Origin of the sequence: Ornithinibacillus sp. 4-3 (assembly GCF_040958695.1) — a bacterium.
Lineage (GTDB): Bacteria > Bacillota > Bacilli > Bacillales > Amphibacillaceae > CALAMD01.
In genome coordinates, this window is the sequence record NZ_CP162599.1 from 1,903,155 (window position 1) to 1,960,825 (window position 57,671).

The window sequence follows — 57,671 nt, forward strand, 5'->3', positions numbered from 1 at the left end:
TTAAACGAGATAATGGAATTCAATAAATCATAGCGATCTGAGATTTTTTCAAACACATGATGTACACGTTCTTCTTTTGTTTGTTCTTGCATTACATTAACCTTCTTCCACATGTGCTACTAATGGATTTAGTATGCTTTGTATATTTTCGTGTAGTGCCGAAAGCTGAAAAGAAGATGGAAAAACAAAGGAATCTATTTTTGTAGTGTTCTTTAGAACGAAATGATCAATATCATCTAAAATTGTCTGCTCCATATTAAGATTTAAAACTTGTAAATAGTCCGTTAAAATTTTGGAGTTTCCATGCATATGATATTCTTGTTTTTCCTGTAATAATTTACTTGTAAATAGTAATTCTCCAGTAATACTAGCCATCAAAGTATGATCTACATATTTCGCAACACGGATCAGAAGTAAAGAATTAATTTGTTGAACTGTAGATAAATACTCTTCCATCGACTTGATTTCTTTTAAATGTATTTTCATTTTTAATTCATTAATATCACGGATAGCAGTTGCTAGGGTATGAATAAAATCCAATTCCTCTATTTCAGATAATAATAAATAATAAAGTCCACTATAATAATCGCCTGCTAAAACCGTTAATTGTTTTGTTGTGTTATTCGTTTGCTCTTCAACAATATCATGTGTATCTAGTGCCAACTGTACGAGCATTGTAGCCACAATATACTGCTGTTGTTTTTCTAACGAAAGAGGTGTATTCGATAAAATCATCGATAATAAGCTCAGTTTTTCCTCATCAATGACAGGATGATCGATAAATTGGTCGATGAAGTGATGTTTTATTTTTTTTTCGATACAACCTTTTAATTGTTTATTTGTAAGTGGAGATGTATTCAAATTAATCACCTAAAGCCTTTCGTTATTCTCGGACACATTAGTCAAGATACAACACATTTACATGTAATCTAGCTGAACTATAACTGCGGGGTAATAATGATATGTATATAGAATTGATGAGCGATATGCTTCATTCATGAGGCTGAAACAGATATTCTGTAAAAGGAAAATCTGAACGAATCAAAATGATTTGATCTATTGTAGTAGAGGTAATTCTCGAAATATGCTACTTAAACGAGCAGAAGATTCTCCTCCAGCAAGAATGTTTAAAACATGTCCAAACCTCGTCCAGCGTCTTTTCAGCATGCTAATTAATCATCCAATAAACGATTTCATCTACCTGTTACATGGAATCGGATAAGAGGATTTGATAAATACTCCCACAGCATGATTTTTTTACTTTAAGCTAATTCAGTATATCATTGTTATTATAACACACTTGGCTGTTGCATTGACATGGAATTTTCATACATACCATGCTAAATCATCTAGCCATTCGTAATTTCTCCATGACTTGTTTGGATAAGTGCTTTTCCTCGAACCTTTATTGCAGAAGTATGCTCTGTGAATTGAGCAATCATAATCTCATCTGCGTCTAGTTTTTCAGCATGATGAAAACGCGTGTCAGTTCCTCGTGTTAATCCAATTACATTTACACCGTCTTCCATTGCTTTAATAACAAAAAAATCTGATTTCGAATAATTATTTTCCATATATTTAAATACTCCTACTTAAATGCGAATGGATTGATTTAGAAGAGCGTAATACCAAGATTATTTTTACAAACGATACTAAATCTAATCCTACATCCAACCTTAATCTATTATCAACCATTACGCTTTAGTGTAATTATGTTGCGGTAAAAATTTATAACATCAACTAAAGAGCTTTATATAAAACTTGCTTCTTTCTAAAAGAAAAATTTCTGCCAGATAAAGGCAGAATTATAAGCAAGAAAAAAGGGTACGTATACACGCACCCTTTTATCGCCCTATGTAATTATTTTACGGCATCTTTTAGGGCTTTCCCAGCTCTAAATGCAGGAACTTTACTTGCAGGAATTTCGATTTCTTCTCCTGTTTGTGGATTACGTCCTTTACGAGCTGCACGATCACGTACTTCAAAGTTTCCAAAACCAATGATTTGTACTTTTTCTCCAGAAGCTAGAGAATCAGTGATAGCTTGGAAAACTGCGTCAACTGCTTTACCAGCATCTTTTTTAGAAAGTTCGCTTGCTTCCGCAACGGCATTAACTAAATCTGTTTTATTCAAAACAGTCACCTCCTTAGCATGATGAAATCAATTTAGAACAAATGAATAATCATAATATACATTTGTTCACCAAATTTCTTGATTTTATACTTCAGTGTCCACTAATTCAATGTGTGACAATGCTTATATTAACTGACAATCGCATAAAATTCAACAATATTCTGCGGTTTTTTTGCATTGAAATACAAATTTAATGTTTTTTACCTTGATAAAACTAAAATACATACTGTAATTTCATACTATTTTACTACAAAAATAAGAGATGGTACAAACATTAGTACCATCTCTCATTTATTATAAATATATATTCGTTTTATAAAATAATCGCAATCAAACCGCCTGATCCTTCATTTATGATTCTTTCCAACGTATCTTTTAGCTTGTATCGAGCTGATTCTGGCATTTGTGATATTTTAGCTTGGATACCTTCACGAACAATCGAGCTTAGCGATCTTCCAAATATATCTGAATCCCAAATGGATAGTGGATCTTCTTCAAAGTCTTGCATTAAATAACGAACTAATTCTTCACTTTGCTTTTCTGTACCAATAATCGGTGCAAATTCAGATTCTACATCTACCTTAATCATATGAATGGATGGTGCATCAGCTTTCAATCGAACACCAAATCTTGAGCCATGTTTAATAATCTCAGGTTCATCTAGAATCATATCTTCTACGGATGGAGCGGCAATCCCATATCCTGTCTGTTTCACCATTTGTAATGCACTTGCAACTTGATCATATTCCCTTTTCGCATAAGCATAGCTCTGCATCAATTCAAGTAAATGATCCTTCCCTCTAATCTCTTCACCCACTATTTCTTTTAAAATTTGCTCATATAAAGAGTTCGGGGATTGTAGATCTATTTCAGCTATTCCTTCTCCTAATTCCATACTAGCAAGTGCAGCATGTTCAATATATTCGAATTCTGAAAACTGCTGAACAATCTCATCTACATCGCGCAAGCGTTTAATGTTTTTAATGTTCGTATGAATAGCTTCTTGGTAATTCTTTCTCAACCAATGCTCTTCATTAAGTACCATCACCCAATTAGGTAAATTCACATTCACTTCTAATACTGGGAACTCGTATAAAGCCTCTTTTAGGACACTGAATACCTCTCGTTCACTCATTGATTCCACACTCATTGCCAGGACGGGGATATCATATTCCTTAATCAGCTGGTCTCGAAGTAAAATTGTTTCTTCAGCAGACGGACGTAGGGAATTAACTACCATAATAAAGGGTTTTCCAACTTCTTTTAATTCCTCAACAATTTTTTGTTCTGCTTCGATGTAATTTTCCCGGGGAATATCTCCAATAGTACCGTCTGTAGTAATAATAACACCAATTGTTGAATGTTCTTGAATTACCTTACGCGTACCAATCTCTGCAGCATCATGAAAAGGTATAGCTTCTTCATACCATGGTGTATGAATCATTCGTGGACCATCTTCATCTTCAAATCCTTTTGCCCCTTCAACTGCATATCCTACACAGTCTACTAAACGAATATTTACATCTAGACCTTCTTCTACATGCACAGAAACTGCTTGATTTGGCACAAATTTAGGTTCTGTTGTCATGACTGTTCTTCCAGATGCACTTTGTGGTATTTCATCAAGTGTTCGCACTCTTTCACTTTCATCTTGAATATTTGGAATAACGGCTAATTCTAAAAACTTCTTAATAAATGTGGACTTCCCTGTTCGAACAGCACCGACAACTCCTAAATAAATATCTCCGTTTGTTCGTTTAGAAATATCTTTAAATATATCTACCTTTTTCAAGTTCTCTCCTCCTACCTTCTAAACCCTTCTTTCTTACATTCTATGAATTTGTCCAAACAAAATATGCATCAATTAGCACCTCAAAATGATTGTTTTTATTTTTTTTCAGGTTTATCACGAAATAATTGTGATATCTAGAAGAGGCGAAATGATTCTGCTAAATGAAGAAAAAAGATCTACTACAAGCAATATATGCTGTAGTAGATCTTTTCATTCCTATTACTCTTTTAAAAAAATAACATCACCATTTTCATCGATTGTATAAGGTAAAGAGTACGCTGGAACAAATGGTGTATTTTCTGCAATAATCATACGAATATCGTCCCCTGGTTGGAAGGAATGATCAAATTCATTTATTGCTTTCTGTAAATCAATACTATAATCAATATACAAATCACCATTCGTATCCATAATGATTGGCAAATTTTCTTGTGAATAAGGACTTGTCACATAAGGATAACTATCCAGCTTTAAAAGCTCCTCATTTACACGATGCACACCAGAGATTAATTCCTGACCAAATGGCGGATAAGTATTTTGAGAACGATAAATATCTAATTTCACAACAATTTGTCGAAGTGCTTCTGTTGCCCTTAAATCAATGACACGAACTCGTGGATCTTCCTCAGGCGTAATAATCACATATTGGTAATATCCACCATTTTCAAAAGCACTCCCTGGAATTTCTGTTAAAATCCCACGTTCTCTTAACAAACTAAAATCAATCAAGTATTTTTCAAAAATTGGAGTTTCAGCTGGCTTTGTTTTAATGGGAAGTAGTCCATTTGTCTGCTCCTGATACTGCAAGACTGCACTTTGAACCATTTCCATTTGCGCTTCATTTGGCACTTGATTTTGAGCTAATTCACTCTTTGGATACATACAGCCACTAAGCAAAAGTATGATCAGAATTAGGAAAAATACCTTCTTTGTATATGTAAACACGATTCATTTCCTCCATTTTGGTTAATACTTATTTATCCAGTTGGGCCACTAAACACGATATAAAAGATAATAAGTGCAGCTATAATAAATGATAAATAAGCAATAATAGCAAAGATTACTGATAAAATTCCTTTAAGCTTGTACCTACTTAAATAAATAAAGCCTACTGCTACAAATAATAAGATGATTCCAGCAAAGGAAACCCACATTTTAAGCATAGAAAGACTCATTTTATTCACCTCGTTTTATAACATGAAGTTATTTTTATATATGATAGAAAAAAATAAAATTAGAGAAACTTGTCCTCCTCTAAAATATAGGAACGGGTTATTTTACCAAATAAAGATAAAAAAACTGGAATGAAGGGGGCAAGCTTCATCCCAGCATGACTAAATAACACCTATAGCAACTCTATCCATGAATACTTGTGCAATGTATTTTATGCATATGGATTAATTACGGTATACTCAAAACGCCTACTACTAGCTACTGTTTGAATAGACGATTCAATCCTTGTACATCATCTGGGATTTTATTATTGGTAATAGATTCAACAATTTTCTTCTCTTTTTCTGAAGAAATTCTTTTCCCTGCCATACTTGAAATTTGTTGAACTAAATTTCTAACCGTTTGTTCATTCGAAAAATCTGCATTTTTCACAGATGCAGCTATTCGATATATTTCCTCAGGTCGAATATTTGTTTCTTTTTGAATACGGTCAAATATTCCTTTTTTTTCTTGGCTCACAAGCTCTCCTCCCTACATGTTTACTCAAACGTAGTATATGCAGAGAAAAGAGGAGCTGTGTTAGTCGTTTATATGATTTTCCATCAAAGATTAAATATCCTTCATTTCTGCTTTTTTATCACGATTCATTAAATGCTCAACAACCGTCTTTGGATCTTTATCATTAAATAATACATCATAAAGCCCTGATGTTATCGGCATTTCAATTCCTTGCTTTTCTGCAAGCTGATAGGCAGCTTTCGTTGTACTTACACCTTCTACAACCATGCCCATTTGTTGAAGTATCTCATCCAAACTTTTCCCAGATCCTAACAAGTTTCCTGCTCTCCAGTTTCGGCTATGTACACTTGTACAAGTTACAACTAGATCTCCTACACCAGAGAGCCCCAAAAATGTCAAAGGATTGGCACCTAACGATGTTCCTAAGCGAGATATTTCAGCAAGACCTCTAGTAATTAAAGCAGCCTTTGCATTATCCCCATAACCAAGACCATTAGAAATCCCTGCACCTAAACCAATAACATTTTTAAGTGAACCACCTAATTCTATACCAATAATATCTGAACTTGTATAGACACGGAAAGCTTCATTGATAAATAAATCCTGTGCAAATTTAGAAATTTCTTTATTAATGGCTGATACTGTAACAGTTGTCGGCTGTCTTAGTGCCACTTCTTCAGCATGACTAGGTCCAGAAAGGACAACTATATCCGCGTACGGATAACTAGGTAATTCCTCATGAATCATTTCGGAAACCCGAAGTAAGGTTCCTGGTTCAATCCCTTTAGTGGCATGGATAATAATTCCCTTACCATCCCAAACTTCCTTCAATTGCTGACACACTTGACGAATGGCTTTTGATGGAATAACTAAAAGAATTACTTCCACATCTTTTACAGCTGCAGCCAGGTCTCCATAAGCAATAATATTTTCTGGCAAAGTAACATTATCTAAATATTTTTCATTTTTTCTTGTAGAATTAATTTCCTCGGCTTGTTCCTTACGATGTGTCCATAGACGGACATCATGTCCATTATCAGCTAAGACAATACTAAGTGCTGTTCCCCAGCTACCAGCACCTAAAACCGCAATTTTTTTCATCGATTATCTTCCCCTTAATCTCGTTTACGTGCAAATATTTTAATTGGTGTACCTGTAAAATCAAATGCTTCACGTATACGATTTTCTAAAAATCTTTTGTATGAAAAATGCATTAATTCAGGATCATTTACAAATACAGCAAAGCTAGGTGGCTGTACAGACACCTGTGTGACATATAATATTTTCAAACGATTCCCTTTCACTGTTGGAGCTGGATAAACTGCTATGGCATCCATAATCACATCGTTTAACATGCTTGTTGGAATTCGTTTCACATGATTCTCACTAGCTAATCGAATGATAGGAATTAACGTATGCAAACGTTTTTTCGTTTTAGCAGATAGATAAACAATTGGCGCATAATCCAAAAATTGAAATTCATCACGAACTTCTGCTTCAAATTCCTTCATAGCAGTATCACTTGATTTAACAGTATCCCACTTATTAACAACAATAACAATAGCTCTTCCTGCCTCATGCGCATATCCCGCAATTCGCTTATCCTGTTCTAATATGCCTGTTTCAGCATCAATTAGTACTAAAACAACATCAGAACGTTCAATAGCCTTTAATGCACGTAGCACACTGTATTTTTCTGTAGATTCATATACTTTTCCACGCTTGCGCATACCAGCAGTATCTGTAATGACATAATCTTGGCCATCTTTATGTAAATGTGTATCGATAGCATCTCGTGTTGTTCCACTAATACTACTTACAATAACACGTTCCTCATTTAAAATAGCGTTAACTAATGACGATTTCCCGACATTTGGTCGACCAATTAAGCTAAAATAGATTACCTCTTTATTTACTGGCTCAGCATCAAGTGTTGGAAAATGTGCAATCACAGCATCTAACATATCTCCTAGCCCAATCCCATGTGAACCTGAAATAGGAAATGGTTCCCCAAAGCCTAAAGAATAATACTCATAAATCTCTTCTCTCATTTCTGGATTATCCATTTTGTTCACACCAAGGACAACGGGTTTATTACTTTTATACAGAATTCTAGCAACCTCTTCATCAGCAGCTGTGATACCCTCTTTAGCATTGACAATAAAGAGAATAACATCTGCCTCTTCTATTGCTATTTCTGCTTGATGACGCATTTGTATTAATAAAGGCTCATCACCTATTTCAATTCCACCTGTGTCAATAATATTAAAAGTAGTCGTTAACCATTCTGCTTCCGCATATATTCTATCCCTAGTAACACCAGGAACATCGTTTACAATGGATATTCTTTCGCCAACAAGACGATTAAAAATAGTTGATTTCCCTACATTTGGTCGTCCAACAATGGCAACAGTTGATTTTCTCATGAAAGGAACATCCTTTCTTCTTCATTATTTTTCATAGCTCCACTAATTTTAGCAAAAGAATATTATTTTAACAATGATTGTTAAGGAAAAGTAGCTAGTACAGAACTCTACTATGCAAATCTTATAAAACGCTTTACATGATTTTTCTTGATTTAAAAGTGTATATATCCTGTTCCATCTGCTTCCTAGAAAATGCTTTTATATAGCATCGATGTAGTAAATGAATACTTAACAAAATCAATAGACTAAGAAAGAGATTTTGTAAAAAATAAAGGCTACCAATCTGCTTTTGCAAATGATAAGTATGAAGCACTAATCCATCTATTATTTCTCCAATTGTCATTCCAATTGTCAAAGCTATAATCCTCTCATAAACAGGCTTAACTAAAATAATAATAATACAAGAAATGAAAAGAGAGATTAAAAATGGATAGGCTAAAATAAACCAAATCGGACTAATTCGCTCCCATAATAAAATAGCTGCATAACTTATAGAAATGATAAAAGAAGAAATCATCATATAATAAGGACGATGAATAAATAAAATAAATGGCAATGCTGTTAGAAGGATTAAAAATGCAAGTGATACTTGCTGAAAAGCGTTATGAAGCACAATATGTGAAGAAATCATCGTTAAAAATAAATAAATGAAAAGAATCAATTTAGCTCGACTAGTTTTCATAAAAAAGAATATCAGGATGCTATTAATTGCCCATAATGAATATAATAACTCTATTGAAGACATTGTTTACTCTTCCTTCCCTTTGTATTTCTATTTTTCATTATGGGATAAGAGTAGACAAAATATTCAATTGGAAATATAAAAAAAGCCCTACCAGTTTAGTTTGATAGAGCTTCTTTTTTCAATTGCTTACTTATATTTATTTAGCTTATCGCCAATTAGATCACCAATTTGGAAGCTGGACTGATCTTCTGTTTTCTCATACTCACTAAAATCTTCTTGCTCTTTATCCTCTTCTAATTCTTTCATACTTAAAGAAATACGTTGATTTTCTTCATCAACATGAAGTACTTTCACATCAACCTCTTGAGCAACAGAAAGCACTTCTGATGGATTACCAATATGACGGTTTGCAATTTGTGAAATATGAACTAAACCTTCTACTCCTGGTAAAATTTCAACAAAAGCACCGAAGTTTGCAAGTCTTTTCACTGTTCCAGTTAATACATCACCGTTTTTAACCTTATCAGAAATATTCACCCAAGGTCCAGGTAATGTGTTCTTATGAGAAAGTGAAATTCTTTCATGTTCACGATCAACAGAAATAACCTCTACTTTTATTGTATCGCCTTCTGATACCACATCAGATGGTTTATCTACGTGCTCATGTGAAAGTTGTGAAATATGAACTAATCCATCAACTCCGCCAATATCAACGAATACACCAAAGTCAGTTAGTCGTTGAACAACACCATCTAAAACTTGCCCTTCTTCTAGTGTTTCTAATAACTGCCCTTTTTTCTCATTCGCCTCTTCTTCAACAACTGCACGATGAGAAAGAATAATGCGATTTTGTTCGCGATCTAGATCAACAATTTTCACAGATAATGTTTTCCCAACATAGTCAGAAAAATCATCAACAAAATAAGTTTCTACTAAAGAAGCAGGTATGAATCCACGTAAACCAATATTTACAACAAGACCACCTTTAACTACTTCTTTTACAGTTGTATCAAACACTGTACCATCTTCAAATTTCTGAGTTAACTCTTCCCATGCTTTTTCAGCATCTACTGCTTTTTTAGAAAGAACAATCTCATCATCATCAACTTTCTTAACAATCAATTCAATTTCATCTCCAACACTCACTACTTCATCTGGAGATTCTACATGTACATTTGATAGTTCGCCAATTGGTAAGATACCTTCACTTTTGAAGCCGATATCAACAAGAACTTGTTTATCTTCTAATTTCACTACAGTTCCTGTAACTGTATCACCAACATTAAAATTCACTAAATCATTTCCTAATTCTTCATGCATAATTAGCCCTCCTAAATCAATTAAAAACTTCTATCTTATGTAATTAAAATAGCAGTATACCAAGGATTATCTTTAGATATCGTTTAAAAATTGATTCTAATAATAACTTCTAATAAGATTCATTATTTGACAAGCTTAGTAAATAACTATAACCCAGTTTTTATATAGGTATTAAATATAGTATGTATCTCTATGAATAGTTATTAACTTTATCCAGAATAAAACTAGCTACATCATCAATGGACATGGAAGTCGTATCAACTTCTATAGCATCTTCTGCTTTGATTAGTGGCGCAACTTTACGTTTTGTATCTTGTAAATCTCGCTCAATAATCTCATTTTTAATATTTTCTAAATCAGAAGTAAAGCCTCTTTCTATATTTTCCTGATGACGTCTTTTAGCTCTTTCTTCAGCGGAAGCAATTAAAAAGAATTTCAATTCGGCATTTGGTAGGACGTGTGTTCCAATATCTCTTCCATCCATCACTACGCCACCTTGTTTAGCAAATGCCTTCTGTTTTTCTACCATAATCTCTCGAATTTTCGAATGCTTTGCAATTTGCGATACAGCATGGGTTACTTTTTCAGAACGAATTTCAAGAGAAACATCTTTCCCATCAAGAAATACCTTTTGTCCTGTGTTAGATTGTTTTAATTCAATGGAAGTTTCTAACAGGACAGCTGTTAGTTTATCTTCATTATCATAATGAATATTTTCATTTATTGCTTTTAATGTTATTGCTCGATACATTGCTCCAGTATCAATATAGATATATCCAAGTTTTGTCGCAACAATTTTTGATACGGTACTCTTCCCCGCTGCTGCTGGACCATCAATGGCAATTGTTAATTTACTATTCAATCCTACATTCATTCCTCTCGCTGTCTAACATCTATCTTAAAGACTTTGCAAATATGCTTATATAAATAATACCACAAAAATTTATAAAATTACCATTTAAGTGAATTAGTAACTTATTCATCCAGAACGAAAAACACAGGCTATACTCTTAGCTCGTAAGGATATGAGGATATGCTAAAGCATAAAAAACAAGCAAGTAATCTATCCGTTTTTTAATCAAGCGCTCAATAAAAATTTACCTTTACCCATATAACTAAACGAAAAATCAATATAATCTGAAATCTATAGAATCACAAACTTCTGAATAGTACTTTTAGACTAAAAACATTGATTTTTCTCTTTAATATAAACTTTCAATTCTAAGATGCAATTCCTAATACCCATTATTACAAAAAATTAGCAAAAGAGAAAGAAAAAATTCTCTTTTACTAATTTTTTTGATCTGGAATGAAATTATTTAGATAAAATACTGTTTACTCCGTAAAAACAGCTTCTGGACCAGATATTTTTTCTACTTCTTCTTCCTTCCCATTATCTGCATTGATAAAAATGCGATAAATATCATTATCAAGTGTTCCAATAAACTCATATGTTAATATTTCTTCTTTTTGTGTATTTTCCATTATTACTAATTTCTGTTCCATGATTTCGACATTCGGATTCACATGTGTTTTTGCTTCGTCTAATGTTAACTCAGGTTCGTTAATTTCGCGTTCATGATGATTAATTAAAAAATTCTTTCCAGAAAATCCGATCACTTCTCCGCTATCTAAAGCCACTTTAACTTCTACCGAATCTGGATAGATTTGAACACCATCCTGTTCATATACAAAGGTGTACACACCAATTTGATCATATTCACTACTATTAGAAAGCTTCATATTTTGAAATTGTTGATTTTCTACAAATTTTTCGGCTTCAAGATACCCATCATGTAAACTAATACTTTTTTCTGAGAATGGTCGATGAATGAGTAAGGACAGGATATGTCCGCCATCCTCAATCAAATCAGCATATGCACTTTTTTCTTCATCCTTGTATGTTACTGTATACATCGGAACATCTGCACCATCACTGCTTTTTGATACGGTTAACTCTGTTTCATCATTAACACTAAACACGTTCTTACTCTTTTCTAAAATCTCCTGTTCACTAAGCACTTTTCCATCTAATGATTGATATATCTTTTTCTCAGATTGACTTGGACTGAGTGAAGAAAATGAATTATCACTGGTAAAACCAGAAACATGTTTATCTACAGTTTCAAAGCCATCAATAATCGTGCTATCCATTGGTTCTTCTTCATTGGCTAATGCAAGCTGTACATCCATCCATCGTAAATTATTTTTTAATGTTAAGTGTTGAACTTCTCGTAATTCATCTTTCATTGTTGTCGCTTGTTTATATAATTGATGAAGCGTTGTCACTTCATCATCTGTTAATGGCTCTTCCTCTAAATCTCTTGTTGCAGTACGATAAGTAAAATCACCAATTGATGTAAGAAATTCTACTGTTTGGTGAAAAGGTAATAAAGAGAGTGGTAATTGCCCAACATCTGTATGAGCCTGGGCAGTCAATTGCCATATTTCAATAAGCTGATTAGATAATTGATCTTCACTGCTCATAGCTAAAGTAGAGCCAAGTTTATCTTGGAGTAAATCCATTCGATAGGAAAGATCATGAAAAGCACGTTGATACGTATTTTCTGCTTGAATTAATATGGCATTTTTTTCTTGGTGCTCTAGATAGCCCCAATAGCCTGTACCAATACCAATGACTGCTAACAATGCGATTAATATCCACCGAATCATTATATGTTTCCCTCCTTATTTACAAAAGATATGTTTTCCAATTTGTTTAATTTGTGGTCTAGTCCAAATCCACGCAGATGTTGCTGTGTCTGGGTTAAAATAATAGGTTGCATTTCCTGAAGGATCCCAACCATTGATTGCATCTAATACCGCTTGTCTAGCTGTTTCGTTTGGTGTGAGCCATATTTGCCCATCTGCAACAGCCGTGAAGGCGCGTGGTTCAAAAATCACTCCTGCTACTGAATCTGGAAACGAAGGCCCATTTACACGATTTAAAATTACTGCAGCAACTGCTACTTGCCCTTCGTATGGTTCACCACGGGCTTCACCGTATACAGCATTTGCCATCAATTGAATATCATTTTGTGAAAATCCTTGAGGAACATTCACAGAATGTGTGGGTTGACTATTTCCTCCTTGCGATCCACCTGATCCTTGCTGCGTGGTATTGCCATTGTACTCAGTTACATTGGTTAATTTATTTTTTGTACTTGCTCCAGCCATGCCATCGATTGGTAAACCAAATTCATATTGAAAATTACGTAATGCCCAATAAGTTCTCCAACCAAACACACCATCAATTTCTCCTGTATAGAAACCAATATGCTTCAATCTTGACTGTAGCTCAATAACATCTTCTCCAATTGCTCCATGTTGCAATACTTGTTCGCTAAACGCATCACCAGTATTATCATAAGGTGTTACTAACACAAACATAAATATCAAAAGTATCCATAACCATGTATTTCTATTTTTTTTCTGCATATCATCTTCCTCCTGAATTAACAATCAAATCTATTGCTATTTTTTTACTAAGAAGATTATTTATGCATGTTTTATTAATATCTCTCTTTATACAAAAAAAGCATGAGATTGACAAAAGTCAAATTCATGCTTTTTAATGCGTGATTAAAGGGAGGATGAAAAGGATCACATCAAAATTTAGTTGAAGTTTTTTCTGGTCGATGAGTCATTTTAACCGAATTTTTTAAACATCCTCTTTTAAATAATTATTGTCTTTTTATTTTCCAATAATGGATTCAGCAATCTTTTCACCATGAAAACGCCCATTTTCAATAAAGATTGCATTATTATTAAATCCGGCAGCCACTACTCCTGCAATATAAATCCCTGGAATATTGGTTTCATAAGTTTCTTCATTGTATACTGGAACTCCACTGACAAAATCAACATCTACGCCTACTTGTGTTAAAAATTTGATATTAGGCTGATAACCAGTCATGGCGAAAACAAAATCATTTTCAATTTCCTTCTCTTGACCATTCACTTGATAATGCAAAGTTGTCGGAGTAATCTTACTTACTTTTGCATTAAATTCTAGTTGAATTTCTTCATTGCGCACCAATGAATCAAAAAACGGAAGAATCCAAGGCTTAATACTACTTGAATATACATCTCCTCGATATAATACAGTTATTTCTGCTCCTGCTTTATGCAATTCTAGTGCAGCATCAACTGCTGAATTCTTTCCACCCACAATAACAACTTTCTTCTTATAAAAAGGATGTGCTTCTTTAAAATAATGGGAAACTTTAGGAAGGTCCTCTCCTTCTACATCCATTAAATTGAATTGATTATAATAGCCTGTTGCGATAATTACATGCTTCGCTGTATAACTCTTCTCATTTCCGTATTGATCTTCTACGATAATTTGAAAATGTTCATCTATTTTATGAATAGTCTTTGCTTCTTCATAGGAATGGATACGTAAATCATTGCGCATTGCAACCATTCGGTAATATGCTAAAGCCTGAGATCGTACAGGCTTCTGTCTTTCTGTAATAAAAGGAATATTTCCAATTTCTAATTTCTCACTCGTACTAAAAAACTCTTGATGTGTTGGGAAATTATAAATGGTATGTACAATATTTCCTTTTTCAATAATAAGTGGATTAATACCTCTAGCCTGTAATTCTAAAGCACAGGACATTCCACATGGCCCCGCACCTATAATAATTGTATTTTCAATACTCATTTTATATCTGCACTTCCTTTAGAAAAATTCAAAAAAATATTCTATTATTCTTTCTATCTTGATATATGATTAAAATTTGTCTCCATGATTTAGTATACACTGTGATTATTATGAATCAATCAATATTACTTAGTGTAACCACATGACACTCTGCATTTGTTTGTAGGCGAAAGGGTAATGCGGTATAGCCGTAGCCTTCACTTACAAATACATTTGTATGATTATAATATTTTAATCCCCCACGAGAATACAATCCTTTATTAAATAAGCGAATTTGCCCCCCATGTGTATGGCCTGCTAAAACCGTTTGAATCTTATATTGGATATAAGGTGTCTGAAAGTAAAAAGAACGTGGTGTATGTGTAAGTAGTAATGAATATCCATCTATATCTTCCCAAGGTATTTGGTATCGATATTGTGGTTCTTCATAGAAATTAAAACCAATAAGCTGCATGCTACTGCCATTACGAGTGATTTTTCTAAAATCATCAGCAAGTATAATTACATCAAACGCTGCAAATAAATCCATTAATTGCTGCTGGTTAACTTCTAAATCATTATTTCCCCATACAAAATAAATCGGCACATTAAAACGTTTTAATAGCTGCAGGTTTTGTTTAGTTCTATCTAATGGAACACCATGTTCTGTCATATCTCCTCCGATAAGGACAAGTTCTATGGAGTCCGTAATAGCATCTAATGTTTTTGCCTTAATCTTTCGTCGATGAATATCTGTAATGAAAAAAATTTTAAATCCCTCAAACCCGGCAGGTAATCTTTTATCTTTGATCATAACAAAATCAAGTACATCATGATGAGCTTTAAAAATCATCCATAAAATAAATATCATCGGCAAGCAACAGATGATCATAATTGCAATTAGATACAAAAGCTTTCTTTCCTCTCCTTGATCTGTCCAGTAGCAGTGAATACATTTTATATTATATCGTAAATGTAATACATTTGTGTGTGAAAAAACAGCCAAAAAAACCCGTTAAGTAGCTATGAACCTAACGGGTAATCTGAGCCTATTTTATAACATGTCTTTACGATACAAGTTGATTAGATCTTTTAAAGCAGCAGCTGCTGCACCGCGTGGATGTGATGCTCCACCAGTTGTACAAATCGTACCCATTTCAATTGTTTCAAAAACAATGCCTTTATTCGTTCCATGTATATGTGCGAGTGGATGGGTTAGTTCTATTGCACATGGTTTTACTTCCATGCGAACTTCATCTTTTTCCACCACTGCTTGAGCTAATAATTTAATGGTTTTACCTGCCTGTTTAGCAAGCTCAATATCTGTTTTTGATATATTCTCAATACCAGTTATTTCTACATCTTGTATGGAAAAATCTTTTTCCAATAAGCCATTAGTCAATAAAAGTATCTTTGCAGCACTATCAAAACCTGCTACATCCAATTTTGGATTAGATTCAGCAATCCCATTTTCCTGAGCAATTTTCAATGCCTCAGTAAAGCTCAACTGACTTTCATCCATCGCACTTAAAATATAGTTAGAAGTACCATTAAGCACTCCTTCTATTTTAGTAATTGTTGTTCCAGCTAAGCTAAATTCACCAATATCTAATGTTGGTAAAGCTGCTGCTGTTGCACCACTATATTTAATACGAACTTTGTTATCTTTGGCTTTCTGCTGAATTTCTTTAAAGGAATGAACTAAAGCGCCCTTCGCTACGGAAACAATATCCATCTGTGCATCCATTGCCTCGTTAAAATAAACTAAACCAGCACCACCCGTTTCCGTATTCGTTGGTGAACACTCTACTAAGACATCGCCAATCATACGAGTAGGAAGTAATGATTGTTGTGTTGCTTTAGCATATTGTTTTAGCGCACTTGAGCCTGTACCAAATTTTAATAGCATAGCTAAATCAATACCCTCTGTTGCTGTGATCATGCCTTGACTACTTCCGATCGCACTCACCTTAAATTCAACACCATACTTTTTTAGAAGGTTATCCTTTGACTGATCTATTAACTGAATAAGTTCTCTTGCTACTACACCATAACCTGTAATTGTAATATTTTTTGTCATTTTTTTCTCCGTTAACATGTTTTCTTATATTGATTTTACAGAACCACCATCAACAATAATAGAGCTTCCAGTTACATAGCTACTAGCTTCAGACGCCATAAATGTAACCACATTAGCAAATTCCTCTGGTGTTCCGAATCTTGCAAGAGGAATTGATTTCAAAGCTTGTTCCTGAACTTCATCTACAGTTATCTGCAGTCTTTCTGCCTTCAACTGGTCCAAATATTCAATCCGATCTGTATAAATTCTACCTGGCGCTACAGTATTCACTAAAATATTATAAGGAGCTAATTCTTCGGCTAATGATTTAGCCAAGCCTACAATCCCTGTACGGAAAGTATTCGAAAGAATCAAACCAGAAATCGGCTGTTTAATAGAGGAAGATGCAATATTAATAATCTTTCCTCCCTCTTGCTTTAAATCAGGTAAAACTTCGCGAATCATACGAATATAGCTAAATAGATTCAATTCAAAAGCTTTTTGCCAATCTTCATCAGAAAATTGATCGAAGGTACCTCCAGGGGGGCCACCAGCATTGTTCACTAGGATATCTATTTTGCCAAATACTTCGCGTGTTTTAGCTACTAATGCTTTAATATCCTCTACCTTTGTAATATCAGCAGGATAATATTCAACGCTTCCTGCTTGAAGAGCTGTCAATTCTTCTTTAACAGCTTGGAGCTTTTCAGCATTACGACTCGTAATCATAACATTTGTGCCTTCTTTTACAAGCTGTGTGGCAACTGCTTTTCCTAATCCTTGACTTGAAGCTACAACCAAAGCAACTTTATTTGCTAATTTTAAATCCATTTATTCGCTCCCCTTATTTCATAACTTTTTTAAAGCGTAAAGAGATTCATTAATTCATCATTCCAAAAGTAATAAGCTACGCCTAAAATTAGAACTAAAATAACACAAACAAAGATAAACCGACTTAATGGACGACCCATCATCTTTAAACGAGCACGTTTTGTATTTTCTTGATGCACTTCTTTACGAGGCGGTAAATTTAAAATATCTATGATTGGATCTTCATTTGTTTCTCGAAAAAGTGCATTACTATCTATTTGAATCTGCTGATTATCGGTAGGTACATCATTATTTAATTCATTTACTAATTTTTTTAATTGTGTTGCTTGGTCTTCACTTTTATTCTTGTCTGTATCCAATGCATACACCTCATTTCTGAAACCTAATAAACAAACCGAGTAATAGGTCGATGATAAAATGTGCAGTGATTGTAACAAGCAAATTACCTGTTACCTCATAAGCATATCCTAAATAAAAACTTAGGATCAAAACTGAAATTAATAAAATGGGCTTCTTTAAATAACGAATATGTACAAGGGTAAATACTACACTTGCAATTATAAAACCAAAAGTGGTTTGAATCACACCGCGAAATAATAATTCTTCTGCTATCGCAACAACTGCTGCAATAAAGATAATTTCTGTTACCGTTCTTGTTTTAAATAATTTTTCATTTATACCTCCATCATCCAGAAGATGCTTCGGTAAAACAAGACTTAAAATAATATCAATAGAGACAACAATCAATGCTGGAATAACTCCATAATAGATGATCGCTTTGTCATTAAAGCTGAAATAATCAAGCCAATCTGTAAAATGTTCGAAAAGAAGAAAGCTTGAGATAATACTGATTGTAATAAAAACAAGCTGTGAAAAAATCACTTGAATCATTAATTCTTTATCTGTTAATTGTTTTACAATTTCACTCTGTTTCATCATTTTCTCCGATTAGTAATAATGCTTTTAATTTTCTTTGCCAATCCTGATGAGATGTTCGGATCTCTCTTAATGCTTGAGGGGGTTCCCATTGTTCTAATACGAAATCACAATTACTACAGCAATGCTGCTCTGGTTTATCATATGTATCTTGATAGCCCTTATATAAGCTTTCTCGTAAGCAGTCTGTTTCATGAACCCAATCTAGCATTGCGAAAAGCTGATTTTGTTTTATATTTAATCGATTTATTCTCATATCTACAATGTGCTCAAAAACATTTTGCCAATGTGTTGCTTGATAGATAATCTGATTATTTTTTATTATATCATTTTTTTCTAAATGGTAGTTGATAAATCGCCAATGAATTTCTTCTATGCCAAGCATTTTTTCTATTTCTTTCACCTGTTTTGGCAGTAATTGCTTCTGTAAAGCTAGCTGCTTTAATTGCTGGAAGACTACAGTGATCTGTTCCTTCGTAGGCAATTCATTTGTAATGATTCTTCTAGGTAGTAGCTGGTCATGCTCTGCATAAAGCAATATGCTAAGGCTTGGTTCGCCATCTCTTCCCGCTCTCCCAATTTCTTGGATAAAAGATTCGATTTGAGAAGGTAAATGAAAATGAATAACAGCTCGGATATTTGGCTTATTAATCCCCATCCCAAATGCATTTGTGCAACAAATAATATCTATTTGATCCTCCATGAACTGTTGCTGAATCGTTAAACGATCCATTTGCTCCATTCCACCATGATAGAAGGCAACTTTTCTATTTGTTAGTTGAATGGACAATTGCTCTGCCACTTGTTCACAAACATTTCTACTGGAGAAATAGATTAATGTTGGAACATGATGCTTTTGCAAAAAATCTGTTAGAAAATCTATCTTTTCTAGTTCGTGTGCCACCTGTTGGATAGAAAAACAAATATTTTCTTTATCAATTGGATAAATATGTTTTTTCATATTCGGTCTATTCAATGCTGCTATGATGTCTTTTTGGATATTGCTTGGAGCGGTTGCGCTTAATGCTAGAACGGTAGGATCTCCAAGCTCTTTAATCACATGAGAAAGCTTTAAATAATCTGGTCGAAATTCATGCCCCCACAAAGAAATACAATGTGCTTCATCAATAACAAATAAAGAAATATCTATTTTCTTCAAACGATTTAACACTTGGTCTGCTTGAATAAGCTCAGGAGAAATATAAATGATTTTATATTCCCCTAAATACCGATAAACATCTTGTCGTTCTGCATAATCCATAAAACTATTTAAAGCAACTACCCGCTTCATTCCATTTGCCTTAAGCTGCTTTACTTGATCAATCATAAGTGCAATCAATGGAGAAACAACGATGGTTGTTCCGCTTAATAAACGTGCAGGTAATTCATAGCATAAGGATTTTCCCGAACCAGTAGGAAGAACACCAAGTACATCCTGTCTTTGCAGAATGCTCTCCATAATTTCCTTTTGGCCTGGCCGAAACGAGGTATAACCATAAAATTGCTCTATATATGTATCCAATTTTCGATTGTGCATGATAAAACAACCTATCTCTATTGAACTTTTGAAGCAATGATTAAGCGAATCTGAAAATAACTAATATCGGATGATACTTTGTCTTTAATCGATTTTAATTTCATATCCTTTGTACTAGAAATTACATCTAATATTTGCTGCTGTTTGATATTGTCTACAAATTCATCTATACGAAAGGTAGGATGATATAAAGCAATTTCCACAAAGTGATCCTGAATGGTACTTTCTTTTAAATTTCTAACACCAATAATCTTCTCTATTGAATATCCTTGACTCCATAAACGATAGGTTTCATTAGCGGATTTGGTAATGAAGCCACTGGTTGATAAGTCACTTATTAACTGATAAAAAAATGGATACATGGATGTATTTTCTAATATTAGTTTTAATAGCTGATGAATAATTGCTATAAAGTAGAGAGGGATATCAATTAGCGGAAGCTCATATTTTCTTGCTAGCTGTTGTTCACTTAAGCCGTATGTTTTAAAGCCTGTAAGTCGATCAACAAACATTTCCGCTTCTACTTCTGGCAATTGAGATAAAAGCATATGTAATTCAGCAAATACATTCTCTAATAAAGCAGCTATCGAATCTGTATGGCTAGAGAGAAAATGCTTCATCCAGCGCAAAGTCGTACGATTATCAATAATAGGAATGTATTTAGAATGTCTCTTCTTTTTATTCGTTAACACTTGAATAAGTATTAATATACGTTCATAAAAATGTTGATCAGTTTGAAAATATTTAAGTCCATGAAAATAGTAGAGGGCTACATTCTTTTCTTCTTGACAAAGTAACCTAATTCCTTCTGGTAAAATAGCAATCATATTACTTTCTGTTATTTGGATAGCAGATTTATTTTGCAAAGTATGTACTTTTTCATCAAATGTCTGCCTTCTTAAAGATGGGTAAATTCCATAAAATTTGGTGAGTTGGAATAGGCGTGCATCTTGAAAGGTTTGGGTAGATCGTCTTCCTTTTAATAAATGGAAAATTGCTGAACTCGTCCGTTGTTCATGTAATTTTTCCGTGCATTTTAAAATTAAACTCTCGAATAACAAGCAGCATCTCCTCGTTTTTATAATAGTAGTTTCGAATCATAATGTATTATTATTTAGCATAAGAGAAGAAATTTTAAAAGTCAAAAAAGAGTAGTATACCAATTCATATACTACTCTTTATTCACCAGTTCTATCTAATCAAGTTGATTGCTTCAGGTACCTTGATTGGCTCTGAAACTTGGTATGGCCCTATACTTTCAATTCCTGTATTCTCAAACTGAACTTGTGTAAAGCCATGCTCTTTACTTGTCATAAGCATAGATTCGATCATCAGCATGATGTCTTCATTTTCCATTGTTGTTAGTGGTTCTAGAAATTCCACTCGCAAGAATTCATTTTCTTGACCAATTGTAAATTCCGCTTCTTCTGGAATAGTTGCATAGACATGATAATCCTCAAGACCTTTCTTTAATTCCTCAAAAGATTCTTCTAATGACAAATTTTCTTGTGGAATTGGAACTAGAAATTTCTTGGAATCACTCGATGCTTGATAAACTCTATAATTAGCTACAGGTTCTTTCTCTAAATCCAATTCGTTATCATTGCTTAATGCTCCTAATTCAAAGCTTTCTTCATCTTCTGGATGAAATACAACTTTATCAATCCCATATGGATTGAACATCGCAGATAATATTTTGGAAAATACAGCTGAGTTACTTCCACCTTCTCCAAGCTGGAAATCTTCTGGAAGCTCAATATCAACAGTTTTATTATCTAAGTCTACATCAAATTCTACATCTTCTAATGGAAAAGGAGTCAATCCCCAGGCATTTTCGGATAAAAGATTACTCAAATTATTATAAATAGTATCTAAATCCTCATCTGCAGATACAACAAAACTAAGTGGGATAACATATTGGATCTGATTATCAGCTAATGCAGCATGGACGATTACTTCATTTTCAGCAACTGACGATACCACTAGCGTTTCATCAAAATTTCTATTTTCTAAAGACTCTATACCATCATCATTCTCTATTTCTTCACTATCCTCTGACTCCGAGGATTCTACTTCATCATCCGCTTCTTCTTCCGTTTCGTTATCTTCTTCTATATTTGTATCCCTATCAGGCTCTGATTGCTGCTGAGTGGAAGGTTCTTCTTCTGTTTCACTCTCTTCAGGTGGTGCTTCATCCATTTGCAGCGAATAATTTTCTGCAGAACGTTCAGAATTAGGTAATGTATTTTCTTTCGAATCATTATTTAAAAATGATGGAATTAAAAAAGCAAGTAATATTAACGCAAAAGCAGATCCAAGAATGGGAACATATTTAATTTGACGTTTAGGTTTTTTAACAGGCTTATTTATATTCTGGGAGATACGCTTATAGAGAATTTCTTTATCCGTTTCATCTTTTATTTTCGGTAATTCCCGTAGCTTTTGAACAATTATTTTCTCTTCTTTATCAAAAGACCTCATAAAGCGCTTTCCCCCCTTTCTAAATCATTTAGCCAATATTTTTTTAACGTCTTTAATGCTCGATGCTGTGTTGTTTTTACCTTGCTTTCACTAAATCCTAAGGCTTCAGACGTTTCTTTAATTGAAAAATCATGAATAAATCTTAAAATTAGTACACTTCGTTGATCCACTGTACATTTATCTAAATATGCATATAGCTTCTGTGCATCTTCATTTTTCTCTGCTATCTCTTCAGGTAATGGAGCTAGGGTTGGAATAGAATCACCCTTTTCTCCCCAATCAAAAAACTCTAAAAAACGAGCACTTTTACGCTTTTGTGAACGAAAATAATCAATTGTTACATGACGAGCAATGGAGAAAATCCAAGTTTTTTCACTACTATCTCCTCTAAAGGAATCCCAAGATTTAAGTATTCGTATATAAACCTCTTGAACAAGGTCTTCGGTAGTTTCTTTATCTTTAACCATATAAAAGACAAATCGATATAACTCTTGATGATAATCATCGTATATTCGATCAAAAGTATTTTTCATAAGGTCCTCCATTAATCTCACTATATATGTCGTAATAACCTTATATAATGTTACATTTTTATCTAACTATATCATAAATATTTTCACATCTAAATGGATTACTTAGATTCATATTTTTCTAAATATACGTGTTCAAAAAGGACCGTCATCGGTTAAATTCGCAACGTTCTATTTCAACACCGATACTAGCATGATGTGTCATTTTTATTGGACTTTTTGAACAGCCTCTAAATAAAAAAGTTCAGGCCTCTTATATAACGAGAGACTGAACTTTGATTTATTGATGAAAATAATTGCTTGCATATCTCTTTATTAAATAAGCGATAACTGGATAAAGTAACGCCATGAAAATACCATTACCAATGGCATGATTTGTATCATGCGATAATCCCATTACATAATAAGGCCAAAAATGCCCTGTTACCTGATAGGTCATTAAAGAGATTACAAAACCATAAAAATATCCCGCAATAATGGATAAAATTACTAATATATAAATAGGAATTTTCTTAAAGTATCTTCCAAGTAGACCAGATAATAGACCAATAAGCCCCCAGGAAATAATCTGAGCAATTGCCCACATTCCCATTCCCAAGGTAAGGTTGGATAAAATTGTAATCAATAAGGCTAGAATCACTGCAGCAATACTTCCTAACATTAAACCCGCGATCATAATAATTACTGTCGCAGGCTGAAATCCAGGAATAAATACAAATAAATTTCGACCGACAATAGCAATTGCTGCTAGAAAAGCTAATAATGTAATTTTATAAGTATTCACGGAACATTATTCCCATGATTGTAAATCGAGATTTACTTTATCGCCTGCAGATAATTCAAATTCAGCAGCTCCTACCATAGGCATTTCATCATTCACAAAATACATCCATGCTTTCTTTTCACTTTCATCTGCTTCCAAACCATCAACAGCAGTAATCATTCCGCCAGTTTCTTCAATTTCGAAGTTTTCCTTTAACACGTCCATTAAAATGGCTCCTTCTTCAAAAGATACTTCTTTCTCTGTAAGTACTGTGTCTCCCTCATCTTGAGAAATTGTAATAACCGCTTTCTCTTCAGCAGATTGTTCTGTGTTATTTGAGTTATCATTCGTTTGATTTTGGTTTTCTTCTGTAGAAGAACACCCTACTAATAACATAATTGTAATAAGTAATGACAACATTTGTAGTAAACTTTTTTTCATCTTTTACACTCTCCATCCTATATCTTTAATCTTTTTATGTAAATTCTGGATAAAATCAAAAAACAGCTAACTCGTCTAAGAGCTAGCTGTTTGACAATCTGAATTATTTCATGCACAAAAATATGCAAACCTCGTCTTGCCAATAGCTCTTTCCTCGGAGTTATTGATACAAATAGATTTTGGCAGGTCTTCTGACTTGTAACATCTAACCTACTTTAAGCCCTTCCCATATACATGTATACAGTGGTTTTGCTTATTTCGTAGTTACTTACAGTTGCGAGGACAGTTCTAGATTTTCACTAGATTCCCTTTTACAGGATGTTCAAAAAGTCCAACAAAAAAGACCTTTTCGAACACGTATGTTTATCGTAAATAAACCAAAATCTAATCCATATAAAGTTGTTATTAAAAATATTCTACTTATTCCTTTTGTTCTGGAATACTAAAACTAAAGGTTGTGCCAATATCTACCTTACTTTTTACAGTAATATTTCCATGATGTGCTTCAACAATATTTCTAGCAATTGCTAAGCCTAGGCCTGTTCCTTTTTTCATTCTCGTTCTGGATTTATCCGCTTTATAAAAACGTTCAAAAACAAATGGCAAATCATCTTCTGGGATTCCTTTTCCAGTATCCGCAATATCTACATACATTCCTTCATGGTTATACTTCACAATAATCTCCACGTTTCCTCCTGACTCCGTGTGATTAATCGCATTATCAATCAGGTTAGTAAATACTTGTTCAATGCGGTCGATATCAATAAAAGCATCCTTTTTCGTGATTTGTTTTGTTAGCGTAAGCTCAATTCCATTATCATTTGCACTTCCTTTAAATTTCTTATAAATTCGGTCAACAAATGATTCTACTTCAATGATTTCTTTATTCAATTGAATATGTCCCGCTTCCATTCTTCCCATATCCAATAATTCATTAACTAAACGTCCCATACGTAAAGATTCTTCATAGATAATTTGTGCTAACTCATTTTTGTCTTCTTTTGTTTCCGCAATATCGTCAACAATTGCTTCACTATATCCTTGAAGTAAGGCAATTGGAGTACGTAATTCATGGGATACATTGGCAATAAAATCTTTACGAAGCTTATCTAATCTTCTTTCTTCTGTCATATCTCGAATTACTGCTACAGCACCACGAACATTCTTCTGATCATATAATGGCGTCATAATCATAACCCAATTTCTACCTTGTAAACTTAGTTCCTGAAGTACTTCCTTCTCCCCTTGAATGACTCTAGTGAAGATTTCTTTTAATTCTTCAGGTAATTGATCATTGTCAGAACCTACTGGGAGGCTATTTTCATAATACCAGTCTTCAATAAACTTTTTCGCAGGCGGATTAACCACCATAATATTTCCTTCACGATTGAGTGTAATTACACCATCAGCCATGGAATGAACAATTCTAGATAATTGCTCCTTCTCCTGCCTTAACGCATTAATATGAAAGTCTAATTGTTTACCCATCTTATTAAATGCGATAGCTAATTCACCAATCTCATCATGTGTTAGAATAGGAACTTTTGTTTTAAATTCTCCTCTTGCTAAATCAAATGCAGCTTCTCGCATTTTGATAAGTGGTGAAGTAATCCGTGTAGATAAAAAGAAAGCAAATATAGTTGTTAAAATGATTGCAATACCAGCTGCTAAGAAAATAATTCTAGTTGTTTCTGCTCTTGTTTGATCAATCATATCTAAGGATTGGAAAATAAAAATTGCTCCACTATGATGAGCAACCGGGGTACCAACAACCATGATTTCTTCACTTTCATCTGGTAGCATAATTTGCTTATGTAAATCTTCATTATTATTTAGTACTTTTTCAACATCTTCATTATTTATAAACCATTCATCATCTATTTCTAAAAGTCCTTTATTTGCTGAATCTGACAGCCAAGATGTTCCATCATTAAATACTATCATTACCCTGCTTGCAGGATCTTTAATTCTTTCTGTCATTTCAAATATAACTTGATCTTCCTCATGCTGCTCCACCATATAAGAAACCTTAGTTGCGTTTTGCAGCATTGCTCTTTCTGCTTCTTGCACATGGAATCCTTCGAAAAATTGCAATAATAGCACAGTTAAAATAAAAAGAACAAAGGAAACTAGTAATAAGATAGTTATTGCTAGTTTCCCAACAACGCTACGCCAAAACATTATTCATCATCTACCTCTAATTTATATCCGACACCCCAAACAGTTACAATCATTTTCGCAGCATCTTCTGAAACACTCATTAATTTTTCACGTAAACGTTTAATATGTGTATCTACTGTACGAAGGTCACCAAAGAATTCATAATGCCAAACTTCTTTTAATAAATCCTCCCGCTTGTAAACTTTATCAGGAGATTGAGCTAAAAAGCATAATAATTCATATTCTTTAGGTGTTAAACTAACCTCTTTACCATGTGTTGTGACCCGGTATGCATCTAGATCAATGGTAAGGTGTGGGAAGGCGATAATATTTTTTGAAGACATATCAGCCTCTACTAATTTTAATTCGCTCACACGACGTAAAATAGCCTTTACACGTAATACTACTTCACGAGGACTAAATGGCTTTACAATATAATCATCTGCTCCAATTTCAAATCCTTGGACTCTATTTGATTCTTCTCCTTTTGCAGTGAGCATAAGTACAGGAGTGTTTTTCTCTTTTCGCAATTCTTGACATACTTCAATACCATCCATTTCTGGCATCATGATGTCCAAAATAATTGCATCATAATCATTTTGTAATGCAAGCTCAAGCGCAGTTTGTCCATTGTCTGCTTCTTCAATCTCAAAATTTTCTCTTTCTAAATACATTTTTATTAATCGACGAATACGATCTTCGTCATCCACTACTAAAACTTTTGCAGTATCGCTCATAGAATCACCTCTTAAAATCATTCTCCCTAAAGTATAAACGAAGTTTGAAAAAAAGTATAAGGAAAACACGGCTAGGTTTAGCTGCATTTCCCTTATTTTTATAAATTATTTATATAATCATGTTATGCATAGGAATGAAGTCCGGCTAATACAAGGTTTACAACAATTAGGTTGAACATAATGATTGCAAAACCTATTACTGCTAACCATGCTGATTTTTCACCATGCCATCCGCGTGATAGACGCAAATGAAGAATTGCAGCATAGAAAAACCATGTAACCAATGCCCAAACTTCTTTTGGATCCCATCCCCAGAAACGATCCCAAGCGATTTGAGCCCAAATCGCAGCAAAGATAAGTCCACCTAACGTAAATAACGGGAATCCAATTGCAATAGCACGATATGTAATTTCATCCAATAAATCTGGCTTTGTTTTCATCAGATGCGGCTGTATTGCTGCTCCTATACGTTTTCTTAAAATGAGTCTAGTTAAAATGTAAAAAATACTTCCAGCTATGATCGACCAAATTAATGTATTAAATTTAGTTGGAGCATCTTTCCCTTGCATCCATGATGGCGTACTAATAATTCCATCTAGCTTACCTTCAGTTAACAAAGTTCCATCTGCTGGTCCAGCAATGGCGGGTAGATTATATTCCATCATCACCGTTCTTTCCTGGCCAAGCTCCATAACGTCTACTTCAAAGACTGCTTGATAATCCATAATTTTAAATGTTGTTGTCATTACAATAAAGCCAACAAAAACAAATAATGTAAATAAAATTGTCTCTAACCAAAATGTTTTTTTACTACGAACTGATTGATCAATTTGGCGGATTAAATAAATTAATCCTGCGACAAAACTAATCCCTAGAATCCCTTGAGATAGAGAAACCGTTGATACGTGAATTGGTAACCATGGACTCTGTAATGATGGAACCAATGGTGATATCTCTCTTGGGAACATACTTGCATATGCGATAATAATTAATGCAATTGGTAATGCAAATAATCCTAGTACATTCAAACGATAAATAAAGTAGATTACAATAAACGCAAGTACAATACTCATCCCTAAGAATGTCATAAATTCAAACATATTACTTATTGGTGCATGTCCACTTACTATCCAGCGTGTAACAAAATAACCGATTTGAGAGGCCAATCCAATAATGGTTAGCCAAATAGCAATCGTACCAGTTAGGCTCTTCTTCTTGTTTGTTTCTTTATCCTTAAATGATAATCCAAACATGATTGTTGCAATAGAATAAAGACCAAATGCAGAATATAAAAATATTGCACTCAATGTTACTAAAGTCATATAATCCCTCCTATGGAATAGATTTTAAATTTCCTCATCTTCATCTTCGTCTTGTTGGTCGATTACCATTTTCAGATCTGTGTCTTTAAGAGCGGTTTCTATATCACGTTTGATACCAAACCAGTTTTTATTTGTATGTGCAGCAATAAGCACATCATTGTTTTTAGGATGGATCCAGACTCTTCGATGTTGCCAATACATGCCTTGAATAACTCCAATCATAAAGATTGCTGCTCCAATTCCAAAAAGTGGCAATGTATAATCTTTTCTTACCGTTAATCCACTTACATTATGTGTTTCAAAATCCACAATACCTAGTTTGTATTGGTTTTCACCTGTAGCATCAATGTTCTTACCAATTCCTATAAAGCTAACTTCTGATGTCTCTAAATCTGGTGCATTTACCCTTATTACAAAAGCTGGGTTTCTTGGAAAATTAGTCTCTGAACGTGGTTCACCATCATCTAGTACATAATCAGGGAAATATTGAGCAACTTCAATTTCAATCCCATCTTCTAGTTCATACGTACGCTCTGGAGACGTTAAATCAATTGTAAATGTATCAATTGCTGTCTCTGCTTCATCATCTGTACGATATAATTTAAACGACATATTAGAGAACTCATTTAATTGATAACCTTGTTGATAAAGTGTAAATCCATCAAATTTTAATGGATGATTCATTCGTATTTCATCTTCTATAAATGGTTCAAGTGTCGGTTCGCCAGACTCTTCCCCAGTAACCTTTGAGATGATTACATCTGTTTGGAAATTACTAGGAACCATCTCATTCTGTTTTTCTAGTGCATCCCTAAAACGCTCATCATTTTCTGGATCATATGTTTCTAAAATAAAATTTTTATTTTCAATAAAATATTGATTGTCAGTTCCCGGGATAACTACTTGTTGCCCTTCTCGTACCCACACATATTCATCTAAAAACATAAAGGATGTCATGCGTAACATTGCAGCGAGCAAGATAATAATTAATCCAATATGGTTCACATATGGACCCCATCTAGAAAAACGCCCTTTTTCTGCTAACACATGTCCATCTTCTGTATGGATGCGATAACGCGCTTTCTTTAATCCATTCACAAATTTATTAATATCTTCTTTTGATGCGTCTTTTGTTTCACTAAAATATCTTTGACGATTAACAAATGTTTCGTGACGCTTAGGCTTTTGAAGCTTTAATGCACGATGTAACGGTACTACACGGTCGATACTACAAATTACTAATGACACACCTATTAGTGCAATCAATAGCATGTACCACCATGAGCTATATAAATTATGAAAACCTAATTGATAATAAATTTTCCCAGGCAAACCAAATTGAGCTTCATAATAAATAGCAGGATCTCGAGTTACTGCATTTACTGGAATATACATCTCTTGCGGATAAATAGTACCTAATGCTGATGCAATCAACGCAATAACAATAAGCCATACTCCCACTTTTACAGAAGAGAAAAAATTCCATGTTTTATCAATGATGGATTGATTATATGTTTGTGAACGTCTTGCACTTCCATCGTAGCGCATGTTTAATAATTTTTTCTTATTATTTTTATCTAAATGTTGATTTTCTTCGATCGGTTTACCACACGATTCACAAAGAACCGTACCTTCCGGATTAACGTGCCCACATTCACATTTTATTTTATTCAAATTAATCCCTCACAATTATCATATGTTAACGCTAACTTTCTGGCATAATTTCTTGGAAATATCCTTCAAGCCTGTCTAACGTTAGTGCACCATCAATTTTTTCAACGATTTTTCCTTCTGGATCTATAAAGAACGTACTCGGAATAGGTCCTACTTTATATAGATCTCTTGAAGTTCCTTTTTGGTCATGAGGTATCGGGAATGTTAAATCATATTTATCAATAAAATTATTCACGACTAATTCTGTTGTATCCAGACTTACAGCAATGATTTCAATACCTTTGTCTTTGTATTCTGGATATAGTTCTTGCATATAAGGCATTTCTGCTTCACATGGCTTACAGAAAGTTGCCCAGAAATTCAACATAATACCTTTTCCTTTAAAGTCACTTAAACGAACCTGCTCTAATTCATTATTTTCATTAATTTGTTGTAATGTAAAATCAGGAGCTTGATCTCCGACCTTATAGATAGTGTTATCTTTTTTTGAATTGGAAACTAAAGCGAATACTACCGCTGCAACCAATATGCCTAAAATAATGATACGGAATATATATCTTTTTTGAATTTTTTTCTTTTTAGTCTCTCTAACATCATCTAAATTCAAATAAGTCACCTCCAGTTTTGATTATAGCATTAATTGATTATGGAAGATTTGACTATTTATCAACATTTTCGAGTATTAATTTATTCATTGTTTTCTTCTCCTGCAATGTTAAAGGTCGAGATTGTCCAGGATTTAAGCCATCTAATGTTAAAGGTCCATATTTTTCTCTCTTTAATTTTAAAACAGGAAATCCGATATGTTCCATCATTCTGCGTATATGTCTGTTTTTTCCTTCTGTTAAAGTAATTTCAAGAAGCATTGTTTTTTTACGTTTATCTGTAGTCATAACTTTATACTTCTTCGCTTTGAGCAAATCTTTATCTACTTTAACTCCTTTAATCATCATGTTTAATTGTTCTTTGCTAGGAATACCCTTTATTTTTGTTACATATACCTTTTCCATCTGATGTTTTGGATGCATAAGCTGATTAGCAAACTCACCATCATTTGTAAGTAATAGCAACCCTGTCGTTTGATAATCAAGCCTACCAATTGGAAAAATACGTTCACTGACTCCAGGAAGTAAATCTGTCACAACTTCTCTTCCTTTATCATCAGATACAGCCGATATTACTCCTCTCGGTTTATGTAGGATGAAATAAACTTGCTTTTCTTTTTCAATAGGTATTCCATTTACTTCTATAACATCTTTACGTGAAACTTTTGTTCCGAGTTCTTTAACCACTGTAGAATTTACTTTTACTTTTCCTTCTAAAATTAATTGTTCTGCTTTTCTTCTTGAGGTAATTCCACTATGGGCAATTACTTTTTGTAATCTTTCACCTTGATTTGTCATGATATCCGCCTTCTAGATCAATATTTATCATTATGTCATGTTCCACTATAATGCTGCCAATGAAAATACAAGGCAACAAATTCATAATGATGCTAAAAGTTATTATATCAGTGAAATTAGAATGTAGTCCAACCTTTGGCACATATCAGCATTTTTTTATTATATTTCCATTCAGAAGGCCCCACTTCAAAGAACGAGAATAGCCCAGTAAATAAGTGGGGGTAGTTCAATATATTTGAATAATCAATTATGTCGATAAGTTTCAAAAATCGCTTTTTACAGAATCAAGATAAGAAAATCACTTGGTCTTTAAAACACTAGTGTTCTTGCCAAGAGGATGTCCGCTTCAGGAAGTCAACTCCAGCGGGAAAAGCTTCAGCCTTCTTGGAAGAAGATGCGATTCTTCCAAGAAGGCTGAACTCAAGTTCACGAAAATTGGACTGTATTGCTGGAACGTCTATCTCCAGTACCTTTATACTTTCTTATCCATATCAAAAAAGCAGATAAAGAAATGTAAAAAAACAATTCTTTACCTGCTTATATGGAATGTATTAAATTGATTCATGCCAAGTATTTTCGTTAGTGTATAGGTTAAATAAGTAAGGACATTCTTTGGATCATTTTCTTCATGGGTAGTCTGAATAGCTGAAGTCGTTGAAGAGTTTTGTTGAAATCCCCATTCAAACATTGCTTTATGATCTTCCCAATCATTTGGTGCATTTAAAGTGACAGCAATTAAATATCGATCATCTTTATTTGCTGTCGTAACCAAGGTTCGTCCAGCATTTTTAGTATATCCTGTTTTACCCCCAGTACAATATGAATAAAGATCAGTTAATAAACGATTTTTATTCTTCCATAAATACGTTCTATTATCAGATTGATAATTTTTTGTGCCCGATATTTCTTGAAACTTCTTATTATTCATTGCATATTTCATCAGGAGTGCCATATCATAAGCAGTGGAATAATGATCTTCGTCATGTAAGCCATGTGGATTTGTAAAATGAGAGTTCGTCATTCCTAGCCATTTTGCTTTTTCATTCATTAAAAACACAAAACCTTCTTCACTTCCTCCAATATGCTCACTAATTGCTATAGCAGCATCATTGCCTGATCGTAACAATAATCCATAAAGTAAATCCTCTAATGTCATCACTTCATCCTGCTCCAAGTAGATAGACGAACCTTCCACAAGTGTTGCTAATTCACTTGTTTCTATTTCATCTGAAAGAACTCCAAGCTCAATAGCAATAATGGCAGTCATAATTTTAGTAATACTTGCAATGGAGGTTTGTTCATCCCCGTTTACTTCGTATAATACTTCTCCTGTTTCTTGATCCATTAATATAGCGTTTTGAGCAGACACATATGGCTCTGCTGCGAGCACGCTAGGAGGCTTAATGATTATTAGCACACTCATTAGTAGCAAGATTTTCGTTAATCGCATGAAAGAAACCTCCATAAATAGTATCTATATAATATATGTGGTAGTAAAACAGAATATACCCATGTTGAAATAAAGAAAAGCCAAGCTAGTTGAAAAGAAATCAACAAACTTGGCTTTCTATACATTTTATTATTTTGGTTGTTGCATATCTTCATAACGATCAAAAAACAAATCTGCTTCTTCCACAATATCTTCTAATTCAATATTGTCATTAAGATTTGGTAATTCTTCAATAGAAGTAAGTCCAAAGTAAGTTAAAAAGTCTTTACTTGTGCCGAATAATACAGGTCTACCAACTGTTTCCTTTCTTCCTACTTCTTCGATTAATTGTCTTGCGAGCAAGGTTTGAACTGGTCTGTCGCTATTCACACCTCTTACTTCTTCAATTTCTGTCCGAGTGATTGGCTGCTGATAAGCAATAATTGCTAACGTTTCAAGGGCTGCCTGTGATAGACGAGTATTAGTTGGTGTAGAAAATAAACGTTTGATATAAATGCTGTGGTCTGTCTTAGTAGTCAAATGATAAATTTGATTAGATTTCATAATTACTAGTCCTCGATGGGATTGAGCATAGCTTTTTTGCAATTCTTCAACGGCATGTTCAATAGACCATATTGGTACTTCTATGATTTTAGAAAGCTGATGAAGGCTTAAACCCTCTTCCCCACTTACAAATAGTAGTCCTTCTATGACTCCCATTAATTCTTCATTATTCATCATCTATCCTCCCAACCTAAAACCCTTTCTTACCCTCAGATCACATTAACTTAGCTCACGGAAAATTACTCTGATTCATGATAATAAATATAAAGTGAACTAAAGGATGTATCCTGCTTACAAGTTATTTGCTTTTTTTTCATTAATTCCAAAAGAGCAATAAATGTAATGACAATATGCGATTTGGATTCATAAGAAAATAATTCATCAAATATAATTCCTTGTTTTTCTCTTTTCACTCGATCGATAATTTCTCCCATACGTTGATCCAATGGGATATCAATACGAGTAATTCTTGTTTCCATTGGTTCTTTCCATTTTTTTCGCTTTAACATTTTATTTAATGCATAGAGCATATCAAAAACAGACATTTCAGACTTTGTAACTTCAGGTTTTGTATCGATATGATCAAAAGAAACATTCCCTCTTGTAAATAAGGGCTTTGCTTCTATTTCAATTTCCTTCAATTGGTTAGCAGCTTCTTTATATTTGCGATATTCGATCAATCGCTGCATTAAATCTTCTCGAGGGTCTTCTTCATACTCATCCAAATCTTCTATTTCTGGTTTAGGCAAAAGCATTTTACTTTTTAATTCAAGTAATGTTGCAGCCATCACAAGATATTCACTGGCAATATTTAGTTCCAATTGCTGCATTGTATGAATATACTCCATATATTGCTGCGAAATTTTAGCCACAGGAATATCGTATATATCAATTTCAAATCGATTGACGAGATGTAGTAATAAATCAAGTGGTCCTTGAAATTGTTCTATTTGTACTTGATATGTTTGATTCACTATACCCTGTCCTTCCGCTATCTGGTTATCATTATGTATACTGTAATGCCCATGAAAAAGCAATACTAATGTTTATATTCTTTCGCCTACACAATTAAATATAGAGTTTCATACGTTATTATGGCAAGGAATATTATTATTAACATTTAAAAGGAGGACTTTTTATGAGTGGAAATTACGGCGGTGGTTTTGCGTTAATCGTTGTGCTATTTATCTTACTTATCATTGTTGGAGCTGCTTGGTTTTAAAATGGCATAAATTACCCATCCTCTAACTTTGATACTTTCAAGATTAGGAAGCCTTCGTGAATAAAGCATTTAATCTACTAGAAACTCTAAAATCAGTGATTATAAGCCAAAATGAAATGCGAACAATACGATTGTTGAAGTATTGTTCGCATTTTGGTTTAAACTTATATGCTTTATCTCAGTTTTCTTATTCCGCATCTTGTTTTTTCCCATTGAAACATGCTTCAACATAATTTTTTACTAACTCTGCAGCTGATATTGTGTAGTTTTCTTCGTATTGTCTTTTAATTTCATTTAACATTTTCTTACCAATTCCCATATTTCGATGTGAAGGATTTACAGAAATATGTTGAATAATAACTTCCCCATCAACAATCTTTAATCCAATGGCACCAAGAATATCTTCTTCTTTCCATAAATATAAATGCCAATCTGAATTTGTCTCATACTCTTTCATCGTATGCTGTAAGAGCTTCACATCTTTCTTCTCAGCAGGCATAAAGGAAAGTAATCCCATTGCAATTTTTTCAAAATTTTTCTTGTAAATAATTAACATACAGAAATCCCTCATTAATTTTAAACTTCTTCTTTATGATTTGTCATTCACATAATACTTATAAGTATAGAAATCTTTACAGTAAAAAACGATACATTTTATAGCAATATCTCCTATAGCAAAGGATCTTTCCCTTAAGATAATCTGTTAGCCATATTTTTAAGGTTTCTTCCTTATTGCGGAAGAGATTTCTTTTAGAATCGTATAACCATCTGATTGCTTACCTAATAATGTAAAAGGTATTAAATTAATGATCGCTAACCACAGATTAAATAGCACTAAAATAAATAAATACTCATTTTGAACTTGCACATATAAAAAGTATATGAGACAAGCTATGATTAAATTACAAAATGGTCCAAAAATGGAAATAAGAATTTTCTCTTTTACATGATAGGGTTTATTTCGTTCACTACTTGCAAACCCACCGATAAAATAAATAGGATGCAGTGTCAAACGAAAACCCTGTAATCTAAAAGTATAACTTAAATTCCCACAGCCTAATGATAAATGAATTTTATCTGCACGGACAAGTTTTGCTCCAATGGCATGCCCTGTTTCATGAAAAAGCGTGCCAATTGGAGCAACTATAAGGACGATATATATAATAATAAATATATCCATCAAGAATTCTCTGTAGTAAAGTACAATTACTCAGTAACTACACGAATTTCAGCAATAGCATCACCGTTACTCATTGCTTTTGCTTGTTCAAGTCCAGATGTAACTTGACCAAATACAGTATGAACACCATCTAAATGCGGCTGTGATTCATGTACGATAAAGAATTGACAGCTTCCTGTATCACGACCAGCATGTGCCATAGATAAAGAACCAGGAACGTGTTGATGCGGGTTTCCTTCTGTTTCACATTTAATTGTTTTTCCAGAAGATCCTGTACCATTTCCAATCGGGCAGCCTCCTTGGCTCACAAAACCTGGAATAACACGGTGAAATGTTAAATCATCATAAAATTTATCATTTGCTAATTGCTCAAAGTTTTCCACTGTAATTGGTGCTTCATTTGGAAATAAATCAAACTCGATTTTATCGCCATTTTTCATTAAAATATATCCTTTTTTACTCATTATGCTTCCCCTTTGTTAAAAATATTATTAGCTTTCGAAAATCTATATTACCATTTAATAGAAGGTTTTTAAAGTTCATTCATAGGATAAATCATTTTTCACAACATCTTCATATGTTTCTCTACGAATCACTTCTTTATGCTGACCGTTCTCAACAAATACAACTGCAGCATTTGCTAAACGGTTATAATGACTTGCCATAGCATATCCATAAGCACCTGTAGAGAAGACAGCTAAAATATCATCTGAGTCAATTTCAGGAACTTCTAAGTCCCAAATCAGCATATCTCCAGATTCACAGCATTTTCCTGCGATAGATACTGTCTCAGAATTAGGTTGATTTGCTTTATTGGCAACAACCGCATCGTATTTAGCATTATAAAGTGCTGGTCTTAAATTATCAGTCATTCCTCCATCAATTGCAACATATTTTCTAATTCCGGGGATTTCCTTTGTTGAACCAATTGAATAAAGCGTGATACCAGCATTTCCTACAATTGATCTTCCTGGCTCTATCCAGATTTCAGGTAGAGGAATATCAATTTCTTTCGCATGTGTTTGTGTTGCTTCCACAATTTTTTCTACATACACAGTATATGGTAATGGTTTATCAGATTCTGTATAACGAATTCCGAATCCTCCACCAAAGTTCATGACCTCTGGTACAAAACCAGAATCTTTTTTCCATGTTGCTATTTTTTCAAATAATACTTCAATTGCCTTAGTGAAACCATCCGTTTCAAAAATTTGTGATCCAATATGGCAATGTAATCCTTTAAAACGAATATGGGAGTGATTATGAAGTAATTCAAATGCTTGATCCGCTTGCCCATTATTCAAGCTAAAACCAAATTTAGAGTCTTCATTTCCAGTCATAATATAGTGATGTGTTTTAGACTCAACCCCTGGTGTTACTCGAATGAGTACATCCATTTGCTTATCATGTTCTTTTAAAATATTTTCAAGTAATGTAATTTCATGAAAATTATCAATTACAATACAACCAATATCATTTTCAACTGCCATCTCTAGCTCAGCAATATTTTTATTATTTCCATGTAAATGAATTTTGTTGGTTGGAAAATCAGCCTTTAATGCTGTATATAATTCTCCTTCTGAAACAACATCAAGACTTAAACCTTCTTGTTTCATGATTTGCACAATCGCTACAGATGAAAATGCCTTACTAGCATATGCTACTTGTGCCTCTACTCCTAGTTGCTTAAAGGTATTTACAAAGGCGCGGCAATTTTCACGAATTATAGATACATCATAGACATAAAGCGGTGTTCCGTAGATTTTCGCTAGTTCTGTTGTATCTACATCTCCTATTACTAAATTTCCTTGGTCATTCGTAGAAAAAGAATGATGATAATTCATTGGGTTGCTCCTTTCAACAATACATTAGAATAAAAATACTCTATCATAATGAACTGTAAAACGAAAGAAACAATTATTGAATTCTCGAAAATTATGGCAAAATAAAGGAAAAACCATCATATAGATGGTTAGGAAAGTAGCTTTAATTTTATTTCATCCAAGATTTTTTTCTCTAAACGTGAAACCTGTACTTGAGATATCCCTAATCGTTCGGCTACATGGCTTTGTGTCTGATCCTTGTAATAACGTAAATAAATGATTAAGCGCTCTCTATCAGATAGTTCACTAATAGCTTCTTCTAAAGATAATTTATCAAACCAACGCGTATCTTCCTCTGCGATTTGATCTAATAGAGTAATTGGATCTCCATCATTTTCAAAAACAGTTTGATGAATCGATTGAGGGGTTTTCGCAGCCTCAAGTGCATGAACAATCTCCTCAGAAGAGAGTTCTAGCGCTTCAGCTATTTCACTTAATGTTGGTACACGTAATAATTGTTTAGTTAACTCTTCTTTTTTCTTCCGTACCTTATAAGCTGTTTCTTTTAAAGATCTGCTTACCTTAATACTCCCATCATCTCTTAGAAAACGTTGGATTTCTCCAATGATCATAGGTACTGCATAAGTTGAAAAACGAACATTATAACTCAAGTCAAATTTATCAATAGCTTTCATTAAACCAATACAACCAATTTGAAATAAGTCATCTGCATCATAACCCCAATTCAAAAAACGCTGGACGACTGACCATACTAAGCGGACGTTTTTTTCAACAAGTTCATTCCGAGCAAGATCATCGCCTTTTTGACTTTTCAAAATGAGTTCACGCACTTGTTCATTTGTTAACGGACGACTATTTTTTACTCGAGTATCCATTGGCATCTCTAATGACATACCGTTTGATTTTTTATTAATTGCTTTTTCATTTTAACGGTTGTCCCTTGTCCTACAACAGATGTGATTTCAATATGGTCCATAAAATTTTCCATAATGGTAAATCCCATTCCAGATCTTTCTAATTCTGGTTTAGTTGTAAATAATGGTTCTTTCGCCAATTCAATGTTTTCAATTCCTTCTCCGTAATCAATAATAGATACTTCTATCTCATTATTATTTATTTCACATGTGATAGTGATATCATGATTTGGATTATTTTGATATCCATGAATAATTGAATTCGTTACAGCTTCTGAAATAACTGTTTTAATTTCAGTTAATTCATCCATAGTAGGATCCAATTTCGCTATAAAACTACCTACTGCTACTCTCGCAAAGGATTCATTTTCACTGATACTTGTAAAAGTTAATGTCATCTTATTATTCATGATGCCACCCCCAAAGAATGTAGCGCATATTCCTCTGATGCTTCCTGACGTATGATTTTATATATTCCTGACATTAGAAAAATCTTTTGAATCGATGTTGGTACCGAGCATACAATTAACTCTCCACCTAATTGGACAACTTCTTTATACCTACCAAGAATTACTCCTATCCCTGAGCTATCCATAAAGGTAACAGACTGCAAGTTGACAATAGTATGTTTGATTTCATGCAAATGTAACATATGATGCCATTCTGTCTTTAATTGATCTGCCTCATGATGATCTAGCTCCCCGCCTAGGCGAACGATAAGTACATCTTCTTTAATAGAAAATTGTTTTGAGAAACTCAATGTAATTCCCCTTTCTGATTTCATCTAATAATGCGTGTTCAAAAAATCCAGTAAAAAGAATTATCATCGATTAAGTTCGCAACGTCGCGAGCTCAGGCACAGGCGCTTGCACATCGTGTGCGTCGGAAAATCCAAAGTAACGCGGTTTTAAGTAACAGATTTCCACAGGATGTGGTAACTTCGACGTTCAACATAGGACTTGTCAGAACTAAGTCGAAGTTACCTGTTCGATGCTTCATTTTTATCGGACTTTTTGAACAACCTCTAATACTTTATTTCTCCAATCGAACATCAGATTCCTTTGATAAGACAAACATAGAACTAATTATCTTTTATTTGATAAATTGACTTATTTTTCGCTAAATATTGTAGCGATCGTTTTATAAATGTAAACATAGATGCAGATTTTACTTCTTCGTCAACAATTAAATCTGTTTCAGACAATACTTCTTGTCCTTGCTTAATCACTAAAGATCCAACAGTCTCCCCTTTCTTTAAAGGTAAATTTAATTGACGCTTTAAGTTGATTTCCGTTTTAAGATTATCTGGCTTCTTACCCTTAGCAAAGATTATTTTCGCTGCATCTGCTGTCACTATTGGTGTCTTTTCATTTTCTGCCTTCAGTAAGGATAGTTGTTTTACTGCTTCTCCTTGCTTGAATAGCTCCTCTGTTTCAAATTGATTAAATCCATAGTCAAATAACTCTGTGACTGCTTTATTTCTCTCTTTTACAGTTTCTACACCCATGACAACCGTAATTAGTCTCATATTATCTCTATTTGCTGTCGCAGTAAGACAATACTTTGCTTCATTTGTAAAACCTGTTTTCAAACCATCAACACCCGGATAAGTTCGAATTAACTTATTTGTATTAACTAACCAGAATTCATTTTTCTGTCCTTTTCTTAAATAATCTTCATAAATAGATGTATAGTCTGTAATTGGATGTTTAAGTAATTCTTTAGCAATGATTGCCATATCATAAGCAGTACTATATTGTCCCTTTGCTGGTAATCCAGAGGCATTTTGGAATTGTGTGTTCTTTAATTTAAGTTCTTTCACCTTCTCATTCATTAATTGAACAAATGCTTCTTCTGTTCCAGCTATTCGCTCAGCTAAAGCAACACTTGCATCATTACCAGAAGCAATTGCTACTCCTTTTAACAAATCTTGTACACTCATTTCTTCTCCTGGCTCTAGAAAAATTTGTGAACCACCCATAGAAGATGCATTTTCACTGACATGAACTTTTTCTTCTAAGCTTAATTCCTCTTTCTCTATTGCTTCCATCACAAGTAATAAGGTCATCATTTTCGTCATACTTGCAGGTGCTAATCTTTCATGAGCATCATGTTCAAATAAGATCTCTCCTGTCGATTTCTCTATTAAAATTGCTGATGGTGCCTTTGTGGTAAGCTGGCCAGAGCTTTTCTTCTGCTCTTCTGCAAATTGCATTTGAGGAAATGCAAGCATTACTATACTGCTTATAATTATTAAAACAAGTTGTTTCTTTCCCATATCAGGACCTCCTAGTAATGAATTCATATATGATGCTATGGTTTTTGTAAATTCCTCTTACTAGCTTTTCCATATTTTAGAAATTTATAATTTAGAAACAATAAAAAATCCCTGTTTATTACTTGCAGCTGCAAATAATAAACAGGGTGAAATGATGTATTAACGAATAATCTCATAAATCAATGGGTTCATTTCAGGTTTTTCAGAAGAAATTCGAATACTATTATTTATTTTTTTTATGATGGATGTTAAATTTTCATTGGATACAGTATTGTAATGCAATGTTAGCAGAGGCTCATCTTTTTTTACGGTCTCCCCAACTTTTTTATGCAGTAAAATACCTGCTGATAAATCAAGTACAGAATCCTTTGTCACTCTTCCAGCCCCTAGCATCATTGCTGCTACTCCTATTTCATTTGCAATTAATTCGGAGATATATCCTGATTGTTCTGCATAAATCGTATGGGTATATTTTGCTTGTGGCAGCTGGTCTGGATGATAAATAATCTCTGCATCTCCTCCTTGTGATTGAACAAAGAGATAGAACATGTCTAATGCTTTTCCATTCTCCAAAGTTTCTTTAACCATTTCTCTAGCTATATCTATATTGGTAGTTTTATTTGCTAGTACAATCATTTCACTGGCCACTTTGATAACGATTTCGGTTAAATCCTTTGGACCGATACCTTTTAATGTTTCGATAGCCTCTTTTACCTCTAAAGCATTACCTATGGCATTTCCTAAAGGCTGGCTCATATCTGAAATAATTGCTACTGTTGTTTTATTTACTTGTTTACCGATTGTAACCATTGCTTCAGCTAGCTGTTTAGAAGAAGCGTAATCCTTCATAAATGCTCCAGCACCTGTTTTAACATCTAGTACAATCGCATCTGCACCAGCTGCAATTTTCTTACTCATAATAGAACTAGCGATTAATGGAATAGAGCTTACTGTAGCTGTTACATCACGCAAGCTATATATTTTCTTATCTGCTGGGGTTAATTTATCAGATTGACCAATAATTGCTAGTTTATTTTTATTCACTAAATCATAGAATTGTTTATTTGTCATTTCTACATGGAACCCTGGTATCGATTCTAGCTTATCAATTGTTCCACCTGTGTGCCCTAGACCACGGCCACTCATTTTCGCTACTGGAACTCCTAATGAAGCAACTATAGGCATCGCAATTAAACTAACATTATCTCCAACGCCACCTGTAGAATGTTTATCTACTTTTATGCCAGAGATTTGAGATAAATCTATTATTTCTCCACTTTGTACCATTGCTTTGGTTAAAGCAGCCTGTTCTACTCCATTCATTCCTTGAAAATAAATAGCCATTAATAATGCGCTCATCTGATAATCTGGTATTTTTCCAACTGTGAACCCATGAACGAAAAAGTTAATTTCCTCTTCTGTTAATGCATTACCAAGCTGTTTTTTTTCGATAATATCATACATTCTCATCTTGCTTTCCCCCTAATCTTCAGGAAGCGTTTCTATTATATGTAGCATGAAGCGGATAAAATCCTGCTGCACCTGTTGAGTAGTTTCAATTACTTCCTCATGTGATAACGGCTCATCATATATACCAGCAGCCATATTGGAAATACATGAGATTCCTAGTACACGTATTTTTGCTTGTCTAGCTACAATTACTTCTGGCACAGTAGACATCCCAACTGCATCTCCACCTAAAACGCGGAGCATTCGAATTTCAGCTGGTGTTTCATAAGTTGGCCCAGCATTACCAACATATACTCCACGCTGCACAGCAATATTAAGCTGCTGAGCGCAATGTTTTGCATGCTCGATGTAAGTTCGATCATATGCTTGAGTCATATCAGGAAAACGGTCACCAAAGGTATCGTGATTGGGACCTATTAATGGATTGGTTCCCGTGAAATTAATATGATCAGAAATTAGCATTAAATCTCCTGGACGAAAGGATTCATTAATTCCGCCAGCTGCATTGGTAACAATGATAGAATGTATGCCTAACATCTTCATTACACGTACTGGAAACGTAACTTGTTCCATTGTATAGCCCTCATAATAATGAAAGCGTCCCTGCATAGCAATGACATGCTTTCCTTTTAACTGACCTATTACTAGCTTTCCTTGATGTCCTTCTACTGTCGATTTAGGAAAATAAGGAATATCTTCATAGGCAATACTTATTTTATTTTCAATTTGTTCTGCTAGAATTCCTAATCCAGATCCGAGAATTAAACCTAAGCTTACTTCATTTTTCATTTGTGAGCGGATAAAATCACAAGCTTCACGAATTTTATACATTTCATTCACCTACTTTTATTTCATTTAAAAAGCTACAACCATGTTGCGGCAAAGGAACATTAAAATTATCCGCTATGGTTGCACCAACATCAGCAAATGTGTCGCGAATTGGTAATTCTCTGCCGATTTGAATATCTTGATGATACATAATTAAAGGAACATACTCTCTTGTATGATCTGTTCCTTGATGCGTTGGATCATTACCATGATCTGCAGTAATAATAAGTAAATCATCTTTAGATAAACTTTGTAAAATTTGAGGTAACTGTTGATCAAATCTTTCCAAAGCCTTCCCATAGCCGACGGGATCACGACGATGTCCATATTTGGAATCAAAATCTACTAAATTTAAGAAGCATAAACCATGAAAGTTCATTTCTATTGTTTTTAACAATTGCTGAACACCATCATCATTATCTACTGTCCGAATAGACTTCGTAATTCCTTCACCATCATAGATATCTGAAATTTTACCTAAACCAATGACATCATAATGATGATCCGCAAGTTCATTGAGTACCGTGCGACCGATAGGTTTTAATGCGTAATCATGGCGATTTGCTGTTCTAATAAAAGCTCCTGGTTGACCAATAAAGGGTCTCGCAATAACTCTACCAACTCGATATTCTCCTGATAAAGTCAAGCTTCGGGCAATTTCGCAAATTCGGTACTGTTCCTTGATAGGAATAATATCTTCATGTGCAGCAATTTGTAGTACAGAATCAGCTGATGTATAAACAATCAAAGCTCCTGTTTCCATGTGCTCTTTCCCTAATTCCTCAATAATCTTTGTTCCAGAGGCAACTTTATTACCGATAATCGATCTGTTTGTCGCCCTTGTTAACTCATCTAATAATCCTTTAGGAAAACCATGAGGAAAAGTTTGGAATGGATTCGTAATATGTAACCCCATTAATTCCCAATGACCTGTCATCGTATCTTTACCAAAAGAAGCCTCTTGCATTTTAGTGTAGAATCCTTCAGGTTTAGCAACAGCTTGAATTCCTTTAATTGCTTCTATATTCCCAAGTCCTAAACTTTCTAGATGAGGCATATGTAGCCCATCAACGGCTTCTGCTATATTTACTAATGTATTTGCACCTTGATCATTATAAACTTTAGCATCTGGTGCTTCTCCAATTCCAACAGAATCTAATACAATTAAAAAAACTCTTTTAAAATGATTTTGCATCGAATCATCCTCTGCAAATTTTTCTATGAATATAGTAATCTTTTTTAAGCTCTTGGATGGAAATTACGGTACATATCTTTTAAACGTGCTCGATTAATATGCGTATATATTTGTGTCGTCGAAATATCCTCATGTCCAAGCATTTCCTGTACTGCACGCAAATCAGCACCATTTTCCAATAAATGTGTCGCAAATGAATGGCGAATCATATGAGGAGAAATTTTCTTTTTAATTCCTACATCTTTTGCGACTGTATTTAGGATTTTCCAGAAACCTTGACGGCTTAAAGCTCTTCCATGTTGATTCACGAATAAAAATTGATGATCCTGTCTATATTTCATGAGCGGTGCTCTTGCATGTTGTAAATATTGTTCAATCGCTTGGGCTGCTACTTCACCTAAAGGAATAATTCTTTCCTTTGATCCTTTTCCGATGCATTGAACGAAGCCCATAGTTAAATGTAAGTCATTCAGCTTTAATTGAATTAATTCTGAAACACGTAAACCAGTTGCATACAGTAATTCAATCATTGCTTTATTTCGAATTGTTAACGGTGAATCCGTACGAAAGGTTAATAATTGTTCAATCTCTGCTGAGGTTAATACTTCTGGTAATTTTCTATCTTTTTTCGGTGAATCGATATGTAAACTCGCATCATGATTCACCACTTGATCTCGAATGAGGAATTGATGAAACAAGCGGATGGATGAAATATTCCGTGCAATTGTGGCAGAGGATTTTTGATGATCTTTTAAATGATAAAGGTAACCTAGAATATCTGATCTTTCTACATGATTCCATTCTAACTTTTCTCCAGTTTGCTCAATATATTTCACATACTGAAGTAAATCACGTCGGTATGATTTTAAAGTGTTATCAGCTAAGCCTCTTTCAATTTGTAAATAATGAAAAAAATCTTCTATTGCATCATTTAGCATAGCGATCACCCCTTTGTCTATTGTTCTACTCGATGCGAAATACTTTAATAGCTGGACCACTTGGTTGATCTTCTGGATTATAATGCTCAAATTCCCGATGTATCATTTGTAAACCGAAATAAAAAAACATCGTACACGCAACAAATAGAAGCAATAATTTTAATGAATCAAAAATAAATTTAATCATAAAAGCATACCCTTTCCATAATTATTCATTATGTCTAAAGATATGCCAAAAATAATCTATATTATACGTAATAGGAGTATATTTTTATTCTTCTTCATCATTTTTTGCTTTTTGCTGACACACTCTACAAATACCATGGAATGTTAGTCGATGATCCCTTACTTCGAATCCCCATTTTTCTGCTACTATTTTTTCAACATCTCCTAGTAAATCTTCAATAATTTCTTCTACAGAACCACATTCTAAACAAACAAGATGATGATGAAAATGCTGAACCCCTTCTTTACGTAAATCGTAACGAGAGACCCCATCACCAAAATTAATCTTATCAACAACTTTAAGTTCAGATAATAATTCTAATGTACGATAAACAGTAGCTAAACCAATTTCAGGCTCTTTGTCTTTTACTAATAGAAATATTTGCTCAGCACTTAGATGGTCTTTTTCGTGCTCTAATAACACTCTAAGTGTAGCTTCCCTTTGTGGAGTTAGTTTATAGCTTTTAGAATGTAGTTTCTTTTTTATTTGGTCAATTCGAAGTTCCACGAGTAAATCCCTCCTATACCCATCTTTATTATATGGATACATGAAACCTATGTCAAAATATAATCATTATTAATGAATAAAAATTCTAAATAACAAATTCACAGATCTTATGTTTCTCTTTAAGTACGTGTTCAAAAAGGACGATAAAAAGGACCATCATCGGTTAATTTCGCAACGTCCTGTTGCAACACCGATCCTAGCATATCCTGTGCGTCGAAAGTTCAAGGCGACGCTATGTTTTACGAACGGACTTGCGCGTGTTGTGGTGACTTCTGTGTTGCCCACAGGACGTGGGTGGTCTTTACAGAAGTTCCCCTATGCTTTTAAATACGTGAGTATCGGAAAAATGGCATCAACGCAGAAATTCGCTGCGGCATTTTTGTTGGGTTTTTTGAACATCCTCTTTAAAATATAACCTACTTATTCCTAAAATCAAATATATTTCTGGCAAAATTTCATGCAGTTCTATCTCAAATTACTATACTCTACTATTATAACAGACTATTAAAAGAAAAGTTGTGTCGATTGATATAAAGTTTTTATAAATGAAGTAAGTGCTTGATTAGCTATCACTGCTTCTAAAAAAGATGAACAAATAGACAGAATGACTAAAGCAAAAAATGCTGTTGCATAATGGACAATTGCTTTTTGAATAGGGAAAATATATCGTTTTGAAAATAATTTTTCAAATAAAGCAAAAGTAAATTGCATTGCGAATCCACAAGCAAAAAGGTAAAGAGGAATGGCAATAATATTTTGTGGAACAATGAATAATGTGGCAAGTAAAAATCCATTTCCTCCTAATTGATTTACAAAAAAGCCAACTGTAAAACCAATAACAGCTCCCTTTGCGAATAATAAAATCCAAATAAACGGTACTCCAATAATCGTTAATCCTAATATAAAAATGAGCAATAGATATTTAGTATGAAAGTAAAAGCTATCCTTGAGAATTGCAAAAAAATCAATTTGATCTAGTTTTATTAGATGATGAAAATATTGTTCTAAATAAAAATATAAATCCTGTTTCTGTGTGAAATTCATACTATTAACGATAATGGCACCAAAAATAATTCCTGTTATAAAAAGAATAACTAAGAAAAAGTATAAAGATAGATGTTCTTTCACATGTTCTTGTAGCTGTTTTTTTAATCCACGCATTTGGGAATCCCCCTATATCCTATTCTATGAAAACTTACCGTACTAGAATAAATTTATGAGAATTCCCATGTAAAAATACCATTTAAAAATTATTTTATAGAATCAATCACATGATAAGATACTTTATGGATAGATTTTTTCGAGCTTCTTACACTATCTATCGCTATCTCTATATAAGGACAAACTTGTGCAAAATTTTTATACTTTCTTATCTCTTAAAAAAGCTTATTTTACTTTTCCGTATGTTCCTCCACCACCTGGTTGAATGGATATATTTCCTTTTCTCATTTCAATAATTTTCTTTGCAAGTGATGAAGGAATGACTTCCAATAATTCCTCATAGGTAACTTCATGAAGAATATTCATTTCCGTGTGAAACGCTTGAATTAATTTTTCATATGTTTTTAATCCCAGCTTCGGTAAATACTCTAATGGAACATGATGAAAATAAGGAGGTCGATCCTGCTTAGATGTTGTAGCATTTGCTAAAAATTTAATCCGTTCAGCCACACCCATAATAAATTTTTCTACACCACAAACAGGACATTGCTTCTGTGAATGAGCCTGCTGATGTCCATTCACACAAACTGTGGAATAATATTTACCGAGCATCGGATTAAATCCAAAATTACGAAGAATTTTTCTACCCTCCTGCTCCTTCAAGGCTAAGAAAAACTCCGTGAAATTTGGTTCTGCAAGCAAGATTTCTTGGTATTCCCTACCAATTTTCTTCAATGAATGAGCATCCGAATTAGATAGAAATGAATAAGCATGTAGCTCCTCTAATTGATCAGCCATCGTACTGTCTGAGCTTAACCCTAGTTCTATCCCATCAATTAATGTTGGATCGAAAACCTCCTTCAAAGAGGCCTGTACCCCCTTACCATATAAGCTTTTAAAAGGAGTAAACACATGTGCTGGAATAAAAATACCGGCTAAAGCTTTCACTTTTTGCTGTAATTCGAGTGCTGTACCATAATATCTCTGTGAACTAAGCTGGATATTCGTTACCCTTTCACGCAGCCAAGCCGTGAACTGAGCTATTTTAGCTAATGTTGGTAGAAAACAGAGTACATGGATTGGCCCTTGACAGTTTTCATCATAAATCTCAATTTCTGATCCTAAAAGTAATGTAACATTGCCAAAACGTATTCCACCTTGCGATAATTCTTCAGCTTTTCCTTGTTGGATGAGGTTCTCTATTTCTTCTTGAACAGAAGGAACATGACAATCTACTACCCCAATCAAATGAATTCCCTTACGCACATTTGCCTCTTCTAAAATATTGCTTAAAGTTAACGTTTTAGAGCCAGTTATTTTTACAGGCCGATGGTACATATCTCTTCCAATATGAATATGTAAATCAGCAAAAAAGGCATTTAGCATCATTTTAAAATTCCCATCATTTCTAAATATAAAATGGCATAATTAGTTTTCGCATCGCAAATCCGTTGCTCCTCTACAAATGCTTTTGCTTCTGCTAAACCAACTTCTATAATCTCCACAAATTCATCTTCATCACCTGGCGGAGGATTTTCCATTTTTGTTATATTTTCGGCCAAATAAATATGTATAAGCTCATCCGCAAATCCTGGAGAAGTATAAAAAGAAGTGATAGGTATTAATCGTTCTGCCTCATACCCTGTTTCTTCTTGTAGTTCACGAAGTCCTGTATCTACTGGATCCTCTCCATATTCAAGCTTGCCTGCTGGAATTTCAATGATTGATTTCTCTAATGGTTTACGAAATTGCTCTACTAAAACAATTTTATTTTCTTCTGTAATCGCAACAATTGCAACTGCGCCTGGATGTTTAATAAGTTCACGTTTGGAATGCTTCCCATTTGGTAATTCAACGGTATCCACTTGCAGGTTAACAATTTTCCCTTCAAATATTACTTCTGTTTCCGTTGTCTTCTCTTCAAACTTTTTCATTATATAATCCATCCTTCTTTATAATGCGTGTTCAAAAAATCCGATAAAAATCTATGTTTGCAACATCAAACGATTGGGAACTGATACTACATCCTGTGCTGCGAAAGATCAAGACGGCAGACTTGAGTAAAAGACTTCGTAGAATATATAGGAAACTTAGTCGAAGTTCTCCTGTTCGATGCATCATTTTTATTGAGCTTTTTGAACAACTTCTTTTATTATTGGTTTTATCATAACATAAATCATGGTTTCTTTAGTTGTAATCATTCATGGCAAAATTTACAATGAAATAAGAGATAGGAGGTTTTTTAAGATGAAATATAATCGTCTTGGCAAAACAGATATGCATGTTTCAGAATTAGCCTTAGGCTGTATGTCATTAGGAAAAGATATAACGCATGCTCGTGATATCGTACAGCATGCAGTAAAATCCGGAATTAACTTTTTAGATACAGCAGATTTATATGATTTTGGATTAAATGAGGAAATGATTGGTTCCATCATTAAAGAAAATCGTAAGGACATCATCCTATCTACCAAAGTTGGAAACCATTTTGATACAAAATCCAAGGATTGGTATTGGGATCCTTCACCTGCTTACATAGAGGAAGCTGTAAAGGATAGTTTAAGACGTTTACAAACAGATTATATTGACTTATATATGCTCCATGGTGGAACGATAGAGGATCCAATTGATGAAGTAATAGCAGCATTCGAAAAACTAAAAAAAGAAGGCATCATTAGAGCTTATGGAATTTCCTCTATTCGCCCAAATGTCATTCGGCAATTTGTTGAGAAATCAACAATTGATGCTGTAATGATGCAATATAGCTTGCTTGATCGTAGAGCAGAGGAAGAAATGTTGGAGTTATTGATAGCAAACCAAATTAGTGTACTTGCTCGAGGAACAATAGCCAAAGGGCTGCTGTCTAATCAAGCAGCTGAACTGATTAAGAAAAAGGCTAGCAATGGTTATTTGGATTATCAATTTGATGAATTAATAGAAATACATGAGAAAATCATATCTAATCCAGAGCTTGCTCAACCTCTTTTAGCTTTATCACAGCAATATGCCTTAAAACACAAAGCAATAACAAGTCTTGTTTTAGGTATAAGTAGTACAAAGCAATTATTAGAGGCATTAGAGCATTATAATAACGCCAACCTAACGGATGAGGCCTATCAATTTTTACAAGCAATTACGAAAGCAAATAAGTATTTAGATCATCGTTAAGAGCATGTCAGTTAACCTATGATTTTATTCTAATGATAAAGGTGAGTGAAATAGAATGACATCTGAGATATTTGCCCACCGTGGCGCTAGTCATGAAGCACCTGAAAATACACAAGCCGCTTTTGATTTAGCTGCAAAATCTGGTGCAATAGGAATCGAAACAGATGTGCATCTAACAAAGGATGGCGTTCCAGTAATTATCCATGATGATACCGTAGATCGTACAACAGATGGTAAGGGATTTATTAAGAGCTTTACAATGGATGAATTAAAACAATTAGATGCTGGGTCATGGTTTGGCCCACAATTTACTGGTATGCGTCTTCTATCCTTAGATGAATTTTTACAATGGTTTCAAACAACACCTATGAAGCTAAATATCGAACTAAAAAATCGTCGAGTTTTCTATGAAAATATAGAGGAAATTGTATATCATTGTTTACAACAATTTAATCTCTTAGATCGTGCTGCTGTTTCAACCTTTAATTTAGAAAGCGCTAAACATCTTGCTACCTTTAAAGGCTTAGAATCCGGGTATCTAACATCTAAGAAGCAAAATAATTTAATTGAGAAAATAGCTCCCATGAATATAGACGCATTACATATTCATTATCGTTTATTAAATAAAAAAATAGTAAATGAGGCAAAAGCAGCAAATATTAAAATTAGAGTTTATACTGTTAATGATACAAGAAAAATCAAAAGATGTTTTGATTACGGTTGTGACGGTATTTTCACAGATAATCCCGCGCATGCAGTAAGCTTACAAAAGAAATGGCAGAAAACTAACTAAATTAATTATTGGAGTGGTTCTCTTGGTAAAATTATTCTCCCCTATCACATTGAAAAATATAACATTGAAAAATAGAATTGTAATGTCGCCAATGTGTATGTATTCTTCTATGCAAGAAGACGGCTGTATCACACCATTTCATCTAACACATTATATTTCACGTGCGGTTGGTCAAGTAGGATTAATTATGGTAGAAGCGACAGCTGTACAGCCAGAAGGTAGAATTTCTTTACAGGATTTAGGCATTTGGGATGAAAAGCATGTGGTTGGCTTAAAATCATTAACAGAGCAAATTCATGCTTATGGTTCAAAAGCAGCAATTCAACTAGCACATGCTGGAAGAAAAGCCGAACTGCCTGATCCTATCTTTGCTCCAAGCAGTATTTCATTTGATCAAAACTGGAAACAGCCAAATGAAATGACTAAAGAAGATATTCAGCAAACTATTGAAGCCTTTAAAGAAGGTGCAAGAAGAGCAAAAATAGCAGAATTTGATATCGTAGAAATTCATGCTGCTCATGGTTATTTAATCAATCAATTTTTATCTCCTCTGGCTAATCAGCGAACAGACGAATATGGTGGGAATCGCGAAAATCGTTATCGTTTTTTAAAAGAAATTATTGAGGCAATACGTAGTGAATGGCAAAACCTTCCCCTATTTGTAAGAATCTCTACAGATGAGTATCATCAAGCTGGAAATTCATTAGATGATATTCTATACTTTGCTTCAGAGATGAAACAGCAAGGGATTGATCTAATTGATTGTAGCTCTGGTGGAGTCGTTCCTGCGAAAATTGATGTTTATCCAGGCTACCAGCTCCCTAACTGTGAAGCAATTAAAAATCGGGTAGGTATTTCTACGGGCGCTGTCGGTTTAATTACATCAGGCCTTCTAGCAGAAGAAGTTTTACAAGCAGAACAGGCAGATCTAATTTTTATTGGAAGAGCATTGCTGAAAAATGCATATTGGCCATTGGAAGCAGCAGAACAACTTAAATATCAGCTACAATCTCCTAAGCAATACGAAAGAGGTTGGAACTAAGGAGGTTGACATATGGAATTAACATTTTTAGGGACAGGTGCAGGAATTCCTTCTAAAGAAAGAAATGTGGCTGCACTTGCTCTCTCTTTATTGCAAGAAAATAATACAATTTGGTTATTTGACTGTGGTGAAGCAACACAACATCAAATATTACATACCAATATTAAACCAAGAAAAATAACCAAAATCTTTATCAGTCATTTACATGGAGACCATATATTTGGATTACCAGGCTTTTTAAGCAGCCGTTCTTTTCAAGGTGGAGAGGATGAATTAATTGTTTATGGTCCTCCTGGAATTCAAAATTTCATTGAAACAACCTTATCTATCAGTGCAACACACCTAACCTATCCATTGAAAATAGTTGAGTTTGCAGAAGGTAAAGTTTTGGAGGATGAAAAATTTATTGTGATCTGTCAGAAATTGCATCATGGTATCCCTAGTTATGGTTTTCGGATAATCGAAAAAGATAAGCCTGGCGAACTACTTGTTGAAAAATTAAAGGAAAAGGGTATCGCACCCGGCCCAATTTATAAACAAATTAAAGAAAATGATAAGATAGAGCTTGAAAATGGCAAAATCATTTATCGAAAAGATTTTATTGGCGAACCGAAAAAAGGAAGAATTATTGTTTACATGGGTGATACACGGAGAACACACTTAAATCATGAACTAGTTAAAGATGCAGATATACTTATTCATGAAGCGACATTTGAGAAGGATATGGAAGAATTAGCGAATAAATATTATCATACGACAACAGTTGAAGCAGCAAAACTTGCAAAAGAAAATCATGTAAAACAATTGATATTAACACACATCTCTTCACGTTATCAAAAAGAAGATTATGCACAACTACTAGCAGAAGCCTGTGATATTTTCCCTAATACAATGATGGCCCATGATTTTAGTACTTTTCATTGTTAAACAATTTTAACTAAACATAAAAAGATGATTACTAAAATATATTGGAAATTCCATTCCACTACGATTTCATGTAATCATCTAAATAATCTTTTTGAAAGCTAGTTGTAAAATTGGCTTTCTTTTTTTCTTCTGGAAGAAATGAAACAGTAGGCTTGCCATACTTTTCATTTAATTTATTTACCGTATTCTGTAAATTTGCCCGCTTCTCTTCCTCTTCAAATGTAAAAATATCTAATTGCTGTGCAATACTCTCTTTTTCAGCAATATCCTGCATAGTTACACCTAATAACCGAACTGCTCCCCCATTCCAATGCTGCTGGAATAAATCCCATGCTACTTTAAAAATATCGGAATGATTATCCGTATAGCTAGAGAGTTTTTTACTTCTTGTAATGGTAATCCAATCATCATAACGAACCATAATTTGTATCGTAATACCTAACATATTTTTACGTTTTAATCTTTGCTCAACATTTTGAGCAAGCTGTAATAATAGACCATGTATCTGATGCTCATCAGTCACATCAGCAGGTAAGGTTTTCGAATTACCAATACTTTTACGATCATGTATAGATTCTGGATCTACTTCACGTGAATCAATTCCATTTGCTCTATCCTTTAATCGCTGACCATTTACTCCTAATAAGCGGGTTAATTCATATTCATTATGCTCAGCTAAATCCTTAATCGTATGAACCCCAATTTGTTTTAATTTTTCAGCCGTTTTCTCTCCAACTCCATACATTTCATTTACTGACAAAGTCCATAGTGTATGATGGAGCTCTCTCTTCCTTAATACTGTAATTCCCATCGGCTTCTTCATATCAGACGCCATTTTAGCTAAAAATTTGTTCGGCGCGATTCCAATACTACATGGTAAATCTAGTTTTTCCAAAATACGATTTTGAACAAACTCTGCTATCTCTATAGGTGTTCCTCTATTTTCTACATTTGTAATATCCATATAGCCCTCATCAATGGATATTGGCTCAATAATTGGTGTTATTTCAGATAAAATTTGGAACATCGCCTTTGAAGCTTCCCGATATCGATCAAAATTAGGCCGTAAAATAATTAATTCTGGACAACATTTTTTCGCTTGCCATATTGGCATCGTTGTTTTAACACCTTTAGATCGAGCCTCATAGCTACTTGTAATGATTATTCCTTTTCTTTCCTCAGGATTTCCAGCAATAGCAATTGCTTTTCCTTTTAATTCTGGCTGATAAGACATTTCAACAGATGCATAGAAACAGTTCATATCAATATGAAAAATAATTCTTCGCTTTTTCGATTGGAAGGTTAACAAATCATCACCTACTTCATCATGTATCAAAGAACATTTGTTCTCTACCTATAGTATAACATATTTTAATGGATCAATTATCTTCATTTGCATGACATTGAATGATTTGTAAGATCAATTTTGTTAATTGAAATAAATCATCAATGGATATCGACTCTTGTTTCGTATGAATATTTTTATAGCCTACTGCGATATTAGCCACATCTAAACCATAACTAGCTAAAATATTTGTATCACTACCACTTCGATTAACTATTGATTTATAAGGGATCTTTTGTTGCTTTGTCGCTTGTTTAAACAAGGAAATCAATTGATCATTCTTCTTCATGATATGACTTGGGTTTACTAATTCAAAAATTAGCTGAGGATGACATATAGATAATTTATTTTTGATATAATCCTGTAATTGCAAATGAAATAGTCTGATCTCATCTTGATCGAAAGTTGTTAATAATAATTTTATTTCATTTTTCTTTGTATTTTCAACAGTTCCAAACTGCACCATTGATAAATCACTACTTGAATCGGCACATACTTGATTATATAAATTACGAATTTCTTTATATATATCAATCATCGAAAAATGAGAATCCGATGAATCAAACAATAATTTAATTGCACATTGTGCAGCTGATGCTACTTCAATACTTCCAACACTTCCTTCACTATCAAGAACATAACCAAAATTACTTTGTAGATCCTTTGACTGTAAGGCTTTTGAACCTAAAAAGCCTGATTCTTCTCCAACTGTAAATAATAATTCAATATTGCCAAACTCTATTTTTTCTTCCTGTAAAATATGAATTACTTCAACTAGAGCAGCGATTGCAGCCTTATCATCTGCTCCTAAAATTGTTGTTCCATCTGACTTTATTTCACTGTTACAAATAATTGGATGAATAGCTGTACCAGGTGTAACTGTATCCATATGTGCACAAAATAAGAGACTTGGAATATTTGATTTAGTTCCAGGTAGCCGGCAAATCACATTGCCTGTTTCTAGTTTTGTGATGTTGGTACTATCATCCTCTATTACTTCACAGCCTAGTTCTGACATATGATGTTTTAATTTATTCGCAAAATACTTCTCCTGTTTTGTCTCAGAGCTGGTTTGCACAAAATCTATAAAATAATTGATTAATCTCTCTTTATTTATCATACTTTTTCTCTCCAATTAAATAAAAATCATGAAAACCCTTGTTGAAACTATGTTTTAAAGATAAAATATGTAGTAAGTAGATTCGGGTAAGGGGGCTTAAATATGGCTAAACATCAAACACAACAAAATCGACCAAGAAAAAAATCAAAACGCGAAAAAAGAGTTAAATTTATTGTATACCTAATGGTAATTGCAATGCTACTATCTGTCTTCACAGCAGGCCTTGCAATATTTATATAACAATAACCAAGAATGTTTTTGTTCATGGCACCTAGAGTTGGACATTCATGTCCATGCTATATGTTTACTAATATATTTACAAATTTCCATTATAGCACTTCAAACGTCATTTGAACGGTATTTACCGACAGATGACGTTTTTTTATAGTATGATTAATGATCTTCCATCAAACAAAATCAAAAGAAGCATTTTCCTTTACATAAAGAATGTGAAAAAAGTAAAGGGATGGATGGACAACAATTTTTTACATGGGATAGACGTTATTTTTTATGAGAAGTTGATACATGATAAAAACGGAGAAACCGTCATTGTATTTTGATGTGGAATTTATGAAGGAATAGATTCAAGACGCATAAACAGTTTTGAAGTGGAAAATGAACTATACTATCATGAAACGCTATAGTCAAAGTAAAGGACAAGGCGTCGCTAAAATTCATTATCGAACTAAGCTGGATAATCAAGTTGCCTACAAAGAAAGCTAGGCTTGTTGTTAAGCGACGCACTGCTAGATCCTGTGATGAAGATGCCTGAGAAATTAATCTCCTTTAGCTTCAATCTCTCGCTTTGAATTCTTTCGGTATTTTGATCGGTGCCTTTGGAACTGAGCGGGAATCGTAATTAATGACATCAGATGAATGAAGGGTGACCACAATCATCCCCCCATACCGCTTTGAACGAATCAGAATCGGTTGGTTATATTTATTTTGAAAACGAAAATCTGGCCCATGCCAGCTCACCGTCGCATCACGTCCAGGGGGTACATACTCCACGCGTCGGCTATGCATATAGCGCTCGACGATCTCGAGTCCCGCACCATCAACAGCGTTAAACAATGTTGATGACACTTGACAGATTCCACCACCAACTCCTTCTGATAATTCTCCCCTCACAATAACAGGAGCAGGTCTATATCCCCTCTCTACTGTCCGTTCCCCCACTACTTCGTTAAATGAAAATATCTCATTAGGAAAGATTACATAGTTGTCTAGGGCTTCTGCAGAAAGTTGAATATTGTGAGTGCGATTTTGATTATTCACATTAAAATAAGTGGCATACTGACCAATTTCTTGCACCCGAATATCGGCAAGTAATTCACTGTCCACCTTTGGATAAATATCCAACACTGGTACTTCAAAAGTGGCAGATCTACCTCCTACAAAATAAGTATAAAACTGATTTTGAAATTCTTTTTTGTGCAATCTATACCCTAATTGTCCTGGATTGATCTCTCCTTGTTCATTAATGGTAGCATTTACAGGTTCAGTATAAATTTGTTGATCAAGTTCTTCAGCAAATTGATTAAACTTGTCCATATCTATCATTGGGATTCCAGGGAGAGGTAAAAAGAAGTTTTCACGATCAACTGTAGCAATTGTTTCTCCTTGATGAGTAATGGTTAAACGATCAGATATCTCAATAGATTGGGCAGCGGGCAACACTAATACAACAAGACAAGTGATTAAAAATTGCTTCATAAAGTGGCATACCTCCCATTATAAGTATGAGCAAGAGGAAAGAGATTTATGTACATGATAACGATAGGTTTGAATTCCTGCTCGTTAACGTACTCAGATTTTTTAACACAACCAAAACTTTGGACCTCAGCAATGCATGAAATCATTTTATTTTAATATTTAGAATGATTACTGCGCATCATAATATTTACATATAATCGGGTGATTATAATACTTGTTGGATTTCTATTAGGA

62 protein-coding genes and 1 riboswitch (1 of these 63 only partly in view) are annotated in these 57,671 nt (G+C 33.8%); of the genes, 6 read left to right on the forward strand and 56 right to left on the reverse strand.

The window, feature by feature from the left end; genetic code table 11:
* The 36 genes from menG to AB4Y30_RS09460 all read right to left on the reverse strand — a co-directional run.
* Positions 1-92 carry the beginning of a demethylmenaquinone methyltransferase gene (gene menG / locus AB4Y30_RS09285; protein WP_368651961.1) on the reverse strand. It extends 622 nt beyond the left edge of the window, so the window shows 92 of its 714 coding nt (coding positions 1-92); its start codon is at positions 90-92; its stop codon lies off the left edge, out of view.
* Between the two features lie 4 nt (positions 93-96).
* Positions 97-861 (reverse strand): heptaprenyl diphosphate synthase component 1, encoded by a 765-nt coding sequence (locus AB4Y30_RS09290; RefSeq protein WP_368651962.1) that lies wholly within the window; start codon positions 859-861, stop codon positions 97-99.
* A gap of 488 nt (positions 862-1,349) precedes the next feature.
* Complete coding sequence (gene mtrB, locus AB4Y30_RS09295; RefSeq protein WP_368651963.1) at positions 1,350-1,574, reverse strand: trp RNA-binding attenuation protein MtrB; 225 nt, start codon at positions 1,572-1,574, stop codon at positions 1,350-1,352.
* A 286-nt stretch (positions 1,575-1,860) separates the two neighbouring features.
* Entirely contained in the window at positions 1,861-2,133 is a 273-nt protein-coding gene (locus tag AB4Y30_RS09300) for an HU family DNA-binding protein (protein ID WP_368651964.1), read from the reverse strand.
* A 313-nt stretch (positions 2,134-2,446) separates the two neighbouring features.
* Positions 2,447-3,925 carry a stage IV sporulation protein A gene (gene spoIVA / locus AB4Y30_RS09305; protein WP_368651965.1) on the reverse strand — a complete coding sequence of 493 codons (1,479 nt, stop codon included), beginning with the start codon at positions 3,923-3,925 and terminating at the stop codon, positions 2,447-2,449.
* Between the two features lie 219 nt (positions 3,926-4,144).
* The gene (locus tag AB4Y30_RS09310; protein ID WP_368651966.1) at positions 4,145-4,870 is read right to left on the reverse strand and encodes a hypothetical protein; all 726 of its coding nucleotides are present in this window, start codon (positions 4,868-4,870) and stop codon (positions 4,145-4,147) included.
* Between the two features lie 32 nt (positions 4,871-4,902).
* Positions 4,903-5,100, reverse strand: coding sequence for a DUF2768 domain-containing protein (locus AB4Y30_RS09315; RefSeq protein ID WP_368651967.1), 198 nt, complete (start codon positions 5,098-5,100; stop codon positions 4,903-4,905).
* Positions 5,101-5,356: 256 nt separating this feature from the next.
* Positions 5,357-5,617: a stage VI sporulation protein F gene (locus AB4Y30_RS09320; RefSeq protein ID WP_368651968.1), complete on the reverse strand. Its 261-nt coding sequence runs from the start codon at positions 5,615-5,617 to the stop codon at positions 5,357-5,359.
* A 90-nt stretch (positions 5,618-5,707) separates the two neighbouring features.
* Positions 5,708-6,718 carry an NAD(P)H-dependent glycerol-3-phosphate dehydrogenase gene (locus tag AB4Y30_RS09325; RefSeq protein WP_368651969.1) on the reverse strand — a complete coding sequence of 337 codons (1,011 nt, stop codon included), beginning with the start codon at positions 6,716-6,718 and terminating at the stop codon, positions 5,708-5,710.
* Between the two features lie 14 nt (positions 6,719-6,732).
* On the reverse strand, positions 6,733-8,043 hold the full coding sequence (gene der / locus AB4Y30_RS09330; protein ID WP_368651970.1) for a ribosome biogenesis GTPase Der: 1,311 nt from the start codon (positions 8,041-8,043) through the stop codon (positions 6,733-6,735).
* Between the two features lie 133 nt (positions 8,044-8,176).
* Positions 8,177-8,788, reverse strand: a complete 612-nt coding sequence (locus tag AB4Y30_RS09335; RefSeq protein WP_368651971.1) for a hypothetical protein — start codon at positions 8,786-8,788, stop codon at positions 8,177-8,179.
* Positions 8,789-8,914: 126 nt separating this feature from the next.
* Positions 8,915-10,048 (reverse strand): 30S ribosomal protein S1, encoded by a 1,134-nt coding sequence (rpsA, locus tag AB4Y30_RS09340; protein ID WP_368651972.1) that lies wholly within the window; start codon positions 10,046-10,048, stop codon positions 8,915-8,917.
* A gap of 190 nt (positions 10,049-10,238) precedes the next feature.
* Complete coding sequence (gene cmk / locus AB4Y30_RS09345) at positions 10,239-10,910, reverse strand: (d)CMP kinase (RefSeq protein ID WP_368655209.1); 672 nt, start codon at positions 10,908-10,910, stop codon at positions 10,239-10,241.
* Positions 10,911-11,383: 473 nt separating this feature from the next.
* A complete protein-coding gene (gene ypeB, locus AB4Y30_RS09350; protein WP_368651973.1) occupies positions 11,384-12,721 on the reverse strand; it encodes a germination protein YpeB in 1,338 nt (445 codons plus the stop codon).
* A gap of 15 nt (positions 12,722-12,736) precedes the next feature.
* The gene (sleB, locus tag AB4Y30_RS09355) at positions 12,737-13,438 is read right to left on the reverse strand and encodes a spore cortex-lytic enzyme (protein ID WP_368655210.1); all 702 of its coding nucleotides are present in this window, start codon (positions 13,436-13,438) and stop codon (positions 12,737-12,739) included.
* Positions 13,439-13,742: 304 nt separating this feature from the next.
* Positions 13,743-14,717 carry a YpdA family putative bacillithiol disulfide reductase gene (locus tag AB4Y30_RS09360; protein ID WP_368651974.1) on the reverse strand — a complete coding sequence of 325 codons (975 nt, stop codon included), beginning with the start codon at positions 14,715-14,717 and terminating at the stop codon, positions 13,743-13,745.
* A 115-nt stretch (positions 14,718-14,832) separates the two neighbouring features.
* Entirely contained in the window at positions 14,833-15,606 is a 774-nt protein-coding gene (locus tag AB4Y30_RS09365) for a metallophosphoesterase (RefSeq protein WP_368651975.1), read from the reverse strand.
* Positions 15,607-15,750: 144 nt separating this feature from the next.
* Positions 15,751-16,776, reverse strand: a complete 1,026-nt coding sequence (locus AB4Y30_RS09370) for a homoserine dehydrogenase (RefSeq protein WP_368651976.1) — start codon at positions 16,774-16,776, stop codon at positions 15,751-15,753.
* 24 nt (positions 16,777-16,800) lie between these two features.
* On the reverse strand, positions 16,801-17,586 hold the full coding sequence (locus AB4Y30_RS09375) for an SDR family oxidoreductase (protein ID WP_368651977.1): 786 nt from the start codon (positions 17,584-17,586) through the stop codon (positions 16,801-16,803).
* Between the two features lie 29 nt (positions 17,587-17,615).
* Positions 17,616-17,945, reverse strand: coding sequence for a hypothetical protein (locus AB4Y30_RS09380; RefSeq protein ID WP_368651978.1), 330 nt, complete (start codon positions 17,943-17,945; stop codon positions 17,616-17,618).
* A 10-nt stretch (positions 17,946-17,955) separates the two neighbouring features.
* Positions 17,956-18,522 carry a lysostaphin resistance A-like protein gene (locus AB4Y30_RS09385; protein WP_368651979.1) on the reverse strand — a complete coding sequence of 189 codons (567 nt, stop codon included), beginning with the start codon at positions 18,520-18,522 and terminating at the stop codon, positions 17,956-17,958.
* Positions 18,509-20,059 (reverse strand): ATP-dependent DNA helicase RecQ, encoded by a 1,551-nt coding sequence (locus tag AB4Y30_RS09390; RefSeq protein WP_368651980.1) that lies wholly within the window; start codon positions 20,057-20,059, stop codon positions 18,509-18,511. Before AB4Y30_RS09390 ends, AB4Y30_RS09385 begins: the two co-directional genes overlap by 14 nt.
* Before the next feature lie 17 nt (positions 20,060-20,076).
* The gene (locus AB4Y30_RS09395) at positions 20,077-21,120 is read right to left on the reverse strand and encodes a helix-turn-helix domain-containing protein (protein ID WP_368651981.1); all 1,044 of its coding nucleotides are present in this window, start codon (positions 21,118-21,120) and stop codon (positions 20,077-20,079) included.
* A gap of 130 nt (positions 21,121-21,250) precedes the next feature.
* Positions 21,251-22,540, reverse strand: coding sequence for a hypothetical protein (locus AB4Y30_RS09400; protein WP_368651982.1), 1,290 nt, complete (start codon positions 22,538-22,540; stop codon positions 21,251-21,253).
* Positions 22,537-23,073, reverse strand: a complete 537-nt coding sequence (locus AB4Y30_RS09405) for an RNA polymerase sigma factor SigX (RefSeq protein WP_368651983.1) — start codon at positions 23,071-23,073, stop codon at positions 22,537-22,539. The genes AB4Y30_RS09400 and AB4Y30_RS09405 overlap by 4 nt, the downstream gene beginning before the upstream one ends.
* A gap of 277 nt (positions 23,074-23,350) precedes the next feature.
* On the reverse strand, positions 23,351-23,854 hold the full coding sequence (locus tag AB4Y30_RS09410) for an ECF transporter S component (protein ID WP_368651984.1): 504 nt from the start codon (positions 23,852-23,854) through the stop codon (positions 23,351-23,353).
* Between the two features lie 6 nt (positions 23,855-23,860).
* A complete protein-coding gene (locus AB4Y30_RS09415; protein ID WP_368651985.1) occupies positions 23,861-24,274 on the reverse strand; it encodes a DUF4430 domain-containing protein in 414 nt (137 codons plus the stop codon).
* A gap of 163 nt (positions 24,275-24,437) precedes the next feature.
* A riboswitch (cobalamin riboswitch) is annotated at positions 24,438-24,628 on the reverse strand.
* A 66-nt stretch (positions 24,629-24,694) separates the two neighbouring features.
* Positions 24,695-26,455, reverse strand: a complete 1,761-nt coding sequence (locus AB4Y30_RS09420; protein WP_368651986.1) for an ATP-binding protein — start codon at positions 26,453-26,455, stop codon at positions 24,695-24,697.
* The gene (locus tag AB4Y30_RS09425; protein WP_368651987.1) at positions 26,455-27,171 is read right to left on the reverse strand and encodes a response regulator transcription factor; all 717 of its coding nucleotides are present in this window, start codon (positions 27,169-27,171) and stop codon (positions 26,455-26,457) included. The genes AB4Y30_RS09420 and AB4Y30_RS09425 overlap by 1 nt, the downstream gene beginning before the upstream one ends.
* A 122-nt stretch (positions 27,172-27,293) precedes the next feature.
* Positions 27,294-28,493: a cytochrome c biogenesis protein CcsA gene (gene ccsA, locus AB4Y30_RS09430; protein WP_368651988.1), complete on the reverse strand. Its 1,200-nt coding sequence runs from the start codon at positions 28,491-28,493 to the stop codon at positions 27,294-27,296.
* 24 nt (positions 28,494-28,517) lie between these two features.
* Positions 28,518-30,167 carry a cytochrome c biogenesis protein ResB gene (locus AB4Y30_RS09435; protein WP_368651989.1) on the reverse strand — a complete coding sequence of 550 codons (1,650 nt, stop codon included), beginning with the start codon at positions 30,165-30,167 and terminating at the stop codon, positions 28,518-28,520.
* 31 nt (positions 30,168-30,198) lie between these two features.
* Positions 30,199-30,774, reverse strand: a complete 576-nt coding sequence (gene resA, locus AB4Y30_RS09440) for a thiol-disulfide oxidoreductase ResA (RefSeq protein WP_368651990.1) — start codon at positions 30,772-30,774, stop codon at positions 30,199-30,201.
* Between the two features lie 52 nt (positions 30,775-30,826).
* Positions 30,827-31,570 carry a pseudouridine synthase gene (locus AB4Y30_RS09445; protein ID WP_368651991.1) on the reverse strand — a complete coding sequence of 248 codons (744 nt, stop codon included), beginning with the start codon at positions 31,568-31,570 and terminating at the stop codon, positions 30,827-30,829.
* A gap of 529 nt (positions 31,571-32,099) precedes the next feature.
* Positions 32,100-33,020: a D-alanyl-D-alanine carboxypeptidase family protein gene (locus AB4Y30_RS09450; RefSeq protein WP_368651992.1), complete on the reverse strand. Its 921-nt coding sequence runs from the start codon at positions 33,018-33,020 to the stop codon at positions 32,100-32,102.
* A gap of 129 nt (positions 33,021-33,149) precedes the next feature.
* Positions 33,150-33,737 (reverse strand): SMC-Scp complex subunit ScpB, encoded by a 588-nt coding sequence (gene scpB / locus AB4Y30_RS09455; protein WP_368651993.1) that lies wholly within the window; start codon positions 33,735-33,737, stop codon positions 33,150-33,152.
* 65 nt (positions 33,738-33,802) lie between these two features.
* Positions 33,803-34,537, reverse strand: coding sequence for a segregation/condensation protein A (locus AB4Y30_RS09460; RefSeq protein ID WP_368651994.1), 735 nt, complete (start codon positions 34,535-34,537; stop codon positions 33,803-33,805).
* Between the two features lie 164 nt (positions 34,538-34,701).
* Here AB4Y30_RS09460 and AB4Y30_RS09465 point away from each other — a divergent pair, with 164 nt between their 5' ends.
* Positions 34,702-34,785 carry a YjcZ family sporulation protein gene (locus AB4Y30_RS09465; protein ID WP_368655211.1) on the forward strand — a complete coding sequence of 28 codons (84 nt, stop codon included), beginning with the start codon at positions 34,702-34,704 and terminating at the stop codon, positions 34,783-34,785.
* A 187-nt stretch (positions 34,786-34,972) separates the two neighbouring features.
* Here AB4Y30_RS09465 and AB4Y30_RS09470 read toward each other — a convergent pair whose 3' ends face one another.
* The 17 genes from AB4Y30_RS09470 to AB4Y30_RS09550 form a co-directional block, all read right to left on the reverse strand.
* Positions 34,973-35,341, reverse strand: a complete 369-nt coding sequence (locus AB4Y30_RS09470) for a GNAT family N-acetyltransferase (RefSeq protein ID WP_368651995.1) — start codon at positions 35,339-35,341, stop codon at positions 34,973-34,975.
* 159 nt (positions 35,342-35,500) lie between these two features.
* Entirely contained in the window at positions 35,501-35,965 is a 465-nt protein-coding gene (locus tag AB4Y30_RS09475; protein ID WP_368651996.1) for a M50 family metallopeptidase, read from the reverse strand.
* Between the two features lie 26 nt (positions 35,966-35,991).
* Complete coding sequence (locus tag AB4Y30_RS09480; protein WP_368651997.1) at positions 35,992-36,429, reverse strand: peptidylprolyl isomerase; 438 nt, start codon at positions 36,427-36,429, stop codon at positions 35,992-35,994.
* A gap of 75 nt (positions 36,430-36,504) precedes the next feature.
* A complete protein-coding gene (lysA, locus tag AB4Y30_RS09485; protein ID WP_368651998.1) occupies positions 36,505-37,809 on the reverse strand; it encodes a diaminopimelate decarboxylase in 1,305 nt (434 codons plus the stop codon).
* Positions 37,810-37,937: 128 nt separating this feature from the next.
* Positions 37,938-38,684, reverse strand: coding sequence for an RNA polymerase sporulation sigma factor SigF (gene sigF, locus AB4Y30_RS09490; RefSeq protein ID WP_368651999.1), 747 nt, complete (start codon positions 38,682-38,684; stop codon positions 37,938-37,940).
* Positions 38,685-38,692: 8 nt separating this feature from the next.
* The gene (gene spoIIAB, locus AB4Y30_RS09495) at positions 38,693-39,133 is read right to left on the reverse strand and encodes an anti-sigma F factor (protein WP_368652000.1); all 441 of its coding nucleotides are present in this window, start codon (positions 39,131-39,133) and stop codon (positions 38,693-38,695) included.
* Positions 39,130-39,483, reverse strand: coding sequence for an anti-sigma F factor antagonist (spoIIAA, locus tag AB4Y30_RS09500; RefSeq protein ID WP_368652001.1), 354 nt, complete (start codon positions 39,481-39,483; stop codon positions 39,130-39,132). The genes spoIIAB and spoIIAA overlap by 4 nt, the downstream gene beginning before the upstream one ends.
* A gap of 321 nt (positions 39,484-39,804) precedes the next feature.
* The gene (locus AB4Y30_RS09505; RefSeq protein WP_368652002.1) at positions 39,805-41,001 is read right to left on the reverse strand and encodes a D-alanyl-D-alanine carboxypeptidase family protein; all 1,197 of its coding nucleotides are present in this window, start codon (positions 40,999-41,001) and stop codon (positions 39,805-39,807) included.
* 159 nt (positions 41,002-41,160) lie between these two features.
* Positions 41,161-42,471, reverse strand: coding sequence for a pyrimidine-nucleoside phosphorylase (locus tag AB4Y30_RS09510; RefSeq protein WP_368652003.1), 1,311 nt, complete (start codon positions 42,469-42,471; stop codon positions 41,161-41,163).
* Positions 42,472-42,483: 12 nt separating this feature from the next.
* The gene (locus AB4Y30_RS09515) at positions 42,484-43,302 is read right to left on the reverse strand and encodes a purine-nucleoside phosphorylase (protein WP_368652004.1); all 819 of its coding nucleotides are present in this window, start codon (positions 43,300-43,302) and stop codon (positions 42,484-42,486) included.
* Between the two features lies 1 nt (position 43,303).
* Positions 43,304-44,494, reverse strand: coding sequence for a phosphopentomutase (deoB, locus tag AB4Y30_RS09520; protein ID WP_368652005.1), 1,191 nt, complete (start codon positions 44,492-44,494; stop codon positions 43,304-43,306).
* Between the two features lie 44 nt (positions 44,495-44,538).
* Positions 44,539-45,432: a site-specific tyrosine recombinase XerD gene (xerD, locus tag AB4Y30_RS09525; protein ID WP_368652006.1), complete on the reverse strand. Its 894-nt coding sequence runs from the start codon at positions 45,430-45,432 to the stop codon at positions 44,539-44,541.
* A 25-nt stretch (positions 45,433-45,457) separates the two neighbouring features.
* A complete protein-coding gene (locus AB4Y30_RS09530) occupies positions 45,458-45,619 on the reverse strand; it encodes a DUF4227 family protein (RefSeq protein ID WP_368652007.1) in 162 nt (53 codons plus the stop codon).
* 84 nt (positions 45,620-45,703) lie between these two features.
* Complete coding sequence (locus AB4Y30_RS09535; RefSeq protein ID WP_368652008.1) at positions 45,704-46,165, reverse strand: Fur family transcriptional regulator; 462 nt, start codon at positions 46,163-46,165, stop codon at positions 45,704-45,706.
* 504 nt (positions 46,166-46,669) lie between these two features.
* Positions 46,670-47,326, reverse strand: a complete 657-nt coding sequence (gene spoIIM / locus AB4Y30_RS09540) for a stage II sporulation protein M (RefSeq protein WP_368652009.1) — start codon at positions 47,324-47,326, stop codon at positions 46,670-46,672.
* 225 nt (positions 47,327-47,551) lie between these two features.
* A complete protein-coding gene (locus AB4Y30_RS09545; protein ID WP_368655212.1) occupies positions 47,552-48,712 on the reverse strand; it encodes an endonuclease Q family protein in 1,161 nt (386 codons plus the stop codon).
* Positions 48,712-49,260: an NUDIX hydrolase gene (locus AB4Y30_RS09550; protein ID WP_368652010.1), complete on the reverse strand. Its 549-nt coding sequence runs from the start codon at positions 49,258-49,260 to the stop codon at positions 48,712-48,714. The genes AB4Y30_RS09545 and AB4Y30_RS09550 overlap by 1 nt, the downstream gene beginning before the upstream one ends.
* A gap of 313 nt (positions 49,261-49,573) precedes the next feature.
* Between AB4Y30_RS09550 and AB4Y30_RS09555 the strand changes: the two genes are divergently transcribed.
* From AB4Y30_RS09555 to rnz, 4 genes are read left to right on the forward strand one after another with little or no spacing between them, the layout of a single operon-like run.
* A complete protein-coding gene (locus AB4Y30_RS09555; RefSeq protein ID WP_368652011.1) occupies positions 49,574-50,494 on the forward strand; it encodes an aldo/keto reductase in 921 nt (306 codons plus the stop codon).
* 55 nt (positions 50,495-50,549) lie between these two features.
* Entirely contained in the window at positions 50,550-51,287 is a 738-nt protein-coding gene (locus tag AB4Y30_RS09560; protein WP_368652012.1) for a glycerophosphodiester phosphodiesterase, read from the forward strand.
* 22 nt (positions 51,288-51,309) lie between these two features.
* Positions 51,310-52,329: an NADPH dehydrogenase NamA gene (gene namA / locus AB4Y30_RS09565; RefSeq protein WP_368652013.1), complete on the forward strand. Its 1,020-nt coding sequence runs from the start codon at positions 51,310-51,312 to the stop codon at positions 52,327-52,329.
* 12 nt (positions 52,330-52,341) lie between these two features.
* Entirely contained in the window at positions 52,342-53,256 is a 915-nt protein-coding gene (gene rnz / locus AB4Y30_RS09570; RefSeq protein ID WP_368652014.1) for a ribonuclease Z, read from the forward strand.
* 58 nt (positions 53,257-53,314) lie between these two features.
* Here rnz and AB4Y30_RS09575 read toward each other — a convergent pair whose 3' ends face one another.
* Both AB4Y30_RS09575 and AB4Y30_RS09580 read right to left on the reverse strand, forming a co-directional pair.
* Positions 53,315-54,565, reverse strand: coding sequence for a DNA polymerase IV (locus tag AB4Y30_RS09575; RefSeq protein ID WP_368655213.1), 1,251 nt, complete (start codon positions 54,563-54,565; stop codon positions 53,315-53,317).
* A gap of 70 nt (positions 54,566-54,635) precedes the next feature.
* Positions 54,636-55,721 (reverse strand): M20/M25/M40 family metallo-hydrolase, encoded by a 1,086-nt coding sequence (locus AB4Y30_RS09580; RefSeq protein ID WP_368652015.1) that lies wholly within the window; start codon positions 55,719-55,721, stop codon positions 54,636-54,638.
* 102 nt (positions 55,722-55,823) lie between these two features.
* Here AB4Y30_RS09580 and prli42 point away from each other — a divergent pair, with 102 nt between their 5' ends.
* Entirely contained in the window at positions 55,824-55,961 is a 138-nt protein-coding gene (prli42, locus tag AB4Y30_RS09585) for a stressosome-associated protein Prli42 (RefSeq protein WP_368652016.1), read from the forward strand.
* A gap of 552 nt (positions 55,962-56,513) precedes the next feature.
* Here the strand turns inward: prli42 and AB4Y30_RS09590 are convergent.
* Complete coding sequence (locus AB4Y30_RS09590; protein WP_368652017.1) at positions 56,514-57,437, reverse strand: VanW family protein; 924 nt, start codon at positions 57,435-57,437, stop codon at positions 56,514-56,516.
* Between the last annotated feature and the right edge of the window lie 234 nt (positions 57,438-57,671).

What these genes read in the sequence shown, in the direction of transcription:
- mtrB (WP_368651963.1), bottom strand. Translation starts at nt 1,574, where the DNA reads ATGGAAAATAATTATTCGAAATCAGATTTTTTTGTTATTAAAGCAATG.
- AB4Y30_RS09315 (WP_368651967.1), bottom strand. Translation starts at nt 5,100, where the DNA reads ATGAGTCTTTCTATGCTTAAAATGTGGGTTTCCTTTGCTGGAATCATC.
- AB4Y30_RS09325 (WP_368651969.1), bottom strand. Translation starts at nt 6,718, where the DNA reads ATGAAAAAAATTGCGGTTTTAGGTGCTGGTAGCTGGGGAACAGCACTT.
- der (WP_368651970.1), bottom strand. Translation starts at nt 8,043, where the DNA reads ATGAGAAAATCAACTGTTGCCATTGTTGGACGACCAAATGTAGGGAAA.
- AB4Y30_RS09335 (WP_368651971.1), bottom strand. Translation starts at nt 8,788, where the DNA reads ATGTCTTCAATAGAGTTATTATATTCATTATGGGCAATTAATAGCATC.
- rpsA (WP_368651972.1), bottom strand. Translation starts at nt 10,048, where the DNA reads ATGCATGAAGAATTAGGAAATGATTTAGTGAATTTTAATGTTGGTGAT.
- ypeB (WP_368651973.1), bottom strand. Translation starts at nt 12,721, where the DNA reads ATGATTCGGTGGATATTAATCGCATTGTTAGCAGTCATTGGTATTGGT.
- sleB (WP_368655210.1), bottom strand. Translation starts at nt 13,438, where the DNA reads ATGTTTGTGTTAGTAACACCTTATGATAATACTGGTGATGCGTTTAGC.
- AB4Y30_RS09360 (WP_368651974.1), bottom strand. Translation starts at nt 14,717, where the DNA reads ATGAGTATTGAAAATACAATTATTATAGGTGCGGGGCCATGTGGAATG.
- AB4Y30_RS09370 (WP_368651976.1), bottom strand. Translation starts at nt 16,776, where the DNA reads ATGACAAAAAATATTACAATTACAGGTTATGGTGTAGTAGCAAGAGAA.
- AB4Y30_RS09375 (WP_368651977.1), bottom strand. Translation starts at nt 17,586, where the DNA reads ATGGATTTAAAATTAGCAAATAAAGTTGCTTTGGTTGTAGCTTCAAGT.
- AB4Y30_RS09385 (WP_368651979.1), bottom strand. Translation starts at nt 18,522, where the DNA reads ATGAAACAGAGTGAAATTGTAAAACAATTAACAGATAAAGAATTAATG.
- AB4Y30_RS09390 (WP_368651980.1), bottom strand. Translation starts at nt 20,059, where the DNA reads ATGCACAATCGAAAATTGGATACATATATAGAGCAATTTTATGGTTAT.
- AB4Y30_RS09400 (WP_368651982.1), bottom strand. Translation starts at nt 22,540, where the DNA reads ATGAGGTCTTTTGATAAAGAAGAGAAAATAATTGTTCAAAAGCTACGG.
- AB4Y30_RS09405 (WP_368651983.1), bottom strand. Translation starts at nt 23,073, where the DNA reads ATGAAAAATACTTTTGATCGAATATACGATGATTATCATCAAGAGTTA.
- AB4Y30_RS09415 (WP_368651985.1), bottom strand. Translation starts at nt 24,274, where the DNA reads ATGAAAAAAAGTTTACTACAAATGTTGTCATTACTTATTACAATTATG.
- AB4Y30_RS09420 (WP_368651986.1), bottom strand. Translation starts at nt 26,455, where the DNA reads ATGTTTTGGCGTAGCGTTGTTGGGAAACTAGCAATAACTATCTTATTA.
- AB4Y30_RS09425 (WP_368651987.1), bottom strand. Translation starts at nt 27,171, where the DNA reads ATGAGCGATACTGCAAAAGTTTTAGTAGTGGATGACGAAGATCGTATT.
- ccsA (WP_368651988.1), bottom strand. Translation starts at nt 28,493, where the DNA reads ATGACTTTAGTAACATTGAGTGCAATATTTTTATATTCTGCATTTGGT.
- AB4Y30_RS09445 (WP_368651991.1), bottom strand. Translation starts at nt 31,570, where the DNA reads ATGACAAATCAAGGTGAAAGATTACAAAAAGTAATTGCCCATAGTGGA.
- AB4Y30_RS09450 (WP_368651992.1), bottom strand. Translation starts at nt 33,020, where the DNA reads ATGCGATTAACGAAAATCTTGCTACTAATGAGTGTGCTAATAATCATT.
- scpB (WP_368651993.1), bottom strand. Translation starts at nt 33,737, where the DNA reads ATGAATAATGAAGAATTAATGGGAGTCATAGAAGGACTACTATTTGTA.
- AB4Y30_RS09465 (WP_368655211.1), top strand. Translation starts at nt 34,702, where the DNA reads ATGAGTGGAAATTACGGCGGTGGTTTTGCGTTAATCGTTGTGCTATTT.
- AB4Y30_RS09470 (WP_368651995.1), bottom strand. Translation starts at nt 35,341, where the DNA reads ATGTTAATTATTTACAAGAAAAATTTTGAAAAAATTGCAATGGGATTA.
- AB4Y30_RS09475 (WP_368651996.1), bottom strand. Translation starts at nt 35,965, where the DNA reads ATGGATATATTTATTATTATATATATCGTCCTTATAGTTGCTCCAATT.
- AB4Y30_RS09480 (WP_368651997.1), bottom strand. Translation starts at nt 36,429, where the DNA reads ATGAGTAAAAAAGGATATATTTTAATGAAAAATGGCGATAAAATCGAG.
- lysA (WP_368651998.1), bottom strand. Translation starts at nt 37,809, where the DNA reads ATGAATTATCATCATTCTTTTTCTACGAATGACCAAGGAAATTTAGTA.
- sigF (WP_368651999.1), bottom strand. Translation starts at nt 38,684, where the DNA reads ATGGATACTCGAGTAAAAAATAGTCGTCCGTTAACAAATGAACAAGTG.
- spoIIAB (WP_368652000.1), bottom strand. Translation starts at nt 39,133, where the DNA reads ATGAATAATAAGATGACATTAACTTTTACAAGTATCAGTGAAAATGAA.
- AB4Y30_RS09505 (WP_368652002.1), bottom strand. Translation starts at nt 41,001, where the DNA reads ATGGGAAAGAAACAACTTGTTTTAATAATTATAAGCAGTATAGTAATG.
- AB4Y30_RS09510 (WP_368652003.1), bottom strand. Translation starts at nt 42,471, where the DNA reads ATGAGAATGTATGATATTATCGAAAAAAAACAGCTTGGTAATGCATTA.
- AB4Y30_RS09515 (WP_368652004.1), bottom strand. Translation starts at nt 43,302, where the DNA reads ATGTATAAAATTCGTGAAGCTTGTGATTTTATCCGCTCACAAATGAAA.
- deoB (WP_368652005.1), bottom strand. Translation starts at nt 44,494, where the DNA reads ATGCAAAATCATTTTAAAAGAGTTTTTTTAATTGTATTAGATTCTGTT.
- xerD (WP_368652006.1), bottom strand. Translation starts at nt 45,432, where the DNA reads ATGCTAAATGATGCAATAGAAGATTTTTTTCATTATTTACAAATTGAA.
- AB4Y30_RS09530 (WP_368652007.1), bottom strand. Translation starts at nt 45,619, where the DNA reads ATGATTAAATTTATTTTTGATTCATTAAAATTATTGCTTCTATTTGTT.
- spoIIM (WP_368652009.1), bottom strand. Translation starts at nt 47,326, where the DNA reads ATGCGTGGATTAAAAAAACAGCTACAAGAACATGTGAAAGAACATCTA.
- AB4Y30_RS09545 (WP_368655212.1), bottom strand. Translation starts at nt 48,712, where the DNA reads ATGCTAAATGCCTTTTTTGCTGATTTACATATTCATATTGGAAGAGAT.
- AB4Y30_RS09550 (WP_368652010.1), bottom strand. Translation starts at nt 49,260, where the DNA reads ATGAAAAAGTTTGAAGAGAAGACAACGGAAACAGAAGTAATATTTGAA.
- AB4Y30_RS09555 (WP_368652011.1), top strand. Translation starts at nt 49,574, where the DNA reads ATGAAATATAATCGTCTTGGCAAAACAGATATGCATGTTTCAGAATTA.
- AB4Y30_RS09560 (WP_368652012.1), top strand. Translation starts at nt 50,550, where the DNA reads ATGACATCTGAGATATTTGCCCACCGTGGCGCTAGTCATGAAGCACCT.
- rnz (WP_368652014.1), top strand. Translation starts at nt 52,342, where the DNA reads ATGGAATTAACATTTTTAGGGACAGGTGCAGGAATTCCTTCTAAAGAA.
- AB4Y30_RS09580 (WP_368652015.1), bottom strand. Translation starts at nt 55,721, where the DNA reads ATGATAAATAAAGAGAGATTAATCAATTATTTTATAGATTTTGTGCAA.
- prli42 (WP_368652016.1), top strand. Translation starts at nt 55,824, where the DNA reads ATGGCTAAACATCAAACACAACAAAATCGACCAAGAAAAAAATCAAAA.
- AB4Y30_RS09590 (WP_368652017.1), bottom strand. Translation starts at nt 57,437, where the DNA reads ATGAAGCAATTTTTAATCACTTGTCTTGTTGTATTAGTGTTGCCCGCT.